Here is a 55,257-nt window from a genome sequence, read left to right on the forward strand (position 1 = left end):
AAAACGTGGGGAACTCTGGGGGGGGGGGGGTTGGGGGGGGGGTGGGGGGGGGGGGGGTCCGGGGGAACAGGAGGAAAAAGAGGGGGGGGCGCCCCCCGGTGTCTCCCCCCGCTTCGTACGGGGTGCGACTACTTGGCCGCGATCACCTGCAGGGTGATCGTCGCGGTCACATCGTCGTGCAGACGGACGGAGACCTCGTGGTCGCCGACGGTCTTGATCGCGGTCGGGAACTCGACCTTGCGCTTGTCGATCTCGCCCAGGCCGGCAGCGGCCACGGCGTCGGCCACGGCCGAGGTCTTGACCGAGCCGAACAGGCGGCCGCCGAGGCCGGCCTTGACGGTCAGCTTGACCTTGCCGTCCTCGAGCTTCGCCTTGAGGGCCTGCGCGTCCTCGAGGGAGTGCAGGGCGCGAGCGGCACGGGCCGACTTGATCTGGTCGACCTGCTTCTGGCCACCACGGGTCCACGGGGTCGCGAAACCCTGCGGGACGAGGTAGTTGCGGGCGTAGCCGTTCTTGACCTCGACGACGTCGCCGGCGGCACCGAGCCCCGAGACCTCGTGCGTGAGGATTACCTTTGCCATTTTCGTGCTCCTTAGCGGCCGGAGCCCGAGTAGGGCAGGAGCGCCATCTCGCGCGCGTTCTTGACGGCGCGGGCGATGAGGCGCTGCTCCTGCACGGAGACACCGGTGATGCGACGGGCACGGATCTTGCCGCGCTCCGAGATGAACTTGCGAAGGGTCGCGACATCCTTGTAGTCGATGACGCCGACCTTGACGGACTTCGCGGGGGCGGCGTTCTTCGCGCCCTTCCGCGGCTTGCGGCGGTCGCCGCTGCTCTTTCCAGCCATGGATCTTTCCTGTCTGAGTGAATACGTTCTGTTGCGCCGGACGCCTCAGCTCGAGGCATCCGATCGCGGGCCCTGCTCCGGTGCGGAGCGCTCGGGCTTAGAAGGGCGTCTCGTCGCCGTAGCTCGTGCCCGGCGTGTTCCAGACGTCGCCGCCGCCCGCGCCGCCGCCGCTGTTGCCCGACTGAGCCGGAGCGGACGGGGCCCACGCGTCGTCGGACTGGCCGCCCCCGAAGGAGCCGCCCCCGCCGACGCCGCGGTTGGACTGCGCACGAGTGACCTGGGCGGTCGCGTACCGGAGCGAGGGGCCGATCTCGTCGACCTCCAGCTCGATGGTGGTGCGCTTCTCGCCTTCCTTGGTCTCGTAGGAACGCTGCTTGAGACGCCCGGATGCGATGACCCGGGAACCCTTGGTGAGTGAACCGGCGACGTGCTCGGCGAATTCACGCCAGCAGCTCGCACGCAGGAACAGTGCTTCACCGTCCTTCCACTCGTTCGACTGACGGTCGTACGTGCGGGGAGTGGACGCGATGGTGAAGTTGGCAACCGCGAGTCCGTTCTGCGTGTAACGCAGCTCGGGGTCTGCAGTGAGGTTGCCCACCACGGTGATGACGGTCTCGCCGGCCATGAGGACTAGGCGTCCTTCTTGGCGGCAGCGGCAGCCTTCTTCGCGGCCTTCGCCTCCTGGGCCTTCGCGTACGCGGCGACCTGGGCGATGGCCTCTTCGGCGCGGAGCACCTTGGTGCGCATGACGGCCTCGCTGAGGTTCAGCTGGCGGTCGAGCTCCTTGGTGGTCGCGGGCTCAGCGGTGAAGTCGACGACGGCGTAGATGCCCTCGGCCTTCTTCTTGATCTCGTAGGCCAGCTTGCGACGTCCCCAGATGTCGACCTTGTCGACGGTGCCGCCATCGTTGCGGATGACGTTCAGGAACTTGTCGAGGCTGGGAGCAACGGTGCGCTCGTCGATCTCGGGATCGAGGATGACCATCAGCTCGTACTGGTGCATGACGTACCCACCTCCTTCGGACTCAGCGGCTCCCGAGCGTGTCTCGGGAGCAGGAGGGTGTTCATACTGTGCGTCGTGGAGGCCGCGAATGCGGCACACGGGCAACCTTCACAGTGTAACGGATGCCTCGCCCCCGCGCCATTTCCCCGCGGCCGCGCTCAGGCCTCGCGGGCGGCCCACCAGGCGAGCAGGCGCTCGCGCGCGGCATCCTCGCCGATCGGTCCCTCGTCGAGCCGCAGCTCGAGCAGGAAGCGGTACGCCTCGCCGACCTCGCGACCGGGGCGGATGCCGAGCGCGGCCATGATCTGCTCCCCATCGAGCTCCGGGCGCACCGCGGCGAGCTCCTCCTGCTCGGCGAGCTCGGCGATGCGCTGCTCGAGGTCGTCGTAGGCGAAGGCGAGCATGTCGGCCTTGCGCTTGTTCCGCGTCGTCACGTCGGCCCGGGAGAGGATGTGCAGCCGCTCGAGCTGCTCCGGCGAGCCGGCGTCGCGCACGTAGCGCCGCACCGCCGAGTCGCTCCACGCCCCGTCGGTGTACCCGAAGAAGCGCAGGTGCAACTCGATCAGCCGCGCCACCGCCGCGATCGTGTCGTTGTCGTAGCGCAGCTCCCGCAGCCGTTTCTTCGCGAGCTTCGCGCCGACGACGTCGTGGTGGTAGAAGCTGACGGCGCCGCCGGGCTCGAGCCGTCGGGTCGCCGGCTTGCCGATGTCGTGCAGGAGGGCGGCGAGGCGCACCACGAGATCGGGGGAGTCGAGGTTCCCCCGCGCGCGCTCGTAGTCGATGGCCTGGTCGAGCACCTTCAGGCTGTGCTCGTAGACGTCCTTGTGGCGGTGGTGCTCGTCGCGTTCGAGGCGCAGCGCGGGCAGCTCGGGCAGCACGCGCTGCGCGAGCCCGGAGTCGACGAGGATGCGCAGCCCGGGCACCGGGTGGTCGGCGAGCAGGAGCTTCGACAGCTCCTCGCGCACGCGTTCGGCGGAGATGCGGTCGATCTCCGGCGCGAGCTCCTCGAGCGCGGCGAGCGTGCCGTCCTCGACCTCGAAGCCGAGCTGGGCGGCGAAGCGCGCCGCCCGCATCATCCGCAGCGGGTCGTCGCCGAACGAGGTCTGCGGGGCGGAGGGCGTGCGCAGCACCCGCGCGAGCAGGTCCTCCACGCCGCCCGAGGGATCGACGAGCTCGATCCTCGGCAAGCGCAGCGCCAGCGAGTTCACCGTGAAGTCACGGCGCACGAGGTCGCCCTCGAGCGAGTCGCCGAACACCACCTCCGGCTTGCGCGACTGCCCGTCGTAGCTGTCGGCGCGGTAGGTGGTGATCTCGACGGTCTCGCCCGCGACGCGGGCGCCGATGGTGCCGAACTCGCGGCCGATGTCCCAGTGCGCGTCGGAGATGGGCTTCACGATGTCGAGGATCTGCTCGGGCGTCGCGTCCGTCGTGAAGTCGAGGTCGTGCACGGGCCGGCCGAGGAAGGCGTCGCGCACCGGCCCGCCGACCAGGGCGAGCTCATGGCCCGCGCGGTCGAACGCGGCGGAGAGGGTCGACACGGTCGTCGACGCGGCCAGCTCGCCGAGTCGATCGAGGGCCTCGGCCACGCTCTGCATGCCGACCATCGTACGCAACGCGGGTGGTGCGGTGGCCGGAGGCGGATGCCTCGCGGCCGCTTCGCCGCCCACGATCCACCCCGCGTCACACCGTAGAATCTCGTGCATGGTGGCCGAGTCGAATCCTGCGCGTCGACTCCGCCGACTCTTCGACCGGGCCACCGCCACGCCCCGGCGTCGCGCCGTCGTCGCGGGCCTCATCGGTGCCGTCGCCCTCAGCTCGATCGGCGCGGCCGTCCCGATCGCCGCGGCCGTCCAGGCCGCCCCGCCCGCCACGCGTGCCGCCGACGCCGTCGAGCGCGCCGGCGAACCGCTCGCCGCCGCGGCGGGTGACACGGGAACCGTCTCGCTCCACCTCGCCCCGGCCGGGGCCTTCGTGCTCGACCCGTCGGCCGCGACGACCATCGGCGTGGAGATCGTGAACGGCTCGTCCGAACTGCTCAGCCAGGGCGTCGTGCGGGTGAGCGTCGCCGAGGACGCCCCCGACGATGCCGCTGCCCTCGACGCCTGGCTCGGCGACTCCGCCGCGACCGCGAGTGCCGTCGGCGAAGCCCAGGCGCCCGGCGTCGTCAGCGGCGGCACGAGCCAGGTGCTGGTGAGCATCCCGGCCGGCAAGCTCGACGGTTCGGCGGCGGTGACCGGCCTGCGTGCGGAGCTCCTCGTCGACGGCGTCGTCGTCGCGACGAACGACGCCGCCTTCCCCTCGCCCCGCGCCGCCTCCACGGGCGCCCCTGGGCTCGCGATCGCGTACCCCTTGACCGTGCCCGACGACACGACCGGGCTCATCGACGCCGAGCAGCTCGAGGCGTGGACCGCGCCCGACGGCCTGCTCACCCGCCAGCTCGACGCCGTCGCCGACCGCTCGGTCGCGATCGGCGTCGACCCGCGCATCATTGCCTCCGTCCGAGTGCTCGGCTCCCGCGCGCCGGAGTCGGCGACCGCGTGGCTCGAGCGACTGGGCACAATCGGCAACGTCGTCTTCCCGCTCGCCTACGCGGATGCCGATCTGGCGGTGCAGTCGCAGCTCGGGCTCCCCGGCCCGCTCAAGCCGGAGTCCTTCGCCGACGTGCTCGATCCGGCCGACTTCCTGAACGGCATGCCGGGCGTTCCGGCCACCCCGCCGACGCAGGCGCCCGCGTCCGGCCCGGCGAGCCTCGACGATCGCACGCTGACGCAGAAGTCGACCCCGACCCCCACGCCGACTCCGGGCGACGTCGACGGTGACGGCTCCGTCGACGAGGTGCCGACCACCGAGCAGCTGCTGTCGTGGCCGTACACCCGCGCGGACATCGCCTGGCCCGCCGACGACACCGTCGCGGCGGGCGATCTCGCGTGGCTGGCGGCCGGCGGGCTCACCACGAGCCTGCTCTCGCCCGGCAACGTCGAGACGCCGGCGCCCGTGGTCGACGAGGAGGGCGACGAGGAAGATCCGGTCTCGACCGCGCCCGGCAACGCCGCGAGCTCGATCGACGGCGGCACGGCGGTCGTCGCGGACGCTCGGCTGACCGCGGCGCTGCGGGCGGCCGCCGCCGCGACGAGCGATGCGGAGTGGCGCGAGGCGATGGGGCGGCTGGCGGCCGAGCTCGCCGGCTACGCCGCGGAGGATGCCTCGGCGAGCTCCCTGCTCGCGAGCTTCGCACGTGGGGGCGGCAGCGCGGCGGACCGCGTCGAGGCGACCCTGCAGGCGCTCGCGACGCTCGCCTGGGCGCGACCGGCCAGCCTGTCCGACGTGATCGGCGCCCCTCCGGTCGCGCGGACGTTGGCGAGCTCGCCCGAGGCGGAGGAGCGCCGGGCCACCGTGCAGCGGCTCATCGACTCCGAGGCGCAGACGGTGTCGTTCGCGACGGCGCTCGTCGAGCCCTCGCAGCTCGCGGACCCCACGCGCCGCGATCTCCTCGCCCTGCTCGACGCCGGCTGGATCCGCACGCCCACCGACTGGCAGTCGGCCGCGAACGAATGGCTCACGGCGCAGGTGCAGACCCGAGCCGGCATCTCGGTCGTCCCGTCGAGCACCATCAACGTCATCTCGCGGGAGTCCGGCGTCCCCGCCACCATCGAGAACACGCTGCCGTACTCGGTGACGCTCGAGGTGGACGTCGCCCCGTCCAACGGTCGTCTGATCGTCGAGGGCCGGCAGAAGGTGACCGTCGAGCCAGAGTCGCGCGCGAGCGTGGTCGTCCCCGTCGCGGCGGGCGTCGGCAGCGGCGACGTCATCCTCACGGTGTCCCTCTACTCGACCGAGGGCGTCGAGATCGGCTCGCCGACCTACCTGTCCGCGAACGTGCAGGCGGACTGGGAGGGCGTCGGCGCCACGGTGCTCGCGACGATCGTCGTGCTGTTCTTCGGCATCGGCATCTGGCGCAACATCCATCGCCGCCGCAAGGCGCGCGCCGCCGAGGCATCCGACACCCCCGAACCCGGCGCTCCGGCGCAGAAGGACGAGGACCCACGCGATGAGTGACGACCGCATCGGCCGCGCGAGCCTCTTCCTCGCCTCCGGCACGGTGGTGTCGCGGATCCTCGGGTTCGTGAAGGCCGCGGTGCTCGTGAGCGCGATCGGCATCACCGGCGCGAGCGCCGACGCCTTCGCGGTCGCGAACCAGCTGCCGAACACCGTGTACGTCGTCGTCGCGGGCGGGGTGCTGAGCGCCGTGCTCGTGCCGCAGATCGTGCGCGCCGGGCTGCACGCCGACGGCGGCCGCGCCTACATCAACCGGCTGCTCACGCTCGCACTCGTCATCCTCGTCGGCATCACCCTGCTCGCCACGCTCGCGGCGCCGCTGCTCGCCTGGCTGTACGGCATCAAGCTCGACCAATCGACACGCGACCTCGCGACGCTGTTCGCGTACTGGTGCCTGCCGCAGATCTTCTTCTACGGCTTGTACACGCTGCTCGGCGAGGTGCTGAACGCCCGGCGCAGCTTCGGCCCCTTCACCTGGGTGCCGGTGCTCAACAACCTCGTCGCGATCGCCGGCCTGGTGGTCTTCATGGCGGTGTGGGGGAGCGACCCCGACGGCCTCCGCGACGCGAGCAGCTGGGACGCGGCGATGATCGCCGTGCTCGCGGGCTCGGCCTCGCTCGGCATCGCGGTGCAGGCCGTGGTGCTGTTCTGGTTCTGGCGTCGCATCGGCCTGCGCTACCGGCCCGACTTCCGCTGGCGCGGAGTCGGCCTCGGCGACGCCGGCCGGATGGCGAGCTGGACGTTCGGCATGCTCCTGCTCACGACCTTCGCCGGCCTCGTCGAGACGAACGTCGTCGGCGAGGCATCCGGTCAGGGGTCGGCGTCCGTCGCCGCGCTGGGCAACGCCTGGCTGCTGTTCATGCTGCCGCACTCCGTCATCACCGTGTCCATCGCGACCGCCTACTTCACGCGGATGAGCGAGCACGCCTCCGTCGGCGACCTCGACCGGGTGCGCGCCGATTTCTCGAGCGCAACCCGCGGAGTCGGCCTCATCATCGTGCTCGCCTCGATCGTGCTCGTGATGTGCAGCTACCCCTTCGCGACCGCGTTCGTGAGCGGCGCGTCGTTCGACACGAAGCTCGTCTTCGGCAACGTGGTCGTCGCCTACATGGTCGGGCTGCTGCCGTTTAGCATGCTCTTCATCGTGCAGCGCACCTTCTACTCGCTCGGCGACACGAAGACGCCCTTCTTCTTCACCCTCTTCCAGGTCGTGCTCTTCTCGGGCGGCGCGCTGCTGCTGCTGAACGTGCTCCCCGAGTTCATCGCCATCGGCATCGCCCTGCTCACCTCGCTCGCCTGCGTCGCGCAGGTCACCCTCGCGGCGATCCTGCTGCGCCGGCGGCTGGGCGGCATCGACGGCTGGCACATCACCTCGAGCTTCGTGCGGTACGCGATCGGCGCAGTGCCCGCCGTCATCGTCGGCTTCGTCACGCTCGTGCTGCTCGGCGGCATCTCGGAGGACGGCTTCGCGATGTCCGGCCTCCTTCCCGCGGCGCTCTCGATGGCCGTCATCGGCGTGGTCATGTCGCTCGCCTACCTCGGCACGCTCTGGCTCATCCGCACCCCGGAGCTGCGCGGCTTCGCGGAGCCGGTGCTCCGGCGCCTCCGCCGAGGCTGAGCACCCGCTGCATCCGCCGCTCGTCGCCCGGAATAGCCGCCGCCTAGACTGTGTTGACCACGTCGTGACATCCGATTCCGTCGGATGCCGCTTTCACCGACAGCACTCGAGGGAGCGCCCCTTGCGCGACATCATCATCATCGGGTCCGGCCCGGCCGGGTTCACCGCCGCCATCTACGCCGCGCGCGCCGAGCTCAAACCGCTGCTCATCGCGAGCTCCGTCGAGATCGGCGGCGAACTCATGAACACGACCGAGGTCGAGAACTTCCCCGGCTTCCCCGAGGCCGTCATGGGGCCCGACCTCATGACCAAGATGCAGGAGCAGGCCGAGAAGTTCGGCACCGAGATCGTCTACGACGATGTCGTGGAGCTCGAGCTCGACGGCCCGGTCAAGCGCGTGAAGCTCGGCAACGGCGGTGTCGAAGAGGCGCGCGCCATCGTCTACGCGACGGGCTCGGCCTACCGCAAGCTCGGGCTGCCCGAAGAGGCGACGCTGTCGGGTCACGGTCTTTCGTGGTGCGCGACGTGCGACGGCTTCTTCTTCCGCCAGAAGACCATCGCGGTCGTCGGCGGCGGCGACTCGGCGATGGAGGAGGCGACGTTCCTCACCCGCTTCGCCGACAAGGTGTACGTGATCCACCGTCGCGACTCGCTGAAGGCCTCGAAGATCATGCAGCAGCGGGCCTTCGACAACGAGAAGATCGAGTTCATCTGGAACGCCGAGATCGCGGCCATCCACGGCACCGAGGCGGTCACGGGTGTCAGCCTGCGCGACACGGTCACCGGCGAGCTCCGCGCGCTCGACCTCGACGGGCTCTTCGTCGCGATCGGCAACGACCCGCGCACGCACCTCGTGCACGGCAAGCTCGAGCTCACCGCCGAGGGCACGATCGCGGTCGACGGCCGCTCCTCGCGCACCTCGGTGCCGGGTGTGTTCGCGGCCGGCGACGTCATCGACCCGCACTACCGCCAGGCCGTCACGGCCGCCGGCTCGGGCACCGTCGCGGCGCTCGACGCCGAGCACTACCTCGCGGCACTCGACGACGCGGCGGGCGAACCCGCCCAGGCGGCGCAGCTCGCCGCCGTCGCCGAGTAGCGACACCGGTTCATCAGGTTTCCGCGTCTTTCGCGGATTCACCAGGCGTTTCACCGAAGGAGAGAATGCAATGTCCGCACGTGCAGTGACCGAGGCCACCTTCCAGGCCGAGGTGCTCGAGAACGACAAGCCCGTCATCGTCGACTTCTGGGCCGAATGGTGCGGCCCGTGCCGCGCGGTCAGCCCGATCCTCGACCAGATCGCGACCGAGCACGCCGACAAGATCGACATCGTCAAGCTCAACGTCGACGAGAACCCGCAGCTCGCCATGAAGTACCAGATCACCGCCATCCCGGCGTTCAAGGTCTTCAAGCAGGGCGAGGTCGTGCAGAGCTTCGTCGGCGCCAAGCCCAAGCCGGCCCTCGAGGCCGACCTCGCCGCCTACATCCAGTAGCCGGCATCCTCGAACGACCCAAGGACCCGCCCGGCACCAGCCGGGCGGGTCCTTTGCGTTCCCGCTCTCCCTCCTTACTCAGGGCGAGCGAGCGGGTCACGCGGTCTTCGAGGCCACCCACCGATGACTAGCATGAGAACCCTGAACAGAACGGATGGCACGTGAGCACTGACGGCGTCCCCGAGCGGACTGGCAACAACCTCGACCCCTGGTACGCGAACTACGCCGAGCGAGCCGCCGGCTTCGCCGCCTCAGAGGTTCGAGCCCTGTTCGCCGTCGCGTCGCGGCCCGAAGTGGTCTCGCTCGCCGGCGGCATGCCGTTCGTCTCGGCGCTTCCGCAGGACCTCATCACCTCGGCGATGGACCGGGTCATGCGCGAGCAGGGGCCGACCGCGCTGCAGTACGGCGGGGGAGCGGGCATCCCCGCGCTTCGCGAGCACATCCTCGACGTCATGTCGCTGGAGGGCATCCGCGGCGCCTCGGTCGACGACGTCGTCACCTCGACCGGCTCGCAGCAGGCGCTCGACTTCGTCGCGAAGCTCTTCCTCGATCCCGGCGACGTCGTGCTCGCCGAGGCCCCCTCCTACGTGGGCGCGCTGGGCGTCTTCCGCTCCTACCAGGCGTCGGTCGTGCACGTCGCGACCGACGACGACGGGCTCATCCCCGAAGCGCTGCGCGAGACGATCGCGTTCCTCCGCAGCCAGGGCCGGCGGATCAAGTTCCTCTACACGATCCCGAACTTCCACAACCCGGCCGGAGTCACGCTCTCGGCCGAGCGTCGCCCCGAGATCCTCGAGATCTGCCGCCAGAACGAGATCCTCGTGCTCGAAGACAACCCCTACGGGCTGCTGCACTTCGACGAGCCTGCTCCCAACGCCCTGCGCTCGATGGACCCCGAGGGCGTCATCTACCTCGGCTCCTTCTCGAAGACCCTCGCCCCCGGGTTCCGCGTCGGATGGGCCCTCGCGCCGCACGCCATCCGCGAGAAGCTCATCCTCGCCGCCGAGTCGGCCGTGCTCTCGCCGTCGTCGTTCAGTCAGCTCGTCGTCGCGGAGTACCTGTCGACAGCCGACTGGCGCGGGCAGATCGACACCTTCCGCGGCGTGTACCGCGAGCGCAAGGACGCGATGATCGAGGCGCTCGGGGAGTACCTGCCGCAGCTGCGCTGGACGAACCCGAACGGCGGCTTCTACGTCTGGGTCACGATGCCCGACGTGCTCGACTCGAAGCAGATGCTGCCCCGCGCGGTGCGCGAACTCGTCGCCTACACGCCCGGCACCGCGTTCTTCGCCGACGGTCGGGGGCGTCATGCGATGCGCCTGTCGTACTGCTATCCGACTCCGGAGGCGATTCGCCTCGGCATCCGCCGACTCGCGACCGTCATCAACGGCGAGCTCGATCTGCTCGACACCTTCGCCGGCACCGGCACCCTGCAGCTGCCGGTGAAGCCCGGGATCGAATCGGCCCCGCCGAGCGACCTCAAATAGCCCGTAACCCTGTCATCCGGTTGCACCGCGGCCGACGCAGCGAACAGCCAGACTTGAACGGAGAAATCCCAGATCATGAGCGAATCCGGAGCCCTGACCGTGGTCGTCCTCGCCGGCGGCATCTCGCATGAGCGCGACGTCTCGCTGCGCTCGGGCCGACGCGTCGCCGACGCGCTGACGGCCGCCGGCCACCGCGTCGTGCTGCGCGATCCGGATGCCTCGCTGCTCCCGTACCTCGCGGAGCACCGGCCCGACGCCGTGTTCCCCGCTCTGCACGGATCGAGCGGGGAGGATGGCGCGCTCCTCGAGTTGCTCGCGGCGCTCGGCGTTCCGACTGTCGGTTCCACGGCGGAGGCGGCGCGGCTCGCGTGGTCGAAGCCGGCCGCGAGCTCCATCGTGCAGGCGGCGGGCCTCCCCGTGCCCGAGTCGATCGTGCTCTCCCACGAGTCGTTCCGCGAGCTCGGAGCGGCGAGCGTGCTCCAGGTCGTTCGGCAGGCTCTGCCCGGCGAGCTCGTGGTGAAGCCCGCTTCGGGCGGCTCGGCGCAGGGCGTCTCGGTCGTGACCGACCCGGATGCCCTGCCGCGGGCCATGGTCGAGGCGTTCACGTACGCGGACGTCGCGATCGTGGAGCAGCGCATCGTCGGCACCGAGCTGGCGGTCTCGATCATCGATACGCGGGAGGGTCCGCGCGCGCTGCCGCCCGTGGAGATCGTCCCGACCGCCGGTGTCTACAGCTTCGACGCTCGGTACAACGCGGGGGAGACGACGTTCTTCGTTCCCGCTCGACTCTCGCCCGAGGTGCTCGGCGAGGTCGAGGCGGTCGCGATCCGTGCCCACCTCGAGCTCGGGCTTCGTGATGTCTCCCGCGTCGACCTGATCGTCGACGCCTCGGGCACGCCGTGGTTCCTCGAGGCGAACGTGCTGCCCGGCCTCACCGAGACGTCGCTCCTCCCGCTCGCGGCCGAGGCCGCCGGGATCGAAACCTCGCAGCTCTACTCGGAGCTCGTTCGCGCGGCGATCGCTCGCGGCTGAGCTTCGCATCGCCCGCTCGACCTCGTCGCGGGCTTCTGCCGACGAAACGGCCCGGTTCCGCCTCCGGAACCGGGCCGTTTCAGTTCGTCGGGAACGATTCTGCGCTCTGATTCAGACGAGCGAGATGCGCGTTTCTGCGCCGCTCGATCTCAGACGCCTTCGAGCTCTTCGCCCAGGTCGGTGAGAATTCTGCGCAGATCCTGAACCGTCGCGAAATCGATGCTGATCTGGCCCTTTCGCGCCCCGAGCGCGATCTTCACGCGAGTGTTCAGCCGGTCGCCGAGCCGCACGGCGAGGTCGTCGAGGAACTCCTGCCGCTTTCCCGCCGCCGGCTTCGCCCGATTCGGCTTCGGGGCCGAGGCGGCGATTGCTTCGGCCTGTCGCACCGAGAGATCTTCGTTGACGATCTTGTCGGCGAGCTTCTGCATCGACTCGGCATCGGGCATCGCGAGAATCGCACGAGCGTGGCCGGCGCTGAGCACCCCGGCCGCGACGCGAAGCTGCACCGCCTCCGGCAGCTTGAGGAGACGGAGGGTGTTCGAGATCTGCGGGCGCGAGCGACCGATGCGGCTGGCGAGCTCTTCCTGGGTGATCGAGAAGTCCGCGAGCAGCTGCTGGTAGGCGGATGCCTCTTCGAGTGGATTCAGCTGCGAACGGTGCAGGTTCTCGAGCAGCGCGTCCCGAAGCATCGCATCGTCGGCGGTGTCCTTGACGACCGCTGGGATCGTGTCGAGCCCCGCCGCCTTGGTCGCGCGCAGTCGACGCTCACCCATCACGAGCTCGTACTTGCCCGCTTCACTCGGGTGCGGACGCACCACGATCGGCTGCAGCACCCCGAACTCGCGGATGCTGTGCACGAGCTCGGCGAGGTCCTCGGGGTCGAAGACGCTGCGAGGCTGGTTCGCGTTCGGAACGATCGTGTCGGGGTCGAGTCGTGCGAGGCGAGCACCCGGCACCGTCAGCAGACCTTCCGCAGACGCGGCCTGCTCGACCGCAGCGACCGCGGTGGCGGTCGTGCTCTCGGAGGCGTCGGGGAAGAAGACGTCGACCGGGCGGTTGGCCTTCGGGGTGTCGTCGCCCGTCGGAATCAGGGCGCCAATTCCACGACCGAGTCCCGTACGCTTGCTGGCCATCAGTGCTGCTCCTTGCTCGGAGCGCCGGCCTGGGCGGCGCCCCGCTTCGCGATCTCCGCCGCGGCCTCCCGATAGGAGAGTGAGCCGGTGGATCCGAAGTCGTAGCTGATCACGCTCTGACCGTAGCTCGGAGCCTCGGACACGCGCACCGATCGGGGGATGATCGTCTGCAGAGTCTGGGTGGGGAAGTGGTTGCGCACCTCTTGCGCGACCTGCTGCGCGAGATTCGTGCGCGAGTCGTACATGGTGAGCAGGATCGTGGAGAGCCGCAGCTCCGGGTTCAGGTGCTTCTCGATCAACTCGATGTTGCTCAGCAGCTGTGAGAGCCCCTCGAGCGCGTAGTACTCGCATTGGATCGGGATGAGCACCTCGCGGGCAGCGACGAACGCGTTGATCGTGAGGAGGCCCAGCGACGGCGGGCAGTCGATGAAGACGTAGTCGTAGGGGCGCTCCATCGAGGCGAGGTGGGTGTCGAGTGCTCGGCGCAGGCGCTGTTCACGCGCAACCAGCGAGACGAGTTCGATCTCCGCGCCCGCGAGATGGATCGTCGCCGGAACGCAGTCGAGCATCTCGTGCTCGGTCGACGGGCGGATGACCTCACTGAGCGCCAGATCCGACACCAGCACCTCGTAGACGCTTCGTTCTTCGGAACGGTGGTCCACACCGAGTGCCGTCGAAGCGTTGCCCTGGGGGTCCAGGTCGATCACGAGCACCTTCGCGCCGGAACGCGCGAGTGCTGCAGCAAGATTGACGGCGGTCGTCGTCTTGCCGACGCCACCCTTTTGATTCGAGATGGTGAGCACCCGAGTCTTCGGGGGGAGGGGGAGAACCGCCTCTTCGAGTGCGATCCGACGGCGGGTTTCGTCGGCCAATGCGTCAGCCAGGGGAGTTCCTCCAGAGATGATCGACGTTTCACGTGAAACATCAGGGGTGGTGATGAGGTCTACGGCCGAGCTGTCGGCTGGTTCCGGGGCAAGCGGTGAGGCGTGGTCCGCAGTCGCGGCGCGGCGCTCAGCCTCCGCGGAGCCTTCGGACTCAGCTGGGGCCGGCGTCGCCCTCGTCGATGCGTCCGGGACCGGTGCCGGCCCGAGGCTGCGGTCGAGCGCCCCGGAGATGGCGATACGGAGCTGCTCCGTGTTTGTGGATGGCGGATGCGGAGCGCGGTCGTCGTTCGCCCCGTTGAGGGCGTCGACCTGCCCGGCAGATTCGGGACTGGCCGGCGGCTCGCCGGGTCCCGCAGGGGCCTCGGTGGGGTGGGAGGCCTCCACGGCCGGGGGAGTGCTGGTGGGCGAGTCTTCGGCAGCAGCGTCGTTCGCGCGGGCGACAGACGCACTCACGCCAGCCGGATGAACGTCATCGTCGGAATGAGTTGCGACTGCCGTCGACGCGGCGTCGGGCTGTGCAGCGCGAGGCTGCAGCGACTCGACGGTCTCGACTGCCGCATCTCCGACGATCTCGCGGATGATCTCTTCGAGGAGCGGATCCGCTGGCTGCGTTGCCTGAGGCGCCTTCGGTGCGACGGCAGTGTCGTCGGCCAGCGCGGCAGCAGTCGCCGCATCCCAGTCGACACGAGTGGGGGGAGGAGCGACGCCTGCCGGGTTCTCGTTCGCGGGCGGCCGCGCGTCGTCTGGTGAGTGCATCGGGGAAGCCGGTGCAGTGGCGTGCGATGGGCCCTCTTGCGATCCCACGCTCGCGGTTGACGTCGGAGGTCCGGCGGTGTCGGTGCCGTTCGGAGAGTTGTCCGCCTCATCTCCAGTGAGTTGGTTCGAGTCGAAGCTCGATTCGGGCACCCCATCCGCGTGGGTACGGCGGCGGAACCACCCGCGACCCCCGCTCTGTGCCATGTGATGAGACTCCCGAAACCTCGAACCGAACCGCCACGGAGTTGCGCGAGAGGCATCTCGCAAGTGGCCCTCACAAGCCTAACCGTCAGCACCGGCAGCAGCTACGCGGGCACCGCGAATCTGTGAGCACATTGCGACGCGAGAAGCTGTGGACGGGGGAGTGGCACCAGGTGCCCGTTCGCCCGGACGGGGCACGCTGTGGGTCTTGTGAGCCGAGCCGTACTGTTTCAGACGACCAAGCCGCGTGCATCGCCCTCGAATCGACCGCGTCCACTCGCTCAAGACGTGCATCCAAGCAGGTCGCGTGCAACGGAACCCGCGAGAACGACGAGGCGCGGCTCACCGCGCCAGAAGTGCTGCCGTCAAACACCCTGACCGACGCGGCGGCGTTTCACGTGAAACGTGGCAGCCAGCCAAGACCGCCCGCATCAGCCTCGAGATCACCGGGGTCCCGCTCGCTCACGGCGTGAGTACACAGGAAATCCCGTACCGCCGGGGCTGCCGCAGCAGCCCAGCGCTAGAGATCAGCAGGGCCCAGCGCGGAGGGTCCGAGCGCCTGGGACAAGCGCACGATGTTTCACGTGAAACATCGTGGACACCGAAGACCGCGGGCATGGATCCCAAAGTGCCCAGGCCCGCGCAGATGGCAACTGACCGGCAGATGCGCCAAGAGCTCCCGCACGGCGCAGAGCCGAATCACCGCGAGAGACCGATTCGGAGCACTCGCTCGGTCCCGACAATGTTCCACGTGAAACCTCGGGGGACGAGCAGCATCCCGCGGAAGCTGAGGCCGCGGCGTGTGGCCGTGCTGCACAGGTCCGCCCCGAGATGGTTCCGAACCCCCAACCACCTGCTCGCCACACCGGAGTTCCCGGGCGCGGAAGAATGCGAGGCCTTCGGGAGCACTCCATATTCCCGCGCGCACCGGAACTCACCTGCACGGGCAGGCCTCCATCCTCCGAGCCCGCGCTCGTCCTTGAGCTTCGGGACCAGAGCGGCGCGTCAACGCCCGCCAGCGCCACAGCAGCGCCACAGCACCGCGCCGGCGCGGCCCAGCCGCTCGCGCACCCGCCGGCGCGACCCAGCCGCCAGGTCAAGTGAGCCATCCGCCCGCGCGCCCGGCTCACGTATAGACCAGATGCCCGTGGCGGACACCAGGGGATCGGATCCCACCCCGCGTCCACCGGCCCCACGCGGAGATAACGCGCGGACACGCGGCCGCGACAGCCACGACGTTTCACGTGAAACATCGCAACGCCGGGATCGGGCCCGAGGCAGCTGCCCGCGTTCGAGGCAGAGTCCGCCGATGTAGTCCCTCCGCACCTGCACCCGTTCCCGCGTCTGAGGAGCCTGGCGAGCAGCAACACGCAACCGGCAGTTCACTCGCAACCGGCAGTGCGACCAGTAGCGACCTCGTGCGAGGATCACGCGATGATCCGCACCCGGGCAACTCCGCGCGCCAGGGCGACAAGCGGGGACCGCACCGCTGCAGGAACAGCGGGGGACTGCACCGAGCCGACCTCGAAGGCTGAGCTCCGCACGAAGCCCAAACCCCCGGGCCGGGGACGCCGATTGGGACGGCGCCCACTTCAAGAGGACTCAGCCCGCGGCGACGGTCGCCCGGAACACGCGCGTCACTTCGCGCTCATCGACCTTACCCTCACCGAGCACGACGACCTCCGGGTCGCGAAGGCGGAACTTGCGCATCGCTTTCTCGGCACCGGCGATCTCCTGCTCGACGCTGGCGCCCTTCATCAGCACGAGCTCACCGCCCGGCTTGAGCAGGGGAGCGGTGATCGGGATCAGGGTGCGCAGTGCACTCACGGCCCGCGCCGTCACCTGGTCGAGCGCGCCCTTGAGCTTCGCCTCTTCGGCTCGCGCCCGCATCACGGCGACGTTCGAAAGCTCGAGCTCGGCCGCCTGCTGCTCGAGCCACGCCACGCGACGCTCCATCGGCTCGATGAGCGTGAAGGAAACGTCCGGTCGCGCAATCGCGAGCACCAGGCCCGGGAGTCCGGCTCCCGAACCGACGTCTCCCACGTGGCCAGGACGCAGCAAGGGTGCGACGAGTCCGCTGTTGATGATGTGCCGGGTCCACAGCCGCGGCAGCTCGAGCGGACCGATCAGCCCGAGCTCCTCGCCGTGCTGCGCCAACGCCGCGGTGAAGGCACGCGCCTTCGGCAACGTGTCACCGAATAGTTCGGCTGCAAACGCCGGCTCAGGCTCGAGGTTCTCGGTCATCGTTTCACGTGAAACATCCGCCACGGCGGCGATCAGCCGACGCGCGTGATGACCGTGTGCCGCTCGGCGCCTTCGCCGCGCGAAACCGAGTGCAGGCCGCGCTCAGCGACGAGGTCGTGCACCAGCTTGCGCTCGTAGGACGACATCGGGGGCAGCGCCGCCTCGGCCGCTCCACCGTCGATCCGCTCGGCGGCACGTGCGACCAGGCTCGCCAGCTCGGTGCGTCGCGCGTCGCGCGATCCGCCGATGTCGAGGATCAGGCGGGAGAACGCGCCGGTCCGGCTCTGCACGGCGAGGCGAGTGAGCTCCTGCAGCGCGTTCACCGTGTCCGGCTTCGACAGCAGCTCGAGGTTCGCATCGTCGCCGGCGTTGACCGAGACGTAGGCCCGACCATTGCGAGCGTCGATGTCGATGTCCCCATCGAGATCGCAGATGTCGAGCAGCTCCTCGATGTAGTCGGCTGCGATGTCACCCTCCTCCTCGATCTGGGAGAGGGTGCGCTCTTCGGTGTCCTGCTTCACATCGGTCATGTCGGTCACTTTCCGCCCTGCTTCTTGGCGCGCGACTTGCCCATGGGCTGCTGGCGCTGCGTGGTCTTCGGCTTCGCCTCGTCCTCAGCCTCGGCGGCGGGGGAGTCGGGGGCGACGAGCTTGCCCTTCTTCGCGAGACGGGCCTCGCGGGCCTTCGCCGCCTCACTACCGGGGGTGGGCATGTTGCGGATGACGACGAACTGCTGGCCCATGGTCCAGAAGTTCGAGACGAGCCAGTAGAACATGACGCCGAGGGGGAAGGCGACACCCGAGAAGGCGAACACGAGGGGGAGCAGGTACAGCAGGATGCGCTGCTGACGGAACATGGGGCTCGCCTTGGTCTCCGGCGACATGTTCTTCGAGACGATCTGCAGCTGCGTGATGAACTGCGACGCGGTCATCAGCACGATCATCGTGAGCGCGATGAGCATCACCGAGAGGCTGAACGGCTGACCGGCCGTCATGTGGTTCCACTCGCCGATGAAGGTCGACTTGAGGGGAGCGCCGAAGAACTCGGCGTTCGCGAAGGAGTTCGCGAGCTGCTGCGTGAAGAGCCCGACGCCGGCCTTGTCGTGCTGCGCGTCGTTGAGCACCGAGAACAGGCCGAAGAAGATCGGCATCTGCAGCAGCAGCGGGAGGCAGGACGACAGCGGGTTCGTGCCGGTGCGCTTGTAGAGGTCCATGGTCTCGCGCGACATGGCCTCGCGCGAGAACTGGTCCTTCTTGCCCTTGTACTTGTCCTGGATCTTCTTGAGCTGCGGCGCCACCTCGAGCATGCGCCGCTGGCTCTTGATCTGCTTGACGAAGATCGGGATGAGCGCGGCGCGGACGACGATGACCAGGCCGACGATCGACAGCACCCAGGTGACCCCCGCGTCGGGGTCCATGCCGATGGTGGTCCACAGCCAGTGGAACGCCACGAGAATCAGCTCGATGGCCCACTTGATGGGCCATAGGAGCGTGCCGATGAGATCCAAGGATCAGTCCTTCCGGGACGGGATGGGGGAGGAGGTCATGAGCACGGGTGCGCCGAGCGGCGCGGGCGTGCGGAGAACCGGAGCGGCGGACGACGCCGCGCGAGCCGTAGCGGCCTCGTCGACGTGAAGGTGCTCCAACAGATGGGCCTGGCGCGCTGCGTCCGCCGCAGCTTCGGCCTTGGGGAACATGCCGGCCGGCACCACCCAGCCGAAGCGGGTGATGCGATCCCGGTCGTGTCGCGCCGCGCGCACGTCGTCGATGCCGCCGGCCGCCCACGGATTGCACCGGAGAATGCGCCATGCGGTCAGGGCCGAGCCGACGATCAGCCCCCGCTGCTGCACGGAGCCGAGACCGTAGGCCGAGCAGGAGGGGTAGTAGCGGCAGACGTCGCCGTAGAGCGGTGAGATCAGCGCGCGGTAGCCGCGGAGCAGCAGGACCCCGGCGTTGCGGGGGAGCAGCAGCACGAATCGCGCAAGGTTTCGCATGTCACACGTCTCGGGAGGAAGCGGATGCCTGGGCGGCGACGCGGTGGCCTCGGCGCTCGAAGGCCGAGAAGACCTCCGCGCGCAGCGACGCCCAGTCGGCGTCGGCCGCGGTCGGGAGTGCTCGCACCACCATGTCTACGCCGACGGCACCGCTGGCGACGAGCTCGGAGCATGCGGCCTTGAGGCGGCGTCTCACGAGGTTGCGTCGCACGGCGGTGCCGACCTTCTTCGAGACGATGAAGCCGAAGCGTGCGGTCGATCCCGGTTCACCGGTGCGCAGATAGCTCACGGTGTGGGGCCCGACCGCCTTCGCTCCACGGCGCACGACGACTCGATAGTCATCGGCGCTCGTGAGGCGATTGGCTTTGGCGAGCACCGGAAGAACTACGCGGAGAGCTCGGTGCGGCCCTTGCGACGACGAGCGGCCAGGATGGCGCGGCCGGCACGGGTGCGCATGCGCAGACGGAAGCCGTGCTTCTTGGCACGACGACGGTTGTTGGGCTGGAAGGTACGCTTGCTCATTCTTCTCTCCGGCTGTCGGACTCTCCTCGCGGCGCGTCAACGGTGCGTCTGCGGGAAAACTGGGTGCCCAAAGGGCGGCGGTCAACCTATTAAAACTACGGCCTGGGCGCGCCGGGGTCAAACCGACCACGACCGAGACCTTCGGCGATCGAACCACACAGTATCCCGCCATCCTGCGCGAGCGCTGAGGATCGACACGCCGGGCGCGTCGAATCCCGCTCGCGGCATTTGTCGGCGGCACATCCATTCGCTAGCGTGAGTGACCAGTTATCCCCAGCCTCGAACGCGGAATCATCGGGTTTCCGGCCGATCTGCTCACAGGCGGTGGACAACATTGTGAACAATTCGCCTGGCGCCGTTTCGCGCTCCGGAGGGGGACCGGAGAACGCGTTCGATCGACGGCGCACAGCCGAGCGCGGCAGATTGCGGGGAGCAATGACGGAACAGCCCATTTCCGAGACGTGGGCAACGGTGCTCGAGCGACTCTCGCACGACGACGCGATCACCCCCATGCTGCAGGGCTTCCTGAACCTCGTCGAGCCGAAGGGCATCGCCGCCGGCACCTTCTACCTCGAGGTGCCGAACGAGTTCACGGCGAGCATGCTCAATCAGCGCATGCGGGTGCCGCTGCTCGCCGCGATGTCAGAGCTCGACGTCCCGTCCCCGGTGACCTCCTTCTACGTCGTCGTGAACCCCGAGCTCGAAGAGGTCCGCCCGGCCGAGCCCCAGGGCGCGGGCGACGAGTTCGCCGAACCGGTCGAGCTGCACGCCGCCCCGCCGGCCGTCTTCGAGAGCTCCCCCCAGGACCGCCCCCGCGACTCGCGGCTGAACCCGAAGTACTCCTTCGACAGCTTCGTCATCGGCCAGTCGAACCGTTTCGCGCACGCGGCCGCCGTCGCCGTGGCCGAGGCGCCGGCGAAGGCGTACAACCCGCTCTTCATCTACGGCGACTCCGGTCTCGGCAAGACGCACCTCCTGCACGCCATCGGCCACTACGCGATGAGCCTCTATCCCGGCATCCGCGTGCGCTATGTGTCGAGCGAGGAGTTCACGAACGACTTCATCAACTCGATCGCGAACAACCGCGGCTCGCTGTTCCAGCAGCGCTACCGCAACATCGACATCCTGCTGATCGACGACATCCAGTTCCTGCAGGGCAAGGCGGAGACGCAGGAGGCGTTCTTCCACACCTTCAATACGCTGCACGACCACAACAAGCAGGTCGTGATCACGAGCGACGTTCCCCCGAAGCACCTGACCGGCTTCGAGGACCGCATGCGCAGTCGCTTCGAGTGGGGCCTCATCACCGACGTGCAGGCGCCCGACCTCGAGACCCGCATCGCGATCCTCCGCAAGAAGGCGCAGTCCGAGCGGCTGCAGGTGCCCGACGACATCCTCGAGTACATGGCCTCGAAGGTCTCGAGCAACATCCGCGAGCTCGAGGGCACCCTGATCCGCGTCACGGCGTTCGCGAGCCTGAACCGCACCCCGGTCGACATGCCGCTCGTGCAGACGGTACTGAAGGATCTCATCACCGACGACTCCGACAACGTCATCGCGCCGGTCGACATCATCACGGCGACGGCGGACTACTTCAAGCTCACCGTCGACGACCTCTACGGCTCGAGCCGTTCGCAGGCCGTCGCCACGGCGCGGCAGATCGCGATGTACCTCTGCCGCGAGTTGACCAGCCTGTCGCTGCCGAAGATCGGGCAGCTGTTCGGCAACCGCGACCACACGACGGTCATGTACGCGAACAAGAAGATCTCGGAGCTCATGAAGGAGCGTCGCTCGATCTACAACCAGGTCACCGAGCTCACCGCCCGCATCAAGCAGACCGCGCGCTACCGCTGAGTTCCGGTCGTCGCGGCGGTTCGAGGGGATGCCTCCGGGCCGCCGCAGGCGGCGTTCTGCGGGCCGTTCGGGCCGTTCCCCACAATTGTGGAAAGCCTGTGGATTGTTAACGAGCAACCGGCTCCCAGCTGTTGAGACGCGAGCTCGGCCTGTGCACAACCCCGATTCGTCTCCGCACGCCGTTCAGCGTCCCCTCCGCGATTCCCACACGGTGTGCACAGATCGAACGGGCCCGGATAGGCATCACTCCGCGGATCTCCGAACACCATCCACAGTTTCCACAGCGGTTAACACCGTTAAGAGACTTAAGCCTTCATCGACGGGGATTCGACAACCTGACGGTGTGGATGCCTCGAAGGTCGCTCGATAGCATGGGAACCCGCGTCCACCGACGCGGGAGGGCACGGTCGTGCGGAGCACGCGCCATGACGACAGGAGAGCCGTGAAGTTCCAGGTCAACCGCGACGTCTTCAGCGAGGCCGTATCGTTCGCGGTCAAGCTGCTCCCGCAGCGGACGACGCTGCCCATCCTCTCCGGCGTCCTGATCCAGGCGAACGAAGACGGGCTCGTCCTCTCCTCCTTCGACTACGAGGTCTCCAGCCAGACCGAGATCCAGGCCGACGTCGAGGAGCCGGGCACCGTGCTCGTCTCCGGCCGACTCCTCGCCGAGATCGCCGGCCGCCTGCCGAACGCGCCGGTGCGCATCGCCACCGAAGAGAACCGCATCCAGGTCAGCTGCGGCTCGGCGAGCTTCACGCTGCTCTCGATGCCGGTCGAGGAGTACCCGTCGATCCCCGAGATCGGCGACCAGTCCGGCGTCGTCCCGGCCGAGGAGTTCGCGGCCGCCGTCGCGCAGGTCGCCGTCGCCGCCTCCCGCGACGACGTCACCCCGGTGATCACGGGCGTGCAGCTCGAGGTCCGCGAGAACAGCCTCGGCCTCGTCGCGACCGACCGCTACCGCGTCGCCGTGCGCGAGATCGACTGGGACGGCGGCTCCGTCGCCACCGCCGAGGAGGCGCTGACCGCGCTCGTCCCGGCCCGCACCCTGCAGGAGGTCGGCAAGACGTTCGGCCACTCCGGCACGATCTCGGTCTCGATCACGAGCCGCGACGACCGCGAGCTCATCGCCTTCAGCGCCGACAAGAAGACCGTCACGAGCCTGCTCATCAAGGGCAACTTCCCGCCCGTGCGCCGGCTCTTCCCCGAGGTCGTCGACAACTACGCCGTGGTCAACACCGCCGAGCTCATCGAGGCGACCCGCCGTGTCGCGCTCGTCCTCGAGCGCGAAGCCGCCCTCCGCTACTCGTTCACGCCCGACGGGCTCACCCTCGAGGCGATCGGCAGCGAGCAGGCCCAGGCGTCCGAGTCGATCGACGCCATCCTCACCGGCGACGAGACCGTCGTGTCGCTGAAGCCGCAGTTCCTCCTCGACGGCCTCGGCGCGGTGCACTCCGAGTTCGTGCGCGTCTCGTTCACGAAGACCGAGAACCCGAACAAGCCGGGGCCCGTGCTGATCACCAGCCAGACCTCGCGCGAGCAGGCCGGCAGCGACAGCTACCGCTACCTGCTGCAGCCGAACCTGCTGCTGCGCTGACCGCGCGCCGCTGTCGGCGGTCGCGGGTACCGTAGACGGAGGTCGAGCGAGAGGAGTGGTGCCGGTGCACGTCGCCCGCCTCTCGCTCACCGACTTCCGCAACTACGAGCGCGCCGAACTCGAGCTCGGGCCGGGGGCCACCGTGCTCGTCGGCCGCAACGGCCAGGGCAAGACCAACCTCGTCGAGTCGATCGGCTACCTCGCGACCCTCGGTTCGCACCGGGTCTCCGGCGACCAGGCGCTGGTCCGGGCCGGGGCCGAGTCGGCCATCGTCCGCGCCCTCCTCGTGCACGGCGACCGCCAGCTCCTCCTCGAGCTGCAGCTCAACCGTCAGGGGGCCAACCGCGCGCAGCTCAACCGCTCGCCGGTGAAGACCCGCGAGCTGCCGCGCTACGCGCACACCGTGCTGTTCGCCCCCGAAGACCTCGCCATCGTGCGCGGCGAGCCCGGCGTCCGCCGGCGTATGCTCGACGAGTTGCTCGTGCAGCGTTCGCCCCGGCTCGCCGGGGTCATGGGCGACTACGATCGGGTGCTGCGCCAGCGCAACACGCTGCTCAAGAGCGCGCGGGCACGAGGGCTCGGGGCCGACAAGCTCACCACGCTCGACATCTGGGACGAACGGCTCGTCGCCCTCGGCGCCGAGCTCATCGACCAGCGGCTCGCGCTCGTCGCCGAACTCGCCGAGCCGCTCGCGGTCGCGTACCACTCCATCGTCGACGCCGACCACGGGCCGTCGCTGCAGCCGGTGCTCTCCATCGACGGCGCGGTCGCCGATGACGACGACGAGCCGCGCTCAGCACCGCGGGGCGACGGCGCGGATGCCTCGGCCGAGGCATCTGTCGACGGCTCCGCCGCGGGTTCGCCCGCCGTGCCCACCGCCGACCGCTTCGCCGCCGCGCTCCGCGGGCTCCGGCGCAAGGAGCTCGAGCGCGGCGTGACGCTCGCCGGCCCGCACCGCGACGACGTGCTGCTGCTGCTCAACGGCCTGCCGGCCAAGGGCTACGCGAGTCACGGCGAGTCCTGGTCGTTCGCCCTCGCGCTGCGGCTCGCCGCCGCCGAGCTGCTGCGCCGCGACTCGGCCACCGGCGACCCCGTGCTCGTGCTCGACGACGTCTTCGCCGAGCTCGACCGCCTGCGGCGGGAACGGTTGGCCGCGGCGATCGGCGGCTACGAGCAGGTGCTCGTCACCGCGGCGGTGCTCGAAGACGTGCCCGAGCCGCTCACCGCGGCCATCGTGCACATCGACGCGGGCCGCATCGTCGACGCGCCGGCGACCGCGCCGGCAGCCGTCCCCGGCCCAGTCCCCGTCCCCGGCGCCGACGAGGAGGCGAAGGCATGAGCGACGCCTCCGAGGCCATCCGGGTCTATCAGCACTTCCGCGAGATCTTCGGCGGCGAGACGCGCTACCGCCCAGGCCGCGCGCGCCGCACGCGCGAGACGTCCGGCAGCGAGCCGTTCACCCCCGGCCGCGACCCCCGTCCCCTCGGCACCGCCATCGATCAGCTCTCCTCGCAGCTCGGCTGGAGCGGTCCGCTCTCGCAGGCCGACCTGCTGACCACCTGGCGCGACATCGCCGGCGAGGAGACGGCGCAGCACTCCGAGCCGATCGCGATCGAGGGCGGCACGCTGCAGGTGCGCTGCGATTCCACGGCCTGGGCCACGCAGCTTCGACTGATGCGGCAGCAGCTGCTCGCGCGCATCGCCGAGGTGCACCCGGGCGCCGGGGTGGAATCGATCCGGTTCCAGGGGCCGGACGCCCCCACCTGGAAACGCGGTCCCAGATCGGTTCCAGGCCGCGGTCCGCGCGACACCTACGGTTGAGACGACAAATTCGGTCAACCTGCCTCGTTCATTGCCTCAGATCGGCGTTTCCGGCCTTTTGAGGCGGGCGGTTTGATAGGATCGAGAGTCGCCAGAACGACAGAGCGGAGCCTCGATTCACCCATGACAGCGGAACCGACGAAGGCCCAGGGCGCGTCCGAATACGGCGCCGACGACATCCAGGTACTCGAGGGCCTCGAAGCGGTCCGCAAGCGTCCCGGCATGTACATCGGCTCGACGGGTCCGCGCGGCCTGCACCACCTCGTGTACGAGATCGTCGACAACTCCGTCGATGAGGCGCTCGCGGGCTACGCCACGGCGATCGACGTGACGATCCTCGAAGACGGCGGCGTCCGGGTGATCGACAACGGTCGAGGCATCCCGGTCGGCATGCACAAGACCGAGGGCAAGTCGACCGTCGAGGTCGTGCTCACCGTGCTGCACGCGGGCGGCAAGTTCGGCGGCGGCGGCTACGCCGTGTCGGGCGGCCTGCACGGCGTCGGCTCCTCCGTCGTGAACGCGCTGTCGACGCGGCTCGAGGTCGAGGTCAAGCGCGAGGGCAACGTCTGGCGCCAGGCGTTCAACGTCGGCGTGCCCGAGGCCCCGCTCTCGCAGGATGAGGCGAGCGACGAGACCGGCACCACGATCACGTTCTGGCCGAGCCCCGACATCTTCGAGACGGTCGTCTTCGACTACGAGACGCTCCGCACCCGGTTCCAGCAGATGGCCTTCCTCAACAAGGGCCTCAGCATCACGCTCACCGATCTGCGGCCCAACGGCGGCGTGCCGGTCGACCCGGCCGACGTCGAAGGCGATGCCGACCCCGAGGCCTTCGTGCCGCGCAGCGACACGTTCCTCTACGAGCGCGGCCTCAGCGACTACGTCGAGTACCTCAACAAGTCGAAGCGCGCCGAGCTCGTGAACGAGGAGATCATCTCCTTCGAGTCCGAGGACACCGAGCGCAAGATCGCGCTCGAGGTCGCGATGCAGTGGACCACGGCGTACACCGAGTCGGTGCACACCTACGCGAACACGATCAACACCCACGAGGGCGGCACGCACGAAGAGGGCTTCCGCGCGGCGCTGACGACGCTCGTCAACCGCTACGCCCGCGAGAAGGGCCTGCTCAAGGAGAAGGACGACAACCTCTCCGGCGACGACGTGCGCGAGGGGCTGACCGCGGTCATCTCGGTGAAGCTCTCCGAGCCGCAGTTCGAGGGTCAGACGAAGACGAAGCTCGGCAACACCGAGGCGAAGTCGTTCGTGCAGCGCATCGTCGGCGACCAGCTCGGCGACTGGTTCGAGCGCAACCCGAACCAGGCCCGCGACATCATCCGCAAGGCGATCCAGGCGGCGACCGCCCGCATCGCGGCCCGCAAGGCCCGCGAGGCGACGCGGCGCAAGGGCTTCCTCGAGACCAGCGGCATGCCGGGCAAGCTGAGCGACTGCACCTCGAAGGACCCGACGATCTCCGAGATCTTCCTCGTCGAGGGCGACTCGGCCGGCGGCTCGGCGAAGACCGGCCGCGACCCGGCGACCCAGGCCATCCTGCCGCTGCGCGGCAAGATCCTGAACGTCGAGAAGGCGCGCCTCGACCGGGCCCTCGGCAACGCCGAGATCCAGGCGATGATCACCGCCTTCGGCACGGGCATCGGCGAGGACTTCAACCCCGAGAAGGCCAGGTACCACAAGATCGTGCTCATGGCCGACGCCGACGTCGACGGCCAGCACATCACCACGCTGCTGCTCACGCTGCTGTTCCGCTTCATGCGGCCGCTCATCGAGATGGGCTACGTGTTCCTGGCGCAGCCGCCGCTGTACCGCCTGAAGTGGACCAACGCCGAGCACGAGTACGTGTACTCCGACCGTGAGCGCGACGCGCTGCTCGCCGCCGGCCAGGCCGCGGGCAAGCGCCTCCAGAAGGAGAACGGCGTCCAGCGCTACAAGGGTCTCGGCGAGATGAACCACCAGGAGCTGTGGGACACCACCATGAACCCCGAGACCCGCACCCTGCTGCAGGTCACGATGGAAGACGCCGCGGCCGCCGACGAGATCTTCTCGACGCTGATGGGCGACGACGTCGAGAGCCGTCGCTCCTTCATCCAGAAGAACGCGAAGGACGTCCGCTTCCTCGACATCTGAGCGCGCGCCGTGACCCGGCACGCGATCCGCGAGCAGTTCGAATCGACGAGAAGACATGACTGACGAAATCAGCACCGAAGCCGCAGACGGCGAGCACAACCACGGCAAGATCGACCAGGTCGATCTGCAGTTGGAGATGCAGCGCTCGTACCTCGACTACGCGATGAGCGTGATCGTCGGGCGCGCGCTGCCCGACGTCCGCGACGGCCTGAAGCCGGTGCACCGTCGCGTCATCTACACGATGTACGACGGCGGTTACCGCCCCGACCGCGCGTTCTCGAAGTGCACGCGCGTCATCGGCGACGTCATGGGCCAGTTCCACCCGCATGGCGACAGCTCGGTGTACGACGCGCTGGTGCGCCTCGTGCAGCCGTGGTCGCTGCGCTACCCGCTCGCCCTCGGCCAGGGCAACTTCGGCTCTCCCGGCAACGACGGCGCCGCCGCCCACCGGTACACCGAAACCAAGATGTCGCCGCTCGCCCTCGAGATGGTGCGCGACATCGAGGAAGAGACCGTCGACTTCCAGGACAACTACGACGGTCGCACGCAGGAGCCCACGGTGCTCCCGGCGCGCTTCCCGAACCTGCTCGTCAACGGCTCGGTCGGCATCGCGGTCGGTATGGCCACGAACATCCCGCCGCACAACCTGCGCGAGGTGGCCGAGGGCGCGCTCTGGGCGCTCGAGCATCCGGATGCCTCGCACGAGGAGCTGCAGCAGGCGCTCATCGAGCGCATCAAGGGGCCGGACTTCCCGACCGGGGCGCAGATCCTGGGCGTCAAGGGCATCCACGACGCCTACCGCACGGGTCGTGGCTCGATCACGATGCGCGCGGTCGTCAGCGTCGAGGAGATCCAGGGCCGCACCTGCCTCGTCGTCACCGAGCTGCCGTACCAGGTGAACCCCGACAACCTCGCGGTGAAGATCGCCGAGCTCGTCAAGGACGGCAAGCTCTCCGGCATCGCCGACATCCGCGACGAGACCTCCGGCCGCACCGGCCAGCGCCTCGTGCTCGTGCTGAAGCGCGACGCGGTCGCGAAGGTCGTGCTGAACAACCTCTACAAGCACACCCAGCTGCAGGAGAACTTCGGCGCCAACATGCTCGCGATCGTCGACGGCGTGCCGCGCACGCTCTCGATCGACGGCTTCATCACACACTGGATCGCGCACCAGATCGACGTGATCGTGCGCCGTACCAACTTCCGCCTGAAGAAGGCCGAGGCCGACGCGCACATCCAGCGCGGCTACGTGAAGGCGCTCGACGCGCTCGACGAGGTCATCGCGCTCATCCGCCGCTCGCCCGACGTCGACGAGGCGCGCACCGGCCTGATGAACCTGCTCGGGGTCGACCAGCTGCAGGCCGATGCCATCCTCACCATGCAGCTCCGCCGCCTCGCGGCCCTCGAGCGGCAGAAGATCATCGACCGCCTCGCGCAGCTCGAGCTCGAGATTGCCGAGTACCTCGCGATCCTCGCCGACGAGGGGCGCCAGCGCACCATCATCTCCGAGGAGCTCACCGAGATCGTCGCGAAGTTCGGCGACGACCGGCGCACGCACATCATGCCCGGCTTCGACGGCGACATGTCGGTGGAAGACCTGATCCCCGAAGAGGAGATGGTCGTCACCGTCACGCGCGGCGGCTACATCAAGCGCACCCGCAGCGACAACTACCGCTCGCAGCACCGCGGCGGCAAGGGCGTGAAGGGCGCGCAGCTGCGCGCCGACGACGTCGTCGACCACTTCTTCGTTACGACGACGCACCACTGGCTGCTGTTCTTCACGAACATGGGGCGCGTCTACCGGGCGAAGACCTACGAGATCCTCGAGGCTGGCCGCGACGCCAAGGGTCAGCACGTCGCGAACCTGCTCGAGATGCAGCCCGACGAGCAGATCGCCGAGATCGTCGACATCCGCGACTACCAGGTGGCCACCTACCTCGTGCTCGCCACCCGCGACGGCCTCGTCAAGAAGACCGAGCTCGCCGCGTACGACACCAACCGCTCGCGCGGCGTCATCGCGATCAACCTCCGCGAGGGCGACGAGCTCGTCTCCGCCATGCTCGCGAACGAGACCGACGAGATCCTGCTCGTCTCGCAGAAGGGCATGTCGCTCCGCTTCGAGGCGACCGACGAGGCGCTCCGGCCGATGGGCCGGGCCACCTCGGGCGTCAAGGGCATGTCGTTCCGCGACGGCGACGCACTGCTCGCGGCATCCGTCGTCCCCTCCTCCGAAGAGGACGACGAGTCGGATGCCCCGGAGGATGGCGCCGGGCAGAAGCTCAGCCCCAGCGACGCGTACGTCTTCGTCGTCACCGAGGGCGGCTATGCCAAGCGCACCCGCATCGAGGAGTACCGCAAGCAGAACCGCGGCGGGCTCGGCATCAAGGTGGCCAAGCTCTCCGAGGACCGCGGCGATCTCGCCGGCGCCCTGATGGTCTCCCGCAGCGATGAGGTCCTTGTGGTTCTTGCCAGTGGCAAGGTGGTACGCTCCCATGTCGCCGAAGTCCCGGCCAAGGGCCGGGATACGATGGGCGTCGTGTTCGCGAAGTTCGCGAACGAGGACCGCATCATCGCGATCGCGAAGAATTCTGAGAGGAACCTCGACGAGGAAACCGAAGAGTCGGTGGAGTCGACGGACGCCGAGTAACCGCCTAAGGGAGAATCACCACCGATGAGTAGCGTCGCCGAGAAGCTGGCCAAGAAGTCCGGCCGCAAGGCCCCGGCCAAGCAGGTCCGCCTGCGCCTGGTCTACATCGACTTCTGGTCGGCCGTGAAACTGTCCTTCCTGATCGCGGTCTGCCTCGCGGTCGTGAACATCGTCGCGACGTTCCTCGTCTACACGGTGCTGAACTCGACCGGCATCTTCGGCAAGGTCAACGAGCTCGTCCGCGACGTGGCCGGCCAGGGCGGCGACCTCACCGCGATCCTGTCGCTCGGCAACGTGATGGGCTTCGCCATCGTCGTGTCGCTGCTGAACCTCGTCGTCACGACCGCGCTCGGCGCGATCATGGCCGTGCTCTACAACCTCAGCGTGAAGATCACGGGCGGCATCCTGGTGGGCTTCACCAACAACTGATCCACCGGTGCCGGCAGTGCGCAGCCCGATTCGGTGTTTCGCGCACGGTCCGGTAGGCTGTCCTTCGGCCTTCACGGGCCGGCACCGATTCGGGGATATAGCTCAGGCGGTTAGAGCGCTTCGCTGATAACGAAGAGGTCCGAGGTTCAAGTCCTCGTATCCCCACTCCAAAACTCCACACTCACCGGCGGCATCGCCACCGGCCCGGGGCCTTAGCTCAGTTGGTAGAGCGCCTGCTTTGCAAGCAGGATGTCAGGAGTTCGATTCTCCTAGGCTCCACTCCACCGAGAAGCTCGCCCGTCGAGAACCTCAGCTCCATCGAGAAGCTGGCTCCATCGAGAGGCACCGTCACCCGCTCGCGCGCTGCGAGAAGTGCCCGACCAGCGAGCGCTGGATCTGTTCGTGCAGTGCGTGCACCGAGGCGGTCTCGCCGGCTTCCGCACGTCGCACCCACTCGTCGAAGGCGAGCCGCATGGTGGCGGTCAGCGCCGCGACGAGCGCCCGCGCCTCGAGCTCGCCGAGGTCCGGCGCCTCGGTGGTGAGAACCTCGAGCAGCGACTCGCCCTTCGCCGCATCGGCGGCCAGCGCGAGCGAGAGCAGGCTCGGTTCGGAGATGATGAGGCGCCGCACGCGCAGCATTTCGCGCTGGCGGTCCGGCGACTCGGCGTCGAAGCCGCGGAGCAGGGCGATCTGCGCCGCCTCGATGGCGTCGACGGGCCGGGTTCCGCCTCGGATGGCCGTGGCGATCTGGGACAGGAAGTCCTCGAACCCGTCGTCGCCGAGGAAGATCGCGTGCTCCTTCGTCTCGGCGTAGCGGAAGAAGGTGCGGGGCGAGATCCCCGCGAGCCGGGCGATGTCGTCGGTCGTGGTGCCGTGCAGGCCCTGGCGTTCGAAGAGCTCGAGGGCGGCGGCGGCGAGTTCGCGGCGGGTCGTCTGCCGGCGTCGTTCGCGCAGGCCCACGGACTGGGCTTCGGAGTGGGCGGCGTGCTCGGACACGGCGCTATTCTCTCACTTTCCGCCAAAATGGCAGTTTCTGTCATATATTGGATGAGCGGCCCACCGGTGTGCTGCCCGCTCACCCGTTCGCTCCCGCACCACCGAAGGACCCATGACGCTCGCCAAGCACCCCGAGACCGCCGCGACGCCGACCGTCGAGACCCCGCCGCCTCGCACCGGACCGGTCATCGCCCTGCTCGTCGCCTCGGCGTTCGTCGTCATCCTCAACGAGACCATCATGGGCGTCGCGCTGCCGAGCCTGATGATCGATCTCGAGATCTCGGCTGCGACCGCGCAGTGGCTCACCACGGGCTTCCTGCTCACCATGGCGATCGTGATCCCGCTGACCGGCTTCCTGCTCGCCCGCTTCCCGCTGCGCTCGCTCTACTTCACGGCCATGTCGCTGTTCGCCGCCGGCACGCTCATCGCGGCGGTGGCCCCCGGCTTCGAGGTGCTGCTCGCCGGCCGCATCGTGCAGGCCTCGGGCACCGCGATCATGATGCCGCTGCTGTTCACGACGGTGCTGAACGTCGTGCCGCCGACGCATCGCGGCCGCATGATGGGCGTGATCTCCATCGTCATCGCCGTCGCTCCCGCCGTCGGCCCCACGGTCTCCGGCATCATCCTCTCCGCGCTCGACTGGCGCTGGATGTTCTGGATCGTGCTGCCCATCGCGCTCCTCGCCATCGCCCTCGGCGCGATCTGGGTGCGCAACATCACCGAGACGCGGCACGCGCGCTTCGACGTGCTGTCCGTCATCCTCTCGGCGCTCGGCTTCGGCGGCCTGATCTTCGGCTTGAGTTCCATCGGCGAATCCGCGAGCGGCCACGCGCCCGTGCCGGTGTGGATCCCGCTCGTCGTCGGCACCGCGGCGCTCGGCGCCTTCGTCGCCCGGCAGCTGCAGCTGCAGAAGTCCGGCGCCGCACTGCTCGATCTGCGCACCTTCACCTCGCGATCGTTCAGCATCGCGGTGGTGCTGGTCGTCGTCGTCATGTCGGCGCTGTTCGGCTCCCTCATCCTGCTGCCGATGTACCTCCAGCAGGTGCTGGGCCTCGACACGCTCACGGTCGGACTCATGCTGCTGCCCGGCGGCATCCTCATGGGCGTCGCAGCGCCGGTCGTGGGCTCGCTGTTCGACCGCTTCGGGCCGACGCCGCTCGTCATCCCCGGCATGATCGTCGCGACCGGAGCGCTCTGGGGCATGGCGACCTTCGGTCAGGACAGCGCGATCGGCTGGATCATCGCCGTGCACGTCGCGCTGAACCTCGGCCTCGCGTTCGTCTTCACCCCGCTGCTCACCTCGGCGCTCGGCTCCCTGCCGCGTCGGCTCTACTCCCACGGCAGCGCAACGGTCAGCACGCTGCAGCAGGTGGCCGGCGCAGCCGGCACCGCGCTGTTCGTCACGCTCATGTCGGTGGGCACGGCGGATGCCGCACGGGCCGGCGCCGACACCGTCGCTGCGACGAACGCCGGCGTGCACACCGCCTTCCTGATCGGCGCCTGCATCGCTACGGCCGCGGTTGTGCTCGCGTTCTTCGTGCGCACGCCCGCGAGCGTCGGCGCGGATGGCGCGGACGGTGGGGATGGCGCGGACGGCTCCTACTCGTAGCTCTCGCGCACTCACAGCAGGGCGAGCGTGGCGAGCAGCAGGAGCAGGGTCACCGCGATGAGCGTCACCCGCAGCGGGAGGATCGAATCCCAGCGAGCCTGCAGGGCTCGGGCATCCGCGGGCACCTCGTCGGCGAGAGCCGCCGCGGTCAGCGTGGTGTTGATCGGCTTCGCGATGCGGGCGTAGACGAGCAGCCAGGTGACGAGCAGTGCCAGCCCCGCGGTGGAGAGGATGCCCAGGAGCGTCGTGCCCCAGATGAAGGCGGCGGCGGCGGTGACGGCGGTGAGGATCGTCGCCGGAATGCCGACACCCGGCATCCGTCGGTCTGCGTAGTAGTGGCCGCGGCCGACCACCTGCACCAGGGCGCGGTCGTCGAGGTCGGCGTACACGGAGCGTTGGACGAGCAGACCGACGACGTCCGCGCCGAAGATGACGGCGAGGCCGAGGACGGCCAACGCGGCGGTGATGGCGATGATGATGGTCATGGTTCCTCCGGCTCGGTGGGTGTTAGCGCTGCTAACTGTTAGCGGTGCTAATGTAACCGCATGCCCCGAGCAGCGCAAGACATCGAGCGGATCCGAGAGCGGGAACGCCGGATCGTCCGCGCGGCCCGCGAGATCGCCGAGGAGGAGGGCTGGGCCGCGGTCACCGTGCGGCGCCTCGCCGACGCCATCGGCTTCAGTCAGCCGATCCTGTACCGGCACTTCCCGCGCGGGCGGGAGCAGATCATCGACCAGGTCGTCATCGACGGCTACACCGAGCTCCTCGCGGCGATCAGCGCCGGCGGTGAGGGTCTGGCCCCCCTCGTCACCGCGTACCTCGCCTTCGCGCGGGAGAATCCCGCGGTCTACGAGGCGATGACGTCGGCGCGCACGGGGATCGTGTTCGCCTCCGCCGAGACGCCCGAGATCCTGCGGGAGGGGTTCGCGATGTTCGAGCGGGCCGTCGGCGGAGGGACGCCGCGGAACCGTGCGGTGCGCGCCGAACTGCTGTGGAGCACGCTGCACGGCGCCAGCCGTCTCGACGCGGATGGCCGCTTCGATGCCGCGCTCGACGACCTCCGCGCCGACGAGATCATCGCGCTCTTCACACAGCCAGGGGCTACGAGGGATGCCCGAGCCCCGGCGGCCGCGCCCGGGCAGGATGTCGGAGACGGGAAGGAATCGGGATGACGACGCCGCAGGCACTCAGCGAGGCCGATCGTCGCGTCGTCGCAGGCTGGGCGGCCGACTGCGCCGAGCGCGTCCTGCCGCTCTTCGAGGCGGAGGCACCCGACGACGATCGCGCGCGTGACGGCATCGACCGGGCCCGGGCGTTCTCACGCGGCGAGCTCGACACCGCCGAGCAGATCCGCATCCGCTTCGTCGCCGGGCGCGCCGCGGGCTCCGCGGAGACGCCCGCCGCGATCGCGGCGGCGCGGGCCGCCGGACAGGCCGCGGGCGTCGCACACATGGGGGCGCACGCGTTGGGCGCGGCCGCGTACGCGGCCAAGGCGGCCGCACTCGCCGCCACCGACTCGGAGACCGCTCGACGGCGAGAGGTCGAGTGGCAGCTCGGGCGCCTCACGCCGGAGGCGCATCGCGCGTTGCTGCGGCTGCCGCTGCTCGGCACGGACTCCGCGGGACCGCTAGGGCCGGGGCTGCTCGCTTCAGGCGTGCTGGCGACGACCATCCGCGAGCTCCAGGCGGCTCTGCCCGATCTCGTCCTGCCCGAGTAGCCGCCGTCGCCTCGCAGCGTGGCGGGTACAGTGACCGAATGGACATCCGCATCGCAGCGTATGGCGTCATCATCGATCAGGGGCGGATGCTGCTCTCGCACTGGAACGAGCACGGTCGGTCCGGCTGGACGCTGCCCGGCGGCGGCATCGAGGGGTCGGAGCATCCGCTCGAGGCGGCGGTCCGCGAGATCCGCGAGGAGACCGGCTACGACGCCGAGATCGACCGCCTGCTCGGCATCGACACGATGGTGATCCCCGCGGAGCGGCGGAACACGGGGCAGGCCCCCCTCTACGCGATGCGGGTGGTCTACCGCGCGCACGTCGTCGGCGGCGAGCTGCGCAACGAGGTGGGCGGGTCGAGCGACGAGGCGCGGTGGGTGCGGCTCGAGGAGATCCCGCGGCTGAAGCGGGTGAGCCTGCTGGATATCGGGCTGCGGCTCAACGCCGAGGAGCCCGCCGACGGGCGTCAGCGCTGAGCGGTCCACGCCTCGGAGAAGGCCGACGCCGCGGAGAAAAGGGAACGGCCCCGTCCGAGCGGACGGGGCCGTTGGATCGGCGCCGGGGCGATGCACCCGGCGGGACGTACGGTGCTCACGGGGTCACCTGGCGGTGACGCTCAGTGCGATGCGGGCGAACTCCTCGTCACGGAGTGCCGTCGCGATGCGCTGCGCCTCGCGGTGGTGCGCCACCGCGCGGTGCGTGCGCCGCTCGTCGTGACGACGGCTCCATTCGAGGAGGGCGAGCCCGAGCCGTGCGGCCCAGCGCTCGCGGAGCATGCGCGCACCGGTGCGCACGTCGCTCGCTCGGGATTCGGTGGTCCCGATGGTGGTGATGGTCGTGGGATTCACGATGGTTCCTTCGTTTCAGGATGGTCGGCGCCGAGGATGCTCGGAGCCGGGTCGACGCGCGCGGGCGCGCCGAGTCTCAGTCGCGACGGGTCCGGGCGGACCGGCGTCGCGCGGCCGCACCGGGGGTTCCGGAGCGGGGAGCCGCAGCGTACGGCGTCCGAGTCAGCGACTCGGTGATGGGCGATGCGCCTCGATGGCGCGACGTGCCCGTGGGGCTGGAGCCTTCAGGAGCGACGGGCCAGTGCAGACTGGCGGCGCTCAGCCCGGGCTCAGCAGGCGGCGACGGAGGCCGCGAACGCTGCGCCGAGGAAGGTGTGGCCGGCGGGCGACTGGAAGGTCTGCTTCATCATCGGTCATCACTCCTCTCTGAAACTCGGCGGAAACGAACGGTCACGAACTTAGCGGTGTTCGCGGCGCGCGCGCAAGTACCCGCCCGGAATCCGATCGAATCCGTCCTGGAAACGCCGAAGGCCCCGCTCATCAGCGGGGCCTTCGGGCGAGTGGTGCGCGTCGGAACGGACGCGGGGGAGTCAGGATGCCGCGGGGCTCTCGGGCTCGTCGTCGGCGACCCAGAGCTCGTCGTCGGCGCGGAACGTCTGCCAGACGGCGTACGCCACGCCGGCCGCGACGACCACGCCGGCGCCGATCGCGAGGATCGTGCCGACGCCCGGGCCCTTCTTCTGCTCGACGACCACGGCCCGCGGGTTGACGCGCTCGATCGCGCGGCGCACCCGGGTGTCGTTGGCGATGTCGCCGACCGAGAGCAGCGAGCCGAGGAAGCCGCCGACGGTGCGCTCGGCGGTGTCGCCGGCGCGCTTCGCGATGACTCGCGCCGAGTCGAGACCGGGCCGGACGTACGTCTGGTAGCCGTCTCGGACCCGCGGAACGACCTCTTCGCGCGTCAGGTTGCCGAGCTGGCGGCTGGCCTCACGGGCGACGGAATTCGCGTGCTCCAGTACGGCCTGCTGGTTCCCCCACAGTTCTTCCGCACTCCCCCGCAGCCGCTTGAGTTCCTTCCGGCGCTTGCGTGACAGGCTCATGTCGACCTCCATCGTTGTGCAGCGAACTCCTCCATCTTGCCACCGAACCGCCTGGAAACGAGGTGGGAGTCGTCGGGGGTTGCCAGCGGATGCCGCTTCGTGCATGAGAGAATGGCCGACATGGCTGCTCTCCCCACCGCTGTTGCGACGATCACGACGAACCACGGCCCGATCGAGGTCGAGCTCTACGGCAACCACGCGCCGAAGACGGTGCGCAACTTCATCGGTCTCGCGACCGGTGAGCAGGAGTGGACCCACCCGGGCACCGGCCAGAAGCAGACCGGCGTGCCGCTCTACGACGGCGTCGTGTTCCACCGCATCATCCCCGGCTTCATGATCCAGGGCGGCGACCCGCTCGGCCAGGGCATCGGCGGCCCCGGCTACCAGTTCGACGACGAGATCAACCCCGAGCTCGACTTCACCGAGCCCTACGTGCTCGCCATGGCCAACGCCGGCCCCGACCGTATCACGGGCGGCGGCACCAACGGCTCGCAGTTCTTCATCACGGTCGGCCCGACCACGTGGCTGCAGGGCAAGCACACCATCTTCGGCAAGGTGACCGACGCGGCCAGCCAGGCGGTCGTCGACAAGCTCGCCGCCGTGCCGACCGACGGTCGCGACAAGCCCCTCGACGACGTGGTGATCGAGTCGATCTCCATCGAGCAGCGCTGACCCGCCCGAGAAGCTCGGGCATCGGGTGAGCGAGGGCGCGCCGTCCCGCGAGGACTTCTGCTATCGGCATCCCGATCGGCGGAGCTACGTGCTGTGCCAGCGCTGCGGTCGCACCGTGTGCGGCGAGTGCCAGACCCCCGCGCCGGTCGGGGTGATCTGCCCCGAGTGCATGCGGGAGCAGCGCGCCCAGGCGCCGCGCACGAAGCCGGCCGCCTTCACCCGCATGCGCAGCGCCGCCGGCCGCGGCGCCCCCGTCGTCACGTACTCGATCATCGGCGTGACGCTCGTCGTCTACCTGCTGCAGTTCCTCACCGGCTCGCTGCTGACGAACCTCTTCGCCTTCACGCCGCAGGCGTTCGTGCTGTCGATCGAACCGTGGCGGGCGCTCACGAGCCTGCTGCTGCACGGTTCGATCCTGCACGTGCTGCTGAACATGTACACGCTGTGGCTGTTCGGCCAGCTGCTCGAGTCGATGCTCGGCCGGTGGCGATTCCTCGCGCTCTACCTGATCGCCGGGCTCGCCGGCTCGATCGGCGTCGTCGTGTTCGCCGACCCGTTCACCTGGGTGCTCGGCGCATCCGGCGCGATCTTCGGCCTGATGGGCGCCTTCGTCGTGATCCAGCGCCGGCTCGGCGGCAACCTCACGCAGCTCTACGTGCTGCTCGCGATCAACCTCGCGATCGGCTTCCTGCCCGGCGCGAACATCTCGTGGCAGGCGCACCTCGGCGGGCTCATCGGTGGTGCCCTGGTCGGGCTCATCTACCTCGAGACGCGCGACCGCTCGCGCCGGGGGCTGCAGATCGGCCTGCTCGCCGGTCTCGTCGTCGCGCTCTTCGTGCTCGGCTTCCTCGTGGCCCGCTGGAAGATCGGCGCCTTCTGAGTTATCCACACCCTCTCCACAGTCTGGGGAGAATTACAGAGGTGTGATTCAGCGGGTCCCCGCTCGGAGCCCCGGATTCGCGGGAATCTCGGGCCCCACAGGGTTATCCCCAGATTCCACAGGCAGCTGTGGAAAATGGGGACAACACTGTGGAGAGCTGTGGAGAGCGCCGCCCGCAGATACGCGAGAGGGGCGGATGCCGAAGCATCCGCCCCTCTCTCGTGAGTGCAGTGGGCCGGCGTCAGCGCCAGCGCGTGGTCATGAGGAAGCCGATGAAGGCGATGCCGAAACCGATCAGGATGTTCCACGGACCGAGGTCGGCGATGGGCCAGGCCCCGCCGGAGACGTAGAACACGATGATCCAGGCCAGTCCGAGCAGCATGAAGCCGAACATGACGGGCTTGAACCAGACGGGGTTCGGGGCCTCTTCACCGCTCGGCTGCTCCGCGTTCGCGGGCTTCGAAGATTTCGCACGTGCCATGCCCGAGATTCTATCCGAGGCCGGGCGCTGCGCCCATCCCGGGGCCGAAGCGCACGGTTCGACCACAGCCGGGCCGCAGTAGACTCACGGGTATGTCCGCGCCCGCGCCGGTTGAGGGTGGGCGACGCGCGTCGCGTCGCCCCGCGAAGCCGCGCCCCCGGGTCAGTGTCGTCGGCGTCTTCGGCGAGCTCCTCGTCACCGCGGGCGTGCTCATCCTGCTCTTCCTCGGCTGGCAGCTGTGGTGGAACGACGCGATCATGGCGGGCCAGCAGTCGCAGGCGGCATCCGGCCAGTCCTCGAAGTGGATCGAGGACGAACGCGCCGCGCGCGGGGACGCGCCCGCACCGGACCCGGCGGACTACGGCGACCCGGTCGTCGACACCACCGAGTACGGCAATGGCGAGCCGCTCGCGGTCATGTACGTGCCGCGGTTCAACACCCCCGGCACGGTGGATTCGGTGCGCACGGTCGCGCAGGGCTACGGCCTCGACGTGCTCAACAGCTTCGAGCTCGGCGTCGGGCACTACCCCGAGACGCAGATGCCCGGTGAGGTCGGCAACTTCGCGATCGCCGCGCACCGCAGCGCCTACGGCGGCGGCATGCACGAGATCGAGCAGCTGCAGCTCGGCGACGGCATCTTCATCCAGACCAAGGACGGGTGGTACACATACCGCTTCCGGGACTTCGAGTACGTCACACCGGACTCGGTCGACGTGCTCGCGCCGGTGCCGCACCACCCCGATCTGCAGCCGAGCGATCGACTCGTCACGCTGACGACCTGCAACCCGCTGTACTCCACGGCCGAACGACTGATCGCCTACGGCGTGCTCGAGTCGTGGCAGCCGCTGTCCGCCGGCCCCCCGGCCGAGATCGCGGCCGACGTCGCACGATGGGAGCAGTGACGTGTACGGAGCCCTCTGGAGCATCCTGCCCGGCCCGTGGTGGCTGCGGCTGCTGATCATGCTCGTGCTGGCCGCAGCGGCGGTCTACGCCCTCTTCACCTGGGTGTTCCCCTGGGTCGACCACATCCTGAACCCGATCAACGTCACGGTGGAGTAAATGTTCCGCGTCCTCGTCATCGACAACTACGACAGCTTCGTCTACACGCTCAACGGGTACCTGCAGGAGCTCGGCGCCGAGACCGAGGTCGTCCGCAACGACGACATCGCCGTCGCCGACGTGCCGGCGCGGCTCGCGGAGTTCGACGCGGTGCTCGTCTCGCCCGGCCCCGGCAAGCCGGCCGACGCCGGCATCTCGATCCCCGCGGTCGAAGCGGCGGTCGCCAGCGGCCAGCCGCTGCTCGGCGTGTGCCTCGGCCACCAGGCGATCGCCGAGGCCTTCGGCGGAGTCGTGACGAACGCCGAAGAGCTCATGCACGGCAAGACCTCGAACGTGCGGCACGACGACGACGACTTCTACGCCGGCGTGCCGCAGCCGTTCACCGCGACGCGGTACCACTCGCTCGCGGTCGTCGACGGCACGCTGCCGCCCGAGCTCATCGTCACGAGCCGCACCGAGGGCGGCGTCATCATGGGGCTCCGCCACGAGCGGGCCCCGATCTACGGGGTGCAGTTCCACCCCGAGTCGGTGCTGACCGAGGGCGGCTACCGCATGCTCGGCAACTGGCTCGCCGCCGCGGGGCTCCCCGAGGCGCGGGAGCGCGCCGCCAGCCTGAACCCGCTGCTGAAGTAGCCGGGCTCAGCTGAAGGAGCCGGGCTCAGCCCGCGCAGTACGTCAGCTGCACCTCGGAGCCCTGCGGCACGTCGCCCGCGGCGAGGGACTGCTGGGTGACCGGCGAACCGGGCTCCGACGGGCAGTCGGGGTCGGGCACCGGCACCGGCACGAGCTGCACGCTCTGCGACTGCAGCACCGAGGTCGCCGCTTCGAGCGACTGCCCCGTGAGATCGTACAGCGTCACCTTGCCGCTCGAGACGATGAACTTCACCGTGGCGCCGACCTCGACCTTGGTCTTCGCGGCGGGCTCGGTCGACAGCACGGTGTTCTCGGCGACGGTCGGCGAGTTATCGCGCGTCTCGCTGCCAGGGACGAGGCCGGCATCGGTGAGCGCCTGCTTGGCCTGATCGAGCGGCATGTTGGTGACGTCGGGCACTTCGACGGCATCGCGCCCCGTGGAGACGTAGACGGTGACGACGGTGCCGTTGGCGACGGTCTCGCCGGAGGGCGGATCGGTGCTGATGACCTTGCCGGCCTCGACGGTCTCGTCGGTGCGGTCGATCCGCGTCGCCGGCAGCTTCAGGTCCTTCAGCGTCGCCGCGGCCTCCTCGTACGTCTGACCGCTGAGGTCGGGGATGCGGGCGACGTCGGAGGGCAGTTCGGAGGTCGGCTGGAGATTCAGCGCCCAGTACATCACCGCGATCACGATGACGATGACGGCGACGATGCCCGACCAGATCCACACCGCCGGTGGGCGCCGCTGGGTGCGCGCCATCGTCTCGTCCTCGGTGAGCTGGCGGAGCGCGAGCTCCGAGCTCGAGAGCGAACCGGTGGGGGCGTCGAACAGCAGCGCCGTGCCCTCGGGCTCACGGTGCACCGGCACCCGGCCCGAGGCGGCCGTCTCGACGTCGGCGCGGAACTCGGCCGCGGTCTGGTAGCGCTCGTCGCGGTTCTTCGCGAGGGCGTGCATGACGACGGCGTCGAGCGCCGGCGAGACCTTGGGGTTGATGACGCTCGGCTTGACCGGGCGCTCGCTGACGTGCTGGTACGCGACCGCGACGGGGGTGTCGCCGCGGAACGGCGGGCGGCCCGTGAGCATCTCGAACAGCACGACGCCCATCGAGTACAGGTCGGTGCGCGCATCGACGGTCTCGCCCTTCGCCTGCTCGGGCGAGAAGTAGGCGGCGGTGCCGAGGATGGCGGTCGTCTGGGCGACGGTCGTCGAAGAGTCGGACACCGCGCGGGCGATGCCGAAGTCCATGACCTTCACCTGGCCGGCGGTGGTGATCATGATGTTGCCGGGCTTGATGTCGCGGTGCACGACGCCGGCGCGGTGCGAGTACTCGAGGGCGGTGAGCACCCCCTCGGCGACGCGGACCGCGGCCTGCGGCTCGAGCGGCCCGTCGCTGATGACGTCCTTCAGGAGGCGCCCTTCGACGTACTCCATGACGATGAAGGGGAGCTGCACCTCGTGACCCGAGGCGTCGACCACGGTCTCCTCGCCGGCGTCGAAGACGCGGACGATGGTGGGGTGGGCCATCCGCGCCGCCGACTGCGCCTCCTGCCGGAACCGCATGCGGAACGCCGGGTCGGTCGCGAGCTGCGGCTTCAGCAGCTTGATCGCCACCTGGCGGCCCAGCCTGGAGTCGGTGCCCACGTGCACGTCCGCCATGCCGCCGCGCCCGATGAGCGCGCCCACGCGGTACCGACCCGCGAGAATGCGTCCTTCATCGTTCACGTCGTGCAGTTCCTTTCCTCGGCGCGATCGGTCAGGACTCGCGCGATGGAGCGGCGGGGGTCCGCGTCAGTTTCCGTCGGGCTGCTCGTTGCCGGGCAGCGGCGACTCCTCGATGGTCACGGTGGCGGCCGGGGAGGACGGCGAGCTCAGCTGACCGCAGAAGTAGCTGTAGCTCACGTTCACCTGGCCGGTGGCGTCGGCGTTCGTCGCGATCGTGACCTGCCGCACATCGGCCGAGACGGGCGAGGGCTGCGAGGCCGGTCCGTCGACGGTGATGCTGTACCCGGAGAGCGTCTGGCCCGAGGGGCAGCTCGCGGCGGGCCAGGAGACGGTGAACGACTGCCCGGCGGTGACGGAGGCCGGGTCGACCGAGGGCGCGGAACCCGGGGCCGACGGGGTCTCGGGCTCGCCGTAGTAGGTCAGCGTGATCGTCGTGCCCGGCTGCACCGGGCCGCTCGGGTTCACGTCGGACACCGTGTTGGCGAGGCCGGGCTCGGTCGCGGGACCGCCCTCGACGGCGTTGACCGGGAGGCCGAGGCCGTCGATCTCGGCGCGCGCCGCATCGATGTTCATGCCGATGTAGTGCGCGCGATCGATCTGGATCGTGTCGGGCGCCTCGGAGGTCGGCGGTGCGCTGGAGCTCGGCGGTGCGCTGGAGGTGGTCGGCGGCTTGCTCGAGGTCGACGGGGCGGCCTTGCCGTTGCCGTTCATCATGAGCGCGACGACGATGCCGATCAGCACGATCGCGAGGATCGCGATCAGGATGATGAGCGGCCAGGTCCACTTGCTGCGCTTCTTCTTGCCGTCCGCGGTCTCGTCGCCCTCGGCGGTGCCGTCGGCGGAGAGGGCCGCGCCGGCGCCGGCGGCGAGCACGGTCGTGGCGGCGGTGGGCGCGCCCTGCTGGGGGAGCAGGAGCGTCGCCGCGGTGCCGTCGCCCGTGCCGAGCACGGCGGGGACCGCGGCGGCCGCGGCCTGCACGTCGCCGCGGCGGAGCGCGGTCGCGGCCCGAGCGAGATGCGCGGCGGACTGCGGACGGTCGGCCGGGTTCTTCGCGATGCACGCGTAGACGAGGTTGCGGACCGGCTCGGAGACCGTCACCGGCAGCTCCGGCGGCGTCTCGTTGATCTGGGCCATCGCGATGGCGACCTGCGACTCGCCTGTGAACGGGCGGCGGCCGGCGAGGCACTCGTACGCGACGATGCCGAGCGAGTAGATGTCGGTCGTCGGCGACGCCGGGTGGCCGGAGGCCTGCTCGGGCGAGAGGTACTGGACGGTGCCCATCACCTGGCCGGTGGCCGTCAGCGGCACCTGGTCGGCGATGCGGGCGATGCCGAAGTCGGTGATCTTCACCCGGCCGTCGGGCGTGATCAGCAGGTTGCCCGGCTTGATGTCGCGGTGCACGAGGCCCGCCGCGTGGGCGGCCTGGAGCGCCGCGGCCGTCTGGGCCACGATGTCGAGCACCTTGTCGGTCGAGAGCACGTGCTCCCGCTCGAGGATGGTCGAGAGCGCCTCGCCGGGCACGAGCTCCATGACGAGGTAGGCGCTGCCGTCCTCCTCGCCGTAGTCGAAGACGTTGGCGATGCCCTCGTGGTTGACGAGTGCGGCGTGCCGGGCCTCGGCGCGGAAGCGCTCGAGGAAGCCGGGGTCGCCGAGGTACTCGTCCTTCAGGATCTTGAGGGCGACCTGCCGGCCGATCACGAGGTCGGTGGCTTGCCACACCTCGCCCATGCCGCCGATCGCAATGCGCGACTGCAGTTCGTAGCGCCCACCGAAGGTGAGCCCTGCGCTCGGTCTCATTTGTTCAGCACCGCCTCTAGTACCTGTTTCGCCACCGGTGCGGCAATCCCGTTGCCGAACCCCTCTTGCCCTTGTCCCCCGCCGTCTTCCACCAGGACCGTGATCGCATACTGGGGGGCGTCGGCCGGGGCAAAACCGGTGAACCAGAGAGTGTACGGATCACTCTCGCCGTTCTCCGCGGTGCCCGTCTTCCCAGCCACGCTGACGCCGTCTATTCTTGCATTACTCGCGGCGCCGTTCTCGACGCCGTTCACCATCATCTGCACCATGGTGTCGGCCGTCTCCTTGCTGATCGCACGGCCGAACTCGCTCTTCTGGAACTCCTGCAGCGGGGTGAAGTCCGGGGCGGTGATCTGGTCGACCAGGTTCGGGTTCATCACGATGCCGCCGTTCGCGATCGCGGCGGAGACCATGGCCATCTGCAGCGGCGTCGCCCGCACGTCGCCCTGACCGAACGCGGTCAGCGCGGTCTGCGGCTCGTCGAGCACGGCCGGGTAGGTGCTGGGCTGGGTCGCGGTGGGGATGTCGAACTCGGTGTCGAAGCCGAACTTCTCGGCCTGCTCGCGGATCGCGTCGTCGCCGAGCGCCATGCCGAGTTCGGCGAAGGGGATGTTGCACGAGAGGCGGAGCGCGTCCGCGAGGGTCACCTGGGCGCCGCCGCCGCACGTGCCGCCGTCGGTGTTGCGCACGACCGCATCGGTGCCGGGCAGCGTGATCGACGCCGGGTTCGGGAAGGTGCTCTCGGGCGTGTACTTGCCGGACTCGAGTGCGGCCGCGGTGACCACGAGCTTGAACACCGAGCCCGGGGGGTTCATGTCGCCGCCGGTGGCGCGGTTGTAGAGCGGGTCGGACGGGTCGTCGACGAGGCCCTGGTAGGTCTCCTGCACCTGTCCGCTGTTGTGCACGGCGAGCGTGTTCGGGTCGTAGGTGGGCTTCGTGACCATCGCGATGATGCGGCCCGTCGAGGGCTCCGTCACGATGACCGCGCCCGTGTAGTCGCCGAGCGCGTCCCACGCCGCCTGCTGCGCGACGGGGTCGATCGCGACCTCGACGGAGGCGCCCATCGGGTCCTGCCCCGAGATCAGGCGGTTCAGCTGGTCGAAAAACTGGGTGGAGGACTGCCCGCTGAGATACGAGTTCAGCGAGCGCTCGAGCCCGGTCGCCTCGCCGTTGATGGGGAGGAAGCCGGTGACCGGGGCGTACAGCGGGCCGTTCGCGTAGACCCGCTGGAACTTGTAGTCGTCGTCGGAGGGCTGCGAGTACGCGATCGGCTCGCCGCCGACGAGGATCGGCCCGCGCTCGACCGAGTAGCTCTCGTACAGCGTGCGCGAGTTCCGCGGGTCGTTGGCCAGGGCCTCCGCCTGCGCGTACTGCACGATCGTCGACGCGACGAAGAGCGACAGGAACATGACGAAGACGAGGATCGTGATGCGCTTCAGTTCGCGGTTCATCCGTCGATCACCAGCCTCGGATGGTTGCGGACCGTATCGGACAGCCGCAACAGCAGCGCCACGATGATCCAGTTCGCGACGAGCGAGGATCCGCCGGCCGCGAGGAACGGGGTCGTCAGGCCGGTGAGCGGGATGACGCGCATGACGCCGCCGACGACGATGAACACCTGCAGGGCCACGACGAAGGAGAGCCCGACGCCGAGCAGCTTGCCGAAATCGTCCTGCCCGGCGAAGCCGATCCGGAAGCCGCGCGACACGAACAGCAGGTAGAGCGCGAGGATCGCGAAGATGCCGGCGAGGCCGAGCTCCTCGCCGAGGCTCGCGATGATGTAGTCGGACTGCGGCACGGGCGTGATGTCGGGGCGGCCCTGCCCCCAGCCGGTGCCGATCAGCCCGCCGTTGGAGAGCCCGAAGAGTCCCTGCACGAGCTGGTAGCTGCCGCCGACCTCCGCCTCGTAGCGAGCGGGGTCGAAGGGGTTCAGCCAGTTCGCGAAGCGGTTGCCGACGTACTCGAGCACCTGGCTCGCGATGAGGGCGCCGGCGAGGAACATCGAGAGGCCGAGCACGATCCACGACAGCCGACCGGTCGCGACGTACAGCATGACGAGGAACAGGCCGAAGTAGAGCAGGGCGGTGCCGAGGTCGCGCTGGAACACGATGACCGCCATCGACAGGGCCCAGACCACGAGCAGCGGCCCGAGGTCGCGCGCCCGCGGGAAGCGCATGCCGAGGAAGGTGCGGCCCACCATCGAGAGGGAGTCGCGGTTGCGCACGAGGTAGCCGGCGAAGAACACCGCCAGCGCGATCTTCGCGATCTCGCCGGGCTGGAAGTTCATGACCCCGGCGATGGAGATCCACACCTGGGCGCCGTCGTGGTCGTCGCCGAGTCCCGGCACGAGCGGCAGCAGCAGCAGCACGATCGCGACGAGGCCCGACAGGTAGGTGTACTTGAACAGCACGCGGTGGTTGCGGATCAGGAGGATCGTCGTGATCGCGCAGACGATCGCGATGGCGCTCCACACGATCTGGCGCACGGCGGCGCTGTCCCAGCCGGTGTCGCCCTCCGCGATGTCGATGCGGTAGATCATCGCGATGCCGATGCCGTTCAGCAGCGTGGCGATCGGCAGCAGGAAGGGGTCGGCGTCGCGCGCCACGAAGCGCATCGAAATGTGCAGGGCCAGCACGAGCGCCGAGAGGCCGGCGCCGAGCAGGATCAACTGGGTGTCGATGGCGCCGAGGGCGCCCAGCTGCACGAGCACGATCGCGCCGGCGTTGATCGCGCACGCGAAGAGCAGCAGGGCGAGCTCGAGGTTGCGGAGCTTCTGCGGCAGGCGGATGCGGCGGATGCCGGAGGGCGGCGTCGGCTCGCCGGCGGCCCGCGCGGCGCGGCGGGCTCCCCTCGACGAGCTCGGGGAACCAGCCGAACTCGGGGAACCAGCCGAGCTCGGGGAACCAGCCGAGCTCGGGGAACCAGCCGAGCTCGGGGAACCCGACGAGATGGGGGCGGTGGGCTCAGTCAAGCGACGCCTCCAATCGCTGCACGATGCGGGAGGCCTCGGAGTAGGAGTCGGCGCTGATCGTCTGCTCCACCCGCTGCTGGTCGTAGGTGCGCAGCTCGGACACGTCGATCGTCGTCTCGGTGTGCAGCTCGTGCAGCGAGATCGGCCCGAGGTTCTGCTGGATGCCCTGGTAGATCGCGACGCGGCCATTGTGCTCGCCCACGTAGAAGCGGGTCTGCGTCCACTGGTAGCCGACGACGAAGGCCGCGACGATGGCGCCGACGAGCAGCACGATCCAGGCGCCCCAGACGATGCGGCGGCGGCGCCGGCGGCGCTCGTCCTCCTCGATCAGCTCGTCGAAGTAGTCGACCGAGTCGGGCTCGAAGTGCGTCTCCTGCACCGGATGCGGGCGGAACGGCGTGAGCCGGATGCCGCGGGGCCGCGCGGGCTCCGGCGTCTTGAACGCGAGCGGCGCGGCGGCGGAGCCGACCATGACGCCCGGGGTCTCCGGCGCCGGCGGTTCGCCGACATCGACCACGATGACGGTGACGTTGTCGGGGGCGCCGCCGTCGAGGGAGGCCTTGACTAGGCGCTCGGCGACCGGCTTGGCGCTCAGGTCGCTCGCGAGGAAGTCGTGGATCTCCTCGAAGGAGACGACGCCGGAGAGGCCGTCGGAGCAGAGCATCCAGCGGTCGCCCGGCCGGGTCTCGAGCACCATCGTGTCGATCTCCGGAGAGGCTTCGACGTCGCCGAGCACGCGCATCAGCACCGAGCGGCGCGGATGCACCATCGCCTCCTCGGCGGTGATGCGCCCGGCGTCGACGAGCCGCTGCACGAAGGTGTGGTCGATCGTGACCTGATTGAGCTCGCCGGAGCGGAGCAGGTAGATACGGGAGTCGCCGATGTGCGCGATGACCACGCGGTCGCCGGTCAGCATCATGGCGCTGACGGTCGTGCCCATGCCGGTCAGCTCGGAGTGCTCGGCGACCGTCTCCGCGAGCCGGCGGTTCGCCGCGATGAGCGCGCCCTCGAGGGTCGCCGCCGCCTCCGTGGGATCGGTGAAGGCCCGGTCGACCTCCGCGATGCGGTGCGTCGCGATCGCGCTCGCCACATCGCCGCCGGCGTGACCGCCCATGCCGTCGGCCACGAAGAAGAGGTGGTTGCCCTCGAACCCGGAGTCCTGGTTGTTGCTCCGGACCCGGCCGACGTGGGAGACCGCCGCGCTCGCCTTGACGTGCGTCATGGGCTACCGCCGGAGCTCGAACGTCGTCGCGCCGACCTTGACGGGGACTCCGAGCGGGATCGGGGTCGGCACGCTCACCCGGGAGCCGTCGAGGAAGGTGCCGTTCGTGGAATCGAGGTCCTGGATCATCCACCGGTCGTTCCACAGCATCAGCCGGGCGTGGTGGGTCGAGGTGTAGTCGTCGCGGATGATGATCGCCGAGTCCGCCGAGCGGCCGATGGTGATCTCGTCGCGGCCGAGCGGGAACTCCGCGCCGGCCTTCGGGCCGGAGGTGATGACGAGCGTGCGGGCGTTCTGCGCCGAGGCGATCTCGCCGTTGGCGGGCACGGGGGCGGGGGGCGGCTTGCGGGTGCCGCCGCCGGGGGTGATCGGCGAGCTGGGGAAGCCGGATGCCACGGGTGCGCCCGCCTGCGCCGCATCGGGCTGCAGCTTGCGCACCCGCTGACCGAAGAGGTCGCTGCGCAGCGCGTAGACGATGGCGAACACGAACACCCACATCAGCAGCAGGAAGCCGATCTGGAGGACGAGGAGGGTGAGTTGACTCATTCGGCCGGCCCCCAGAACCCGTTCATGTCGTGGCGCTCCGTCGCCGGTTCGCGGCGCGGCGCGGCCGCGGCCTGCGCGAGGACGCGGAACACGATGCGGGTGCGCCCGATGGTGATCACCGAGTCCGGCTCCAGCACGGAGTCGGAGACCGGGGCGCCGTCGAGCTGGGTGCCGTTGGTCGAGCCGAGGTCGCGCACGCGCGCGCGCGAGCCGTCCCACTGCACCTCGGCGTGCCGGCGGGAGGCGCCGGTGTCGCCGAGGGCGATGTCGGCCTCACTGCCGCGGCCGAGCACGGTGCGGCCCTTGATGATGGGGTAGCGCTTGCCGTCGACGTCGAGCACCGGGGTCCAGGCGACCTGGCCCTTCACGTTCTGCGAGTCGACCTGCACCATGCCGACGGTGAGCTCCGCGTCGGGCTGCAGCTCGATGGTGATGCCGCCGGCGAACTGGAAGCGCTGGCTCGCGGCGTGCTTCTGCACGAGGTCCACGAGTTCGTCGATCAGGGCCGGGCCAAGCCGGGACATCCGGTCGTAGTCCTCCGCCGACATCCGCACCGTGAAGGTGTTCGGCACCAGCACGCGGTCGCGCGAGACGACCGCGGCCTTCGTGTCGATCTCGCGCTTCAGCGCGGAGGTGATCTCCACCGGCTGGAGTCCGGAACGGAAGGTCTTCGCGAACGCGCCGTTGACGGCGCGCTCGAGACCCTTCTCGAAGTTGTCCAGTAGGCCCACAGGTCTCCCGATTCCGGTGTCTGACTTCGCGTCATGTTAGCGCGAGCGGCTGAAAATGCTGGGTGATCAGTCCAGGGGGATGGTCGCATCCCCCTCGTCGACGTCGAGCGAGAGCGTCGGTACCGAGGCCGTGAGCAGCGTGCCGTCGGCCCGTCGGGCGCCCTCCACGTCGCGCATCGTCGGCCGGCCGAGGATGCGCGGTCCCTGCCCGTCGAGGGGCACGGAGACCTCCGCGTCGGCGGTGACGACGACCGGCGTGCCGCGCACCGCGAGCTCCGCCCGCTCGCCCGTCTCGAGGGCGAAGCGGATCGACTCGGGCTGCACCGTGACGCGGATCCGGGCCCCGCGCAGCGTGATGCGGAAGGTGAGCTCGTCCCAGCCGTCGGGCAGCCGCGGATCGAAGCCGTACTTGCCCTTGTGGTCGCGGAAGCCGCCGAAGCCGAACGCCAGCGCGCTCCACACCCCGCCCGTGGAGGCGACGTGCACGCCGTCGGCGGCGTTGTGGTGCAGATCGGCGAGGTCGACGAACAGCGCGGAACGGAAGTAGCGCAGCGCGAGCTCGTGGTAGCCGACCTCGGCCGCCATGATCGACTGCACGACCGCCGACAGCGTCGAGTCGCCCGTGGTCAGCGGGTCGTAGTACTCGAAGTCGGCGAGCTTCTGCTCGGTCGTGAAGCGGTCGCCCTGCAGGAAGAGGGCCAGCACGACATCCGCCTGCTTCAGCACCTGGAAGCGGTAGATCACCAGCGGGTGGTAGTGCAACAGGAGCGGGCGCAGCTGCTCGGGGGTCTGCTCGAGGTCCCACAGCTCCTTGTCGAGGAACGCGGCGTCCTGCGGGTGCACGCCGAGCTTCTCGTCGAAGGGGATGTGCATGTGCGCCGCGGCACGGCGCCAGCCGGCGACCTCGGCCGGGGTGACGCCGAGCCGTTCGACGAGCTTGTGGTACTCGAGCGGATGCCGCACCTGCAGCTGGTCGACGGCGCTCGCCGCGTCCTCGAGGTTCGCCCTGGCCATGACGTTCGTGTACAGGTTGTCGTTCACGACCGTCGTGTACTCGTCGGGCCCGGTCACGCCGTGGATGTGGAACACGTCGTCGGCGTTGTGCCGCCAGAAGCCCAGGTCCTCCCACATCCGCGCCGTCTCGACGAGGATGTCGATCGCGCCGCGGGCGAGGAAGTCCTCGTCGCCGGTCGCCTGCACGTAGTGCATCAGTGCGTAGGAGATGTCGGCGTCGATGTGGTACTGCGCGGTGCCCGCCGCGTAGTACGCGCTCGACTCGAGGCCGTTGATCGTGCGCCAGGGGAACAGGGCGCCCTGCTGGTTCAGCTCGAGCGCGCGGGCGCGGGCCGCGGGCAGCATCTTCTGGCGGAAGCGCATGACGTTCCGAGCGACGATCGGCGCCGTGTACGTGAGGAACGGCATGACGTAGATCTCGGAGTCCCAGAAGTAGTGGCCGCCGTAGCCGGAGCCCGAGACGCCCTTCGCCGCGACACCGCCGCCGTCCGTGCGGGCGGAGGCCTGGGCGAGCTGGAACAGGTTCCACCGGATCGCCTGCTGCAGCAGCGGCTGCCCGGCGACCTCGACGTCCGAGCGGGTCCAGTAGTCGTCGAGCCAGTCGCGCTGCTGCGTGAAGAGCTCGGCGACGCCCTGCTCGAGCGCCCGGTCGAGCGTGCGGTCGGCGCGGTCGCCGAGCTCGCGCGCCGGCACCGAGCGGGCCGAGTGGTAGCTGACGAGCTTCGTGACGCGGATCGGGTGGCCCTGCTTCGCCTGCACGCGGTACGTGTGCTTCGCGAGGTCGTCGTCGATCGTGCCGGTCTCGGTGTACGGGTTGTCGGTCGCGATCGCGTGCTCGGCGCCGACCGCGAGGGCCATCCCGGAGTTCGTGGTCTGGTAGCCGAGCAGGTAGCGGTCGCCGTGCTGCCGCTTCACGCGGGGCTGCAGGACGCGCTCGGTGAAGGTCTCCGCCTTGCGCGGGTCGAAGGCGCCGGGGGCCTCGGTGACGCCGGAGCGGTACTCGTCGCGGCCGTCCTGGCGGTTCAGGATGTGGCTCGTGATCGTGACCGCGGCGTCGGCGTCGAGCAGCTCGACCTCGTAGTCGAGCACCGCGAGGTGCCGGTCGACGAAGCTCGTCATGCGCCGGCTCGTGATGAGCACGCGCTTGCCGGCCGGGGTGCGCCACTCGATCGAGCGGCTCAGCACGCCGGTGCGGAAGTCGAGCCGGCGCTCGTAGGCGAGGATCTCGGCCTCGGTGATGACGAGGGGCTCGTCGTCGACGTAGAGGCGGATGATCTTCGCGTCCGGCGCGTTCACGATCGTCTGGCCGACGCGGGCGAAGCCGAACGCCTCCTCGGCGTGCCGGATCGGCCAGGTCTCGTGGAAGCCGTTGACGAAGGTGCCGTGCGCGAAGCCGTCGCGGCCCTCCTCGATGTTGCCGCGCAGGCCGAGGTAGCCGTTGCCGACGGCGAACAGGGTTTCGGTGCGGCCCTGATCGTCGGCCTGGAAATCGGTCTCGACCAGCGCCCACTCGTCGAGCGGGAACCGGGTGCGGTTCAGCGGGTCGGTGTCGGCGAACCTCATGCAGTGCGCTTTCCGGTCGTGGGGTCGGGGGAGGGCGGTGCGGTGCTGAGCGAGGGGACGAGCTCGTCGAGCTCGTCGACGACGACGTCGGCACCGAGCCGCAGCAGCGTATCGCGTCCGACGCCGCGGTCGACGCCGACGACGAGGCCGAAGTCGCCGGCGGCGCCGGCCTGCACGCCGGACTCGGCGTCCTCGACGACGGCGCAGACCGTCGACGGCACGCCCAGCAGCTCGGCCGCGCGGGTGTAGGTGTCGGGCGCGGGCTTGCCGGGCAGGTGCTCGGCTGCCGCGTAGCCGCCGTCGACGACGACCTCGAAGCGCGCGGCGAGGCCGGCGGCGCGCAGCACCTCGGGGGCGTTCTTCGAGCTCGACACGACCGCGGCGAGGCATCCGGCCGCTTCGATCGCATCGAGGAAGGCGACGCTCGCGGGGTAGGGCGAGACCCCCTCCTCGGCGAGGGTGTCGGTGAAGACGGCGTTCTTGCGGTTGCCGAGGCCGTGCACGGTGTCGGCGCTCGGCGGATCGCTCGGCTCGCCCTCCGGGATGCGGATGCCCCGGCTCGCGAGCAGGCTGCGCACGCCGTCGTAGCGGGGCTTGCCGTCGATGTACGCGAAGTAGTCGGCCTCGGTGTACGGCGCCGCGCCGTGCTCGGCGAGGTAGGGGGTGAACAGCCGCGCCCAGGCGTGCATGTGCACCACCGCGGTGGGCGTCAGCACCCCGTCGAGGTCGAAGAGCCACGCACGGATGGGGGAGAGGTCGGGGGAGGGGTCGACGGTAGTCACGCCGGTCCTTTCGTCACGTCGTCGTCGTCACGTCGGTCTGGGCGTCAACACCCGCGTCCGATGCTATGCCCGGAGGCGCGCGGCCCGCGAGGGGAGGCGAGGACGCTCAGCGGGTTCGAAGGCGTCGTGCCGGGCGCCGGGGCGCGAGTTGCACGACGATTCGTCGGCAGCGCCACGCGAACGGGCGCGCGCCCTCGTTCGTCGGGCAGCTCGCGGGCGGGCGACCGCCGAATGGAGTTCGGGCGGGTGAAGTGTTAGTCTCGATCGGCTGGCACGCGAGTGCCGGCATGCGCAAGTGGCGGAATAGGCAGACGCGCACGGTTCAGGTCCGTGTGCCCGAAAGGGCGTGGGGGTTCAACTCCCCCCTTGCGCACCACCACGAGAAGGCCCCGGCGGATTCGCCGGGGCCTTCGTCGTTCCCGGGTGCGTGCCGTGCCGGGCGGATGCTCAGCGCCCCGGCAGGTCCGCCGGCAGCAGCGGGCGCATGAAGGTGCGTTCGTACCTGAGCACGCAGCCGCTCGCGTCGCGGATGCGATCGGCCGCGATGAACTCGGGGTCGACCCCGAACCGTGCGCGGTACTGCTCGTAGGCGGCCAGCGACGGGAACGAGAACAGCGCCAGCGCCCGGTCGCTCGCCCCCTCGGCGGGCAGGAAGTATCCGTGGTGGATGCCGCCGTGTTCGGCGACGAGTCGCATCCACGCCTGGGCGAACCGCTCGAACGCCTCGGTCTCGGCCGGATCGATCGTGTAGTCGACGACGCAGGTGATCACCGCGGCCTCCTTCCTCGGTCAGAGCTCCATGCTCGCAGCCCCCGCGGACACCCGGCCGCCGGACTTCTCGGCCCGTCGTCCGAGCGCGGGGCTGTCGGCGAGCTTCAACCAGACGACACCGCCGATGATGAGGGCGAGCCAGAGCGCCTTCACCGGGGTCATGGTCTCGTCGAAGAACACCGGACCGAGGAGCGCCGCCCCGACCGCCCCGATGCCCGCCCAGACGGCGTAGCCGATGCCGACGTCGATCGAGCGCAGCGCGATGCTCAGGAAGAGGAGTGTGAGGACGAAGAAGCCGATGGCGACGAGCGACCAGACGAGGTTGGTGAATCCGGCGCTGCCGTTGACGCTCAGGGCATAGCCCACTTCGAAGGCGCCCGCGATCACGAGGGCCGCCCAGGCCCGTCCGGTGTGCGTCCGAGGGGAGGAGGAGTCGATGTTCATGATGGTGTCCGTTTCCGTGAGAGAGAGGTCGTGAGGTCGAGGCCCGCTCAGACGCTGCTGGCGAGGTTGAGCCCGATCACGCCGGCGATGACGGCCGCGATTCCGATGGCCTTCTGCTTGGTGAGCCGCTGCTGGAAGAACAGTGCGCCGACAATGACGATCCCGACGCCCGCGACCGACGTCCAGATGGCGTAGCCCACGCCGACGTCGAAGGTGAGCAGGGCGAGGCTCAGGAAGAAGGTGGCGATGCCGCCGCCGAGGAGGGTGGCGATCGTCCACCAGAGGTTCCTGAACCCGTCCGCCTTGCCGGCGGCGAAGCCGACGAACACCTCGAAGACGACGGCGATGCCGAGTGCGATCCAACTCATGTTCGGTCCTTTCGGGAGAGATAACTGTCTGTACATGCAACGAAATAGGCAAGCCGCGTTGATGGATGGTGCCCCCGCGGGCTACCCGATCCGGTCGCCGACCTCGCTCAGCGCCCGCTTCGTCGCCCCGGCGTCGAGCTGCGGGAACCGGGCGGCGAGCTGGCTGAGCACGCTCGCCAGGTGCGCGTCGGCGGCGGGTCGGGCGTCGGCCAGCAGTCGCTCGCCGGCCTCGTCGATGACGGCGTAGACCCCGCGTCCGTCGTCGGCGCAGAGGTCGCGCCGGGCGAGCCCTTTCGCCTCGAGGCGGTTGACGAGGCGAGTGACTGAGCTGGCATTGAGTCCGATGCGCTGAGCGAGCTCGTTCACGCGGAGCTCCTTGTCACTCGCCCGACTCAGCAGCTCGAGGGCCCGCAGCTCGGTGGCGCTCACGCGGAAGGCGTCGCCGAGCCAGCGATCGAGCTCCGAGTCGACGGCAGAGGCCAGGAGCGAGAGCTGCGCCCAGGCATCCGCCGTGGCGGCCGTCGACATCGAATCCTCAAGTTGCTTGCGCATGCAGTTACTTTATCGGGAGGCCGATGGGGTGTGTCAAGCCTTTCTCCGAAGCGGGTCGATCCGGTCGTCCCCGCGCATCGGTGGCAGGATGGCGCCGCGAGTGCCGAGGCCGAGCCCGGCGAGGAGAGCAGAGGAGCGTGCCGATCATGCAGGGCGAGCAGCTGATCCCCCGGCGCACCGAGGCGTCGCGCGCCGCCGCGGCGAGGGTGGATGTCGTGATGGACCTGACCTCCCGGCTGAACGTGCTGCGGCATCGCGACGTGGAGACCCGCAATGCGTTGCTCGCCGAGATCCTGGGGCGGCCGCTGCCGGCGACGGCGGTGATCCTTCCGCCCTTCTTCTGCGACCACGGCCTCAACATCGAGCTCGGGGAGCAGGTCTTCGTCAACCAGAACTGCTCGTTCTACGACCTCGGCGGCATCGTCATCGGGGATCGCAGCATGATCGGCCCCGGCGTCACCCTTTGCACCGCGGGGCATCCGGTGGCTCCCGGCGAGCGGTTCGACGGCATCACGACCGCCCCCATCGTGATCGGCGAGAACGTCTGGCTCGGGGCGAACGTCACGGTGACCCCCGGCGTGCGGATCGGATCGGGGTCGGTCGTGGCCGCCGGTGCGGTGGTGGCGAAGGATGTGCCGTCGAACCACCTCGTCAGCGCCGCCGGGCAGGTCGTGCGGCGCGACCTCGGCGGCGCCTAGGCCTGCTCGGCTGCCCAGCGCCCGAGTGCGGTGATCGCGTCGCGCAGGGCGAGGCCGCGCTCGGTCAGGGCGTACGCCCGGGTGTTGTGCTTGAGCGGCAGCCGGTACAGCACGCCCGCCTCCTCGAGCTCGCGCAGGCGCATCGCGAGCATGTTCGTCGGCGCCCCGAGCTCGCGCTGCAGGTCGCCGTAGCGCTGCGGGCCCTCGAGCAACTGCTCGACGATGCGGAGGGCCCAGCGCGAGCCGACGATCTCGAGGGCGGCGGCGAGGTCGCTCACGCGGTCTGATCGGTGTCCGGCTTCATCCAGAACGGCGAGTAGTGGTAGCCGTCGGGGTCGTCGAACTGGCGCTGGTACATGAACGGGTAGTCGTCGATGTCGCCGATGCGACCGCC

The 55,257-nt window shown here is 69.7% G+C and carries 55 protein-coding genes, 3 tRNA genes and 1 pseudogene (1 of these 59 only partly in view); 26 read left to right on the plus strand and 33 right to left on the minus strand.

Annotated features, from left to right (window positions below; translation table 11 throughout):
- Window positions 1-128: 128 nt before the first annotated feature.
- From rplI to ACFWE1_RS13945, 5 genes are all read right to left on the minus strand, one after another.
- Window positions 129-581 carry a 50S ribosomal protein L9 gene (gene rplI, locus ACFWE1_RS13925; protein ID WP_376934023.1) on the minus strand — a complete coding sequence of 151 codons (453 nt, stop codon included), beginning with the start codon at window positions 579-581 and terminating at the stop codon, window positions 129-131.
- Between the two features lie 11 nt (window positions 582-592).
- Entirely contained in the window at window positions 593-847 is a 255-nt protein-coding gene (gene rpsR / locus ACFWE1_RS13930; protein ID WP_189083988.1) for a 30S ribosomal protein S18, read from the minus strand.
- Between the two features lie 97 nt (window positions 848-944).
- The gene (locus ACFWE1_RS13935) at window positions 945-1,472 is read right to left on the minus strand and encodes a single-stranded DNA-binding protein (RefSeq protein ID WP_189083987.1); all 528 of its coding nucleotides are present in this window, start codon (window positions 1,470-1,472) and stop codon (window positions 945-947) included.
- A gap of 5 nt (window positions 1,473-1,477) precedes the next feature.
- Complete coding sequence (gene rpsF, locus ACFWE1_RS13940; protein WP_189083986.1) at window positions 1,478-1,849, minus strand: 30S ribosomal protein S6; 372 nt, start codon at window positions 1,847-1,849, stop codon at window positions 1,478-1,480.
- Window positions 1,850-2,007: 158 nt separating this feature from the next.
- Entirely contained in the window at window positions 2,008-3,444 is a 1,437-nt protein-coding gene (locus ACFWE1_RS13945) for a CCA tRNA nucleotidyltransferase (RefSeq protein ID WP_376934024.1), read from the minus strand.
- Window positions 3,445-3,550: 106 nt separating this feature from the next.
- Between ACFWE1_RS13945 and ACFWE1_RS13950 the strand changes: the two genes are divergently transcribed.
- From ACFWE1_RS13950 to ACFWE1_RS13975, 6 genes are all read left to right on the plus strand, one after another.
- Window positions 3,551-5,905 (plus strand): DUF6049 family protein, encoded by a 2,355-nt coding sequence (locus ACFWE1_RS13950; RefSeq protein ID WP_376934025.1) that lies wholly within the window; start codon window positions 3,551-3,553, stop codon window positions 5,903-5,905.
- Complete coding sequence (gene murJ / locus ACFWE1_RS13955) at window positions 5,898-7,523, plus strand: murein biosynthesis integral membrane protein MurJ (protein WP_376934026.1); 1,626 nt, start codon at window positions 5,898-5,900, stop codon at window positions 7,521-7,523. The genes ACFWE1_RS13950 and murJ overlap by 8 nt, the downstream gene beginning before the upstream one ends.
- A 121-nt stretch (window positions 7,524-7,644) precedes the next feature.
- Window positions 7,645-8,619 carry a thioredoxin-disulfide reductase gene (trxB, locus tag ACFWE1_RS13960; RefSeq protein ID WP_376934027.1) on the plus strand — a complete coding sequence of 325 codons (975 nt, stop codon included), beginning with the start codon at window positions 7,645-7,647 and terminating at the stop codon, window positions 8,617-8,619.
- A 70-nt stretch (window positions 8,620-8,689) separates the two neighbouring features.
- Window positions 8,690-9,013: a thioredoxin gene (gene trxA / locus ACFWE1_RS13965; RefSeq protein ID WP_189083981.1), complete on the plus strand. Its 324-nt coding sequence runs from the start codon at window positions 8,690-8,692 to the stop codon at window positions 9,011-9,013.
- A 161-nt stretch (window positions 9,014-9,174) separates the two neighbouring features.
- Complete coding sequence (locus tag ACFWE1_RS13970) at window positions 9,175-10,500, plus strand: PLP-dependent aminotransferase family protein (RefSeq protein ID WP_376934028.1); 1,326 nt, start codon at window positions 9,175-9,177, stop codon at window positions 10,498-10,500.
- A 75-nt stretch (window positions 10,501-10,575) separates the two neighbouring features.
- Complete coding sequence (locus ACFWE1_RS13975; RefSeq protein ID WP_376934029.1) at window positions 10,576-11,532, plus strand: D-alanine--D-alanine ligase; 957 nt, start codon at window positions 10,576-10,578, stop codon at window positions 11,530-11,532.
- A gap of 149 nt (window positions 11,533-11,681) precedes the next feature.
- Here ACFWE1_RS13975 and ACFWE1_RS13980 read toward each other — a convergent pair whose 3' ends face one another.
- The 8 genes and pseudogenes from ACFWE1_RS13980 to rpmH form a co-directional block, all read right to left on the minus strand.
- Window positions 11,682-12,665: a ParB/RepB/Spo0J family partition protein gene (locus tag ACFWE1_RS13980; RefSeq protein ID WP_376934030.1), complete on the minus strand. Its 984-nt coding sequence runs from the start codon at window positions 12,663-12,665 to the stop codon at window positions 11,682-11,684.
- Complete coding sequence (locus ACFWE1_RS13985; protein ID WP_376934137.1) at window positions 12,665-13,570, minus strand: ParA family protein; 906 nt, start codon at window positions 13,568-13,570, stop codon at window positions 12,665-12,667. The genes ACFWE1_RS13980 and ACFWE1_RS13985 overlap by 1 nt, the downstream gene beginning before the upstream one ends.
- Before the next feature lie 2,538 nt (window positions 13,571-16,108).
- A complete protein-coding gene (gene rsmG / locus ACFWE1_RS13990) occupies window positions 16,109-16,750 on the minus strand; it encodes a 16S rRNA (guanine(527)-N(7))-methyltransferase RsmG (protein ID WP_376934031.1) in 642 nt (213 codons plus the stop codon).
- Window positions 16,751-16,782: 32 nt separating this feature from the next.
- Window positions 16,783-17,280, minus strand: a complete 498-nt coding sequence (locus ACFWE1_RS13995; protein ID WP_376934138.1) for a protein jag — start codon at window positions 17,278-17,280, stop codon at window positions 16,783-16,785.
- 5 nt (window positions 17,281-17,285) lie between these two features.
- On the minus strand, window positions 17,286-18,257 hold the full coding sequence (yidC, locus tag ACFWE1_RS14000) for a membrane protein insertase YidC (RefSeq protein ID WP_230765155.1): 972 nt from the start codon (window positions 18,255-18,257) through the stop codon (window positions 17,286-17,288).
- A gap of 195 nt (window positions 18,258-18,452) precedes the next feature.
- Window positions 18,453-18,743 (minus strand): annotated as a pseudogene (gene yidD / locus ACFWE1_RS14005) (membrane protein insertion efficiency factor YidD); the annotation flags it as partial.
- Window position 18,744: 1 nt separating this feature from the next.
- On the minus strand, window positions 18,745-19,119 hold the full coding sequence (rnpA, locus tag ACFWE1_RS14010) for a ribonuclease P protein component (protein ID WP_279399763.1): 375 nt from the start codon (window positions 19,117-19,119) through the stop codon (window positions 18,745-18,747).
- A gap of 8 nt (window positions 19,120-19,127) precedes the next feature.
- On the minus strand, window positions 19,128-19,265 hold the full coding sequence (gene rpmH / locus ACFWE1_RS14015; protein ID WP_021010601.1) for a 50S ribosomal protein L34: 138 nt from the start codon (window positions 19,263-19,265) through the stop codon (window positions 19,128-19,130).
- Between the two features lie 435 nt (window positions 19,266-19,700).
- Between rpmH and dnaA the strand changes: the two genes are divergently transcribed.
- The 9 genes from dnaA to ACFWE1_RS14060 all read left to right on the plus strand — a co-directional run bounded on the left by dnaA (window position 19,701) and on the right by ACFWE1_RS14060 (window position 30,028).
- Window positions 19,701-21,119, plus strand: coding sequence for a chromosomal replication initiator protein DnaA (gene dnaA, locus ACFWE1_RS14020; protein ID WP_376934032.1), 1,419 nt, complete (start codon window positions 19,701-19,703; stop codon window positions 21,117-21,119).
- Between the two features lie 442 nt (window positions 21,120-21,561).
- Window positions 21,562-22,713 carry a DNA polymerase III subunit beta gene (gene dnaN / locus ACFWE1_RS14025; protein WP_189083971.1) on the plus strand — a complete coding sequence of 384 codons (1,152 nt, stop codon included), beginning with the start codon at window positions 21,562-21,564 and terminating at the stop codon, window positions 22,711-22,713.
- A 64-nt stretch (window positions 22,714-22,777) separates the two neighbouring features.
- The gene (gene recF / locus ACFWE1_RS14030) at window positions 22,778-24,052 is read left to right on the plus strand and encodes a DNA replication/repair protein RecF (protein WP_376934033.1); all 1,275 of its coding nucleotides are present in this window, start codon (window positions 22,778-22,780) and stop codon (window positions 24,050-24,052) included.
- A complete protein-coding gene (locus ACFWE1_RS14035; protein ID WP_243569936.1) occupies window positions 24,049-24,534 on the plus strand; it encodes a DUF721 domain-containing protein in 486 nt (161 codons plus the stop codon). Before recF ends, ACFWE1_RS14035 begins: the two co-directional genes overlap by 4 nt.
- Before the next feature lie 123 nt (window positions 24,535-24,657).
- Window positions 24,658-26,676, plus strand: coding sequence for a DNA topoisomerase (ATP-hydrolyzing) subunit B (gene gyrB, locus ACFWE1_RS14040; protein ID WP_376934034.1), 2,019 nt, complete (start codon window positions 24,658-24,660; stop codon window positions 26,674-26,676).
- A 55-nt stretch (window positions 26,677-26,731) separates the two neighbouring features.
- Window positions 26,732-29,320 carry a DNA gyrase subunit A gene (gene gyrA, locus ACFWE1_RS14045; protein ID WP_376934035.1) on the plus strand — a complete coding sequence of 863 codons (2,589 nt, stop codon included), beginning with the start codon at window positions 26,732-26,734 and terminating at the stop codon, window positions 29,318-29,320.
- Between the two features lie 24 nt (window positions 29,321-29,344).
- Window positions 29,345-29,749 (plus strand): DUF3566 domain-containing protein, encoded by a 405-nt coding sequence (locus ACFWE1_RS14050; RefSeq protein ID WP_243569933.1) that lies wholly within the window; start codon window positions 29,345-29,347, stop codon window positions 29,747-29,749.
- A gap of 91 nt (window positions 29,750-29,840) precedes the next feature.
- Window positions 29,841-29,914: transfer RNA gene (locus ACFWE1_RS14055), tRNA-Ile, on the plus strand.
- A gap of 41 nt (window positions 29,915-29,955) precedes the next feature.
- Window positions 29,956-30,028: transfer RNA gene (locus tag ACFWE1_RS14060), tRNA-Ala, on the plus strand.
- Window positions 30,029-30,097: 69 nt separating this feature from the next.
- Here ACFWE1_RS14060 and ACFWE1_RS14065 read toward each other — a convergent pair.
- Window positions 30,098-30,745: a TetR family transcriptional regulator gene (locus tag ACFWE1_RS14065; protein WP_376934036.1), complete on the minus strand. Its 648-nt coding sequence runs from the start codon at window positions 30,743-30,745 to the stop codon at window positions 30,098-30,100.
- 112 nt (window positions 30,746-30,857) lie between these two features.
- Between ACFWE1_RS14065 and ACFWE1_RS14070 the strand changes: the two genes are divergently transcribed.
- Entirely contained in the window at window positions 30,858-32,354 is a 1,497-nt protein-coding gene (locus ACFWE1_RS14070) for a DHA2 family efflux MFS transporter permease subunit (RefSeq protein ID WP_376934037.1), read from the plus strand.
- An 11-nt stretch (window positions 32,355-32,365) separates the two neighbouring features.
- On the opposite strand, the gene ACFWE1_RS14075 is transcribed toward ACFWE1_RS14070, so the two are convergent.
- Window positions 32,366-32,839, minus strand: coding sequence for a DUF1772 domain-containing protein (locus ACFWE1_RS14075; RefSeq protein ID WP_376934038.1), 474 nt, complete (start codon window positions 32,837-32,839; stop codon window positions 32,366-32,368).
- A gap of 60 nt (window positions 32,840-32,899) precedes the next feature.
- Between ACFWE1_RS14075 and ACFWE1_RS14080 the strand changes: the two genes are divergently transcribed.
- The 3 genes from ACFWE1_RS14080 to ACFWE1_RS14090 are packed head-to-tail and all read left to right on the plus strand — an operon-like array spanning window position 32,900 to window position 34,547.
- Entirely contained in the window at window positions 32,900-33,526 is a 627-nt protein-coding gene (locus tag ACFWE1_RS14080; protein ID WP_376934039.1) for a TetR/AcrR family transcriptional regulator, read from the plus strand.
- Complete coding sequence (locus ACFWE1_RS14085) at window positions 33,523-34,071, plus strand: putative immunity protein (protein ID WP_376934040.1); 549 nt, start codon at window positions 33,523-33,525, stop codon at window positions 34,069-34,071. The genes ACFWE1_RS14080 and ACFWE1_RS14085 overlap by 4 nt, the downstream gene beginning before the upstream one ends.
- A gap of 38 nt (window positions 34,072-34,109) precedes the next feature.
- Window positions 34,110-34,547 (plus strand): NUDIX hydrolase, encoded by a 438-nt coding sequence (locus tag ACFWE1_RS14090; RefSeq protein WP_189083962.1) that lies wholly within the window; start codon window positions 34,110-34,112, stop codon window positions 34,545-34,547.
- A gap of 123 nt (window positions 34,548-34,670) precedes the next feature.
- Here ACFWE1_RS14090 and ACFWE1_RS14095 read toward each other — a convergent pair whose 3' ends face one another.
- Window positions 34,671-34,919 carry a hypothetical protein gene (locus tag ACFWE1_RS14095; protein WP_376934041.1) on the minus strand — a complete coding sequence of 83 codons (249 nt, stop codon included), beginning with the start codon at window positions 34,917-34,919 and terminating at the stop codon, window positions 34,671-34,673.
- Window positions 34,920-35,449: 530 nt separating this feature from the next.
- On the minus strand, window positions 35,450-35,959 hold the full coding sequence (locus tag ACFWE1_RS14100; protein ID WP_376934042.1) for a DNA helicase: 510 nt from the start codon (window positions 35,957-35,959) through the stop codon (window positions 35,450-35,452).
- Between the two features lie 120 nt (window positions 35,960-36,079).
- On the opposite strand from ACFWE1_RS14100, the gene ACFWE1_RS14105 reads away from it, so the two are divergent.
- A complete protein-coding gene (locus tag ACFWE1_RS14105) occupies window positions 36,080-36,631 on the plus strand; it encodes a peptidylprolyl isomerase (protein ID WP_376934043.1) in 552 nt (183 codons plus the stop codon).
- 25 nt (window positions 36,632-36,656) lie between these two features.
- Window positions 36,657-37,511, plus strand: coding sequence for a rhomboid family intramembrane serine protease (locus ACFWE1_RS14110; protein WP_189083958.1), 855 nt, complete (start codon window positions 36,657-36,659; stop codon window positions 37,509-37,511).
- Between the two features lie 241 nt (window positions 37,512-37,752).
- Here ACFWE1_RS14110 and ACFWE1_RS14115 read toward each other — a convergent pair whose 3' ends face one another.
- Entirely contained in the window at window positions 37,753-37,992 is a 240-nt protein-coding gene (locus ACFWE1_RS14115; RefSeq protein ID WP_243569924.1) for a cell division protein CrgA, read from the minus strand.
- 92 nt (window positions 37,993-38,084) lie between these two features.
- On the opposite strand from ACFWE1_RS14115, the gene ACFWE1_RS14120 reads away from it, so the two are divergent.
- The 3 genes from ACFWE1_RS14120 to ACFWE1_RS14130 are packed head-to-tail and all read left to right on the plus strand — an operon-like array spanning window position 38,085 to window position 39,684.
- Window positions 38,085-38,894, plus strand: coding sequence for a class E sortase (locus ACFWE1_RS14120; RefSeq protein WP_376934044.1), 810 nt, complete (start codon window positions 38,085-38,087; stop codon window positions 38,892-38,894).
- A gap of 1 nt (window position 38,895) precedes the next feature.
- Window positions 38,896-39,051 (plus strand): hypothetical protein, encoded by a 156-nt coding sequence (locus ACFWE1_RS14125; RefSeq protein ID WP_376934045.1) that lies wholly within the window; start codon window positions 38,896-38,898, stop codon window positions 39,049-39,051.
- Complete coding sequence (locus ACFWE1_RS14130) at window positions 39,052-39,684, plus strand: anthranilate synthase component II (protein WP_376934046.1); 633 nt, start codon at window positions 39,052-39,054, stop codon at window positions 39,682-39,684.
- Between the two features lie 25 nt (window positions 39,685-39,709).
- On the opposite strand, the gene pknB is transcribed toward ACFWE1_RS14130, so the two are convergent.
- The 9 genes from pknB to ACFWE1_RS14175 form a co-directional block, all read right to left on the minus strand.
- A complete protein-coding gene (gene pknB, locus ACFWE1_RS14135) occupies window positions 39,710-41,404 on the minus strand; it encodes a Stk1 family PASTA domain-containing Ser/Thr kinase (RefSeq protein WP_376934047.1) in 1,695 nt (564 codons plus the stop codon).
- Window positions 41,405-41,470: 66 nt separating this feature from the next.
- On the minus strand, window positions 41,471-43,201 hold the full coding sequence (locus ACFWE1_RS14140) for a serine/threonine-protein kinase (protein WP_376934048.1): 1,731 nt from the start codon (window positions 43,199-43,201) through the stop codon (window positions 41,471-41,473).
- Window positions 43,198-44,652, minus strand: coding sequence for a peptidoglycan D,D-transpeptidase FtsI family protein (locus tag ACFWE1_RS14145; protein ID WP_376934049.1), 1,455 nt, complete (start codon window positions 44,650-44,652; stop codon window positions 43,198-43,200). Before ACFWE1_RS14145 ends, ACFWE1_RS14140 begins: the two co-directional genes overlap by 4 nt.
- Entirely contained in the window at window positions 44,649-45,998 is a 1,350-nt protein-coding gene (locus ACFWE1_RS14150) for an FtsW/RodA/SpoVE family cell cycle protein (protein WP_376934139.1), read from the minus strand. The genes ACFWE1_RS14145 and ACFWE1_RS14150 overlap by 4 nt, the downstream gene beginning before the upstream one ends.
- Window positions 45,999-46,164: 166 nt before the next feature.
- Window positions 46,165-47,394: a PP2C family protein-serine/threonine phosphatase gene (locus ACFWE1_RS14155; protein ID WP_376934050.1), complete on the minus strand. Its 1,230-nt coding sequence runs from the start codon at window positions 47,392-47,394 to the stop codon at window positions 46,165-46,167.
- Window positions 47,395-47,397: 3 nt separating this feature from the next.
- Complete coding sequence (locus ACFWE1_RS14160; RefSeq protein ID WP_376934051.1) at window positions 47,398-47,940, minus strand: FHA domain-containing protein; 543 nt, start codon at window positions 47,938-47,940, stop codon at window positions 47,398-47,400.
- Entirely contained in the window at window positions 47,937-48,671 is a 735-nt protein-coding gene (locus tag ACFWE1_RS14165; RefSeq protein ID WP_376934052.1) for an FhaA domain-containing protein, read from the minus strand. Before ACFWE1_RS14165 ends, ACFWE1_RS14160 begins: the two co-directional genes overlap by 4 nt.
- Window positions 48,672-48,737: 66 nt before the next feature.
- Entirely contained in the window at window positions 48,738-51,248 is a 2,511-nt protein-coding gene (locus ACFWE1_RS14170; protein ID WP_376934053.1) for a glycoside hydrolase family 65 protein, read from the minus strand.
- Entirely contained in the window at window positions 51,245-52,030 is a 786-nt protein-coding gene (locus ACFWE1_RS14175) for an HAD family hydrolase (protein ID WP_376934054.1), read from the minus strand. The genes ACFWE1_RS14170 and ACFWE1_RS14175 overlap by 4 nt, the downstream gene beginning before the upstream one ends.
- A gap of 289 nt (window positions 52,031-52,319) precedes the next feature.
- Here ACFWE1_RS14175 and ACFWE1_RS14180 point away from each other — a divergent pair.
- Window positions 52,320-52,406, plus strand: a tRNA-Leu gene (locus ACFWE1_RS14180).
- 71 nt (window positions 52,407-52,477) lie between these two features.
- On the opposite strand, the gene ACFWE1_RS14185 is transcribed toward ACFWE1_RS14180, so the two are convergent.
- From ACFWE1_RS14185 to ACFWE1_RS14200, 4 genes are all read right to left on the minus strand, one after another.
- On the minus strand, window positions 52,478-52,801 hold the full coding sequence (locus tag ACFWE1_RS14185) for an NIPSNAP family protein (protein WP_376934055.1): 324 nt from the start codon (window positions 52,799-52,801) through the stop codon (window positions 52,478-52,480).
- Window positions 52,802-52,819: 18 nt separating this feature from the next.
- Window positions 52,820-53,245 carry a DMT family transporter gene (locus ACFWE1_RS14190; RefSeq protein WP_376934056.1) on the minus strand — a complete coding sequence of 142 codons (426 nt, stop codon included), beginning with the start codon at window positions 53,243-53,245 and terminating at the stop codon, window positions 52,820-52,822.
- A 47-nt stretch (window positions 53,246-53,292) separates the two neighbouring features.
- On the minus strand, window positions 53,293-53,613 hold the full coding sequence (locus ACFWE1_RS14195) for a multidrug efflux SMR transporter (RefSeq protein WP_243569901.1): 321 nt from the start codon (window positions 53,611-53,613) through the stop codon (window positions 53,293-53,295).
- Between the two features lie 81 nt (window positions 53,614-53,694).
- The gene (locus ACFWE1_RS14200) at window positions 53,695-54,165 is read right to left on the minus strand and encodes a MarR family winged helix-turn-helix transcriptional regulator (protein ID WP_376934057.1); all 471 of its coding nucleotides are present in this window, start codon (window positions 54,163-54,165) and stop codon (window positions 53,695-53,697) included.
- A gap of 146 nt (window positions 54,166-54,311) precedes the next feature.
- On the opposite strand from ACFWE1_RS14200, the gene ACFWE1_RS14205 reads away from it, so the two are divergent.
- Window positions 54,312-54,863, plus strand: a complete 552-nt coding sequence (locus tag ACFWE1_RS14205; protein WP_376934140.1) for a DapH/DapD/GlmU-related protein — start codon at window positions 54,312-54,314, stop codon at window positions 54,861-54,863.
- On the opposite strand, the gene ACFWE1_RS14210 is transcribed toward ACFWE1_RS14205, so the two are convergent.
- Window positions 54,860-55,141: a winged helix-turn-helix transcriptional regulator gene (locus tag ACFWE1_RS14210; protein WP_376934058.1), complete on the minus strand. Its 282-nt coding sequence runs from the start codon at window positions 55,139-55,141 to the stop codon at window positions 54,860-54,862. The two genes, ACFWE1_RS14205 and ACFWE1_RS14210, sit on opposite strands and share 4 nt — an antisense overlap.
- Window positions 55,138-55,257, minus strand: the final stretch of a protein-coding gene (locus ACFWE1_RS14215) for a VOC family protein (RefSeq protein ID WP_376934059.1). Its footprint extends 285 nt past the window's final position; only the last 120 of its 405 coding nucleotides appear in the window; the start codon falls outside the window, past its right edge; it ends in the stop codon at window positions 55,138-55,140. The genes ACFWE1_RS14210 and ACFWE1_RS14215 overlap by 4 nt, the downstream gene beginning before the upstream one ends.

The sequence above is a fragment of the Agromyces sp. NPDC060279 genome, from assembly GCF_042726785.1.
Classification (GTDB): domain Bacteria; phylum Actinomycetota; class Actinomycetes; order Actinomycetales; family Microbacteriaceae; genus Agromyces.

Excerpts from the sequence above, each read along its gene's own strand:
- rplI (WP_376934023.1), bottom strand. The coding sequence starts at position 581 with ATGGCAAAGGTAATCCTCACGCACGAGGTCTCGGGGCTCGGTGCCGCC.
- rpsR (WP_189083988.1), bottom strand. The coding sequence starts at position 847 with ATGGCTGGAAAGAGCAGCGGCGACCGCCGCAAGCCGCGGAAGGGCGCG.
- ACFWE1_RS13935 (WP_189083987.1), bottom strand. The coding sequence starts at position 1,472 with ATGGCCGGCGAGACCGTCATCACCGTGGTGGGCAACCTCACTGCAGAC.
- rpsF (WP_189083986.1), bottom strand. The coding sequence starts at position 1,849 with ATGCACCAGTACGAGCTGATGGTCATCCTCGATCCCGAGATCGACGAG.
- ACFWE1_RS13945 (WP_376934024.1), bottom strand. The coding sequence starts at position 3,444 with ATGCAGAGCGTGGCCGAGGCCCTCGATCGACTCGGCGAGCTGGCCGCG.
- ACFWE1_RS13950 (WP_376934025.1), top strand. The coding sequence starts at position 3,551 with ATGGTGGCCGAGTCGAATCCTGCGCGTCGACTCCGCCGACTCTTCGAC.
- murJ (WP_376934026.1), top strand. The coding sequence starts at position 5,898 with ATGAGTGACGACCGCATCGGCCGCGCGAGCCTCTTCCTCGCCTCCGGC.
- trxA (WP_189083981.1), top strand. The coding sequence starts at position 8,690 with ATGTCCGCACGTGCAGTGACCGAGGCCACCTTCCAGGCCGAGGTGCTC.
- ACFWE1_RS13975 (WP_376934029.1), top strand. The coding sequence starts at position 10,576 with ATGAGCGAATCCGGAGCCCTGACCGTGGTCGTCCTCGCCGGCGGCATC.
- ACFWE1_RS13980 (WP_376934030.1), bottom strand. The coding sequence starts at position 12,665 with ATGGCCAGCAAGCGTACGGGACTCGGTCGTGGAATTGGCGCCCTGATT.
- rsmG (WP_376934031.1), bottom strand. The coding sequence starts at position 16,750 with ATGACCGAGAACCTCGAGCCTGAGCCGGCGTTTGCAGCCGAACTATTC.
- ACFWE1_RS13995 (WP_376934138.1), bottom strand. The coding sequence starts at position 17,280 with ATGACCGATGTGAAGCAGGACACCGAAGAGCGCACCCTCTCCCAGATC.
- rpmH (WP_021010601.1), bottom strand. The coding sequence starts at position 19,265 with ATGAGCAAGCGTACCTTCCAGCCCAACAACCGTCGTCGTGCCAAGAAG.
- dnaA (WP_376934032.1), top strand. The coding sequence starts at position 19,701 with ATGACGGAACAGCCCATTTCCGAGACGTGGGCAACGGTGCTCGAGCGA.
- ACFWE1_RS14035 (WP_243569936.1), top strand. The coding sequence starts at position 24,049 with ATGAGCGACGCCTCCGAGGCCATCCGGGTCTATCAGCACTTCCGCGAG.
- gyrB (WP_376934034.1), top strand. The coding sequence starts at position 24,658 with ATGACAGCGGAACCGACGAAGGCCCAGGGCGCGTCCGAATACGGCGCC.
- gyrA (WP_376934035.1), top strand. The coding sequence starts at position 26,732 with ATGACTGACGAAATCAGCACCGAAGCCGCAGACGGCGAGCACAACCAC.
- ACFWE1_RS14050 (WP_243569933.1), top strand. The coding sequence starts at position 29,345 with ATGAGTAGCGTCGCCGAGAAGCTGGCCAAGAAGTCCGGCCGCAAGGCC.
- ACFWE1_RS14070 (WP_376934037.1), top strand. The coding sequence starts at position 30,858 with ATGACGCTCGCCAAGCACCCCGAGACCGCCGCGACGCCGACCGTCGAG.
- ACFWE1_RS14075 (WP_376934038.1), bottom strand. The coding sequence starts at position 32,839 with ATGACCATCATCATCGCCATCACCGCCGCGTTGGCCGTCCTCGGCCTC.
- ACFWE1_RS14080 (WP_376934039.1), top strand. The coding sequence starts at position 32,900 with ATGCCCCGAGCAGCGCAAGACATCGAGCGGATCCGAGAGCGGGAACGC.
- ACFWE1_RS14085 (WP_376934040.1), top strand. The coding sequence starts at position 33,523 with ATGACGACGCCGCAGGCACTCAGCGAGGCCGATCGTCGCGTCGTCGCA.
- ACFWE1_RS14090 (WP_189083962.1), top strand. The coding sequence starts at position 34,110 with ATGGACATCCGCATCGCAGCGTATGGCGTCATCATCGATCAGGGGCGG.
- ACFWE1_RS14100 (WP_376934042.1), bottom strand. The coding sequence starts at position 35,959 with ATGAGCCTGTCACGCAAGCGCCGGAAGGAACTCAAGCGGCTGCGGGGG.
- ACFWE1_RS14105 (WP_376934043.1), top strand. The coding sequence starts at position 36,080 with ATGGCTGCTCTCCCCACCGCTGTTGCGACGATCACGACGAACCACGGC.
- ACFWE1_RS14115 (WP_243569924.1), bottom strand. The coding sequence starts at position 37,992 with ATGGCACGTGCGAAATCTTCGAAGCCCGCGAACGCGGAGCAGCCGAGC.
- ACFWE1_RS14120 (WP_376934044.1), top strand. The coding sequence starts at position 38,085 with ATGTCCGCGCCCGCGCCGGTTGAGGGTGGGCGACGCGCGTCGCGTCGC.
- ACFWE1_RS14130 (WP_376934046.1), top strand. The coding sequence starts at position 39,052 with ATGTTCCGCGTCCTCGTCATCGACAACTACGACAGCTTCGTCTACACG.
- ACFWE1_RS14140 (WP_376934048.1), bottom strand. The coding sequence starts at position 43,201 with ATGAGACCGAGCGCAGGGCTCACCTTCGGTGGGCGCTACGAACTGCAG.
- ACFWE1_RS14145 (WP_376934049.1), bottom strand. The coding sequence starts at position 44,652 with ATGAACCGCGAACTGAAGCGCATCACGATCCTCGTCTTCGTCATGTTC.
- ACFWE1_RS14155 (WP_376934050.1), bottom strand. The coding sequence starts at position 47,394 with ATGACGCACGTCAAGGCGAGCGCGGCGGTCTCCCACGTCGGCCGGGTC.
- ACFWE1_RS14160 (WP_376934051.1), bottom strand. The coding sequence starts at position 47,940 with ATGAGTCAACTCACCCTCCTCGTCCTCCAGATCGGCTTCCTGCTGCTG.
- ACFWE1_RS14170 (WP_376934053.1), bottom strand. The coding sequence starts at position 51,248 with ATGAGGTTCGCCGACACCGACCCGCTGAACCGCACCCGGTTCCCGCTC.
- ACFWE1_RS14190 (WP_376934056.1), bottom strand. The coding sequence starts at position 53,245 with ATGAACATCGACTCCTCCTCCCCTCGGACGCACACCGGACGGGCCTGG.
- ACFWE1_RS14195 (WP_243569901.1), bottom strand. The coding sequence starts at position 53,613 with ATGAGTTGGATCGCACTCGGCATCGCCGTCGTCTTCGAGGTGTTCGTC.
- ACFWE1_RS14200 (WP_376934057.1), bottom strand. The coding sequence starts at position 54,165 with ATGCGCAAGCAACTTGAGGATTCGATGTCGACGGCCGCCACGGCGGAT.
- ACFWE1_RS14205 (WP_376934140.1), top strand. The coding sequence starts at position 54,312 with ATGCAGGGCGAGCAGCTGATCCCCCGGCGCACCGAGGCGTCGCGCGCC.